The following is a 57,671-nucleotide window of genomic DNA, read 5'->3' on the forward strand; positions in this document are numbered from 1 at the left end:
GGGTAGCCCGCAGGCGCGGGCGGTGGCGGCGGCGGGAAGCCCGCGGGCGCGGGCTGTGCGGCGTGCGTCCCGGGCGCCTTGCCCGGCATGTGGTTGTCAGTCACGAGAACCTCCCTTGCGTCGAGTCCGGCGCGACCGGCTCCGGGTCTCGACCCGAGACCTCGTCGCCGCCGTCCGGTCCGTCTTCCATGTGCTGCGACCCGCATCGGTGCGGGCGTGGATCTGAGGGGCGTCGCGGCGCACATCCCGCAGGAGCGAGCGCAGCGACAACCTCATGCGGATGCGCGCTCCCCACGAACGCGCGGACAGCCAGTGGCGCCGGTCCTCGCGCACGAGCCGCCACATCGTCTCCCGCTCCTCGGCCCCGACCTCGAGGTGCGAGAAGTCGACCTTGGTCGCGAGCGCCGCGATCGCCGCGCCGTGCGGCGAGCCGTACGCCTGAGAGACCTCGCTGTACGTGCGCGGCCCCGCCGGCGGGAGCCCCGCATCGGCGGCATCGTCCAGGTACTGCTGCCAGCCCGCCCTGATCGCGTCGTCCGCGCGGCGCCCCCGCCTGCGCGCGCGGCGGGCCGCCTTCCACGCGATCAGCACCATCAGCGGCAGCACGAGCGCGAGCAGGCCGACTCCGGAGATGAGGACGATGCGCCATGCGTGCGACAGCACCGCGGCGGCCGCCTCCTCCTCGACGACGTCCTCGACCGACTCCCCGCTGCGGCTGCGCTGCGAGCTCGGCGGGTCGATCACGGCCGCCTCCTCATCGCGGAGGTCCGTGCCGAGCTCGGGCTCGCGCACGGTCGCCACCTCGGGGAGGAGCCCGAGCTCGGTCTGCGGCGACGTGTCCACCGCGACCCAGCCGGACGCGGTCGCGACCTCGATCCACGCGGACATATGCCGGCCCGCGCACTCGCCGTCATCGCAGACGGGCGGTGTCCAGCCGTGCGGGTCGGTCTCCGCGAGCCGCGCCCCCACCACCACGCGCGCGTCGAACCCCAGGTAGCGCGCGAGCAGCGCCGACGCCGCGGCGAACTGCTCGTCATCCCCGACGGCCGCGACCAGGAGATCGGCGTCCGCCTGGTCGCCTACCTCGTCGGCGCGCTCGTTGAGCTGGGAGAACAGGAGCTCCAGGCGTGCGATGGAGTGCCCGGCCTGAGAGCTTGCGAAGTCATGCCCGCCGAGCGCGGTCTGCCACGCGTACGTGCCGGACTCGGCCTCGACCACATCGTGCGACACGTAGCCGCGCGAGCGGAGACGGTCGATGAGCTCGAGCAGGCTTGCGCCATCCTGCCCCAGCCCCTGCGCCTCGACCCACGTCACGAGCGAGGCAGGGAGCTCCTCGGGGGCGGCGGTGATGCGGCCCTGCAGACCCTCGAGCCCGCCGGCCTCGTCGAGCGTCGCGGCGATCTCCACGACATCGCCCTCCTCGAGCCCCCCTGCCACGATGCCCGAGCCGCCGCCCTGGACGTAGTAGAACGAGTCGACGAGGGTGCTGGCACGGTCCCCGCCGAAGGCGACCTCGTCGAGCTCCCCGACCAGGGGTACCCACGGCTCCGCGAGGCCCTGCACGGTCACGGTCGCCTGGACCGCATCGTCCCCCGAGCCGAGGCTCGCAGGAAGCCGCCGGAAGACGGTGCCCGCAGCGCCGGACGCGTCGAGCTGCGTGAAGCGGTCGCCGTCGAAGTACGGAAGCACCGCGAGACGCACGCGCGTCACGCCCTCCGCACCCTCGACGGTGAAGAGCGGAGCGTCGAACGCGGCGTCGCGCATGAATGCTCGATAGGTCGACAGCGGGGTCTCCGCGTTCGCGATCGCCACGGTCGCCTCGACCTGGGTCCTCGCGACGGTGCGGGCGGGCGCGGGCAGCACGGATGAGGCGAGGACGGTGATGCCGAGCGCCATCGCGATCATCGCGACGGCTGAGGCGGCCGCGGTGGCCCGCAGCCGGCGAGGCGCGCGGGCCCGCGTACCCTCCGCACCGGTGAGCCGAGAGCGATCGAGGGCCGCACGCGCCACGAACCACGCGAGCAGCGTCGCGAACGCCGCGACACCCACGACCGCCTCGCGAGGCACGGTGACGCCGGCCGCGGCGATCGCCCCGGCGTGCCGGCTGGGGCCGACCACGATCGCGACGACCAGGGTGGCCGCCGACACGAGCGGGCCGATCCACCAGCGTGCGGGAGCGCGCAGCGCGAAGGACACGGCGGCCCAGGCGCCCGCGTAGAGCAGCGCGTACGCGGGCACCATGACGCCCTCGTAGGTGCCGAGCGGAGCGGGCAGCGTGACCACGCCCTTCCAGCCCACGACCGGTCCGGTCACCACGTCGACGGCCGCACGCGCGAGATCCTCGGGGGATGATGCGGCGCCAGGGGTCGCGAGCAGCAGCGCACCGACCAGGTAGCCGGCGACGGCGACGAGCACCGAGACCCCCCACCCCCAGCCGAGACGAGCGGAGAGGGCCGCGAGCAGCACCGCGGACGTGGTGGCGACGAGCGCCGGGACCGCGAGGTTGTCGGCGCCGTAGGCGCCCGCGAGCGTCACGGCGGCGAGCAGCGTGAGGATCGCGGCGCATGCCGAGGCGAGGGCGATCTCCGCGAGCGGCGCCCGCCGGCGGCTCATCGGGAGGCTCCGCGGGCCATGAGGCTGCGCAGGTCCTCGAGCAGCGCGATGGTGACCACCTGGACGCGGCCGAGCGCCGCGACCGACGGCTCGTCGACCGGATCGCACAGCACCGCCGCGACAGAGACGTCGGAGGGGAACGCGAAGGCCGCCGTCTGGACGTGCTCGAGCGCCGCGGCGGCACCCGTCACCATGAACGCGATCGACGCATCGTCCGCCTTCTCCGCAACCACGCGGGTGAGGGTGTCGAGGTCCATGACCTCGGTCGACGTCTCGACCCCGGAGAGGTCGTCGAGCAGCGCGCGCGGAGAGACCGTGCGCAGGCGCTCGAGCGAGCGCACGGTCGCACGCGCGAAGTGGGGCACCGCACCGGAGACGTAGACCTCGACGTCCCTGCCGTCACGGATCGCGCGCACGCCCAGGGAGCCGATCGCGCTCACGGCCATCTCGAACTCCGCCTCGGAGCCGTACGACCCGGCGTCGAGGTCGAGCATGAGGACCATGGTGGAGCGACGGGTCTCCTCGAACTGACGGACCATGAGGGAACCCGTCTTCGCGGTCGACTTCCAGTGCACGTGGCGACGGGCGTCGCCGGGCGTGTAGTCGCGCACGGCATGGAAGGAGATGTCCTCGCTCGACAGCACGCGAGTCGCCGCGCCCTCGAGGTCCCGGATGAACCCCTGGGCGGTGGACGGTACCGCGACGGTGCGGGGGTGGACGTACAGCGTGTGCACATCCGACCATCGGAACTCGCGGCGCACCAGGCGCAACGGGTCCTCACGCGCCGTGGTGGCGGGCCCGACGTCGATGATGCCGCGCCGATGCGTGGGAAGCGCGACCGTCGCGGTGAACGCCTGCCCGTGCCGCAGCGCCGGGACATGCACCTCGGACAGGCTCGGGCCGATGGGCAGGTCGAGCCGGCTCGCCCACGCGAGACGCGCACGCGAGTTGGAGACGGTCACGGAGCCCTCCGCGGGCTGGCCTGCCACCACGGCGTCGCGATCGACCGCGAAGGCGACATCGCGCGGCTCACGACCGATGAGGAAGAACGCGGCGATCACCACGAGCGCGAGCGCGACCACGCCGCCCACGAGCAGCTCGCTCCATCCCCACACGACTCCAGCGACCATGCCGAACGCCGCCCACGCCGCCGCGAACCAGCCTGCGGACGTCACCACCGACCCCACGGCCTCCCACGCGCGGGAGGTTCCCGTCCCCACCGCCGCAGCGGCGGCGCGCAGGACCAGCCCGGTCCGCACCGCACGGCCGCGGCGGGTGGCCGCGACCTGGGTGTGGGTGCGCGACTGCGTCTGGGTGCGCGACTGCGTCCGGGTCCCCCGAGTGCGGCTCGAGAGGCCCGTGCGCGAGCCGGTGGTGCGCTCCGTCACGCGCGCGCGTCGTGGGTGGGCGGCGGGACGTCGAGCAGGATCTGCGCGATCACCGCGGTCGCGGTGACACCGTCGAATTCGGCCTCGGGCTCGAGGATGAGCCGGTGCGCGAGCACCGGCTCCGCGAGCGCCTTGACGTCGTCAGGGGTGACATACGTGCGGCCGTGCGCGAGCGCCCACGCGCGGACCACGCGCGCGAGCGCGATCGCGCCGCGCGTCGACGACCCGAGCCGCACCTGCGTCGCGTCGCGCGTGGCCTCGACCACGCGCGCGATGTAGTCGGCGATGAGCGCATCGAGGTAGACCCCGCGGCACATCTGGGTCATGGCCACGACCGTCTCGAGCGCGACGACCGCCTCGACCGTCCGGTGAGGCTCGTGGGCGTTCTGGAGGATCTTGAGGGTGGCGCCGTGGTCCGGGTAGCCCAGCGAGGTGCGCATGAGGAAGCGGTCCAGCTGCGCCTCCGGCAGCCCGTACGTGCCCGCCTGCTCGACAGGGTTCTGCGTCGCGATCACCATGAAGGGCGCCCCGACGGCATGCGTGGTGCCGTCGACCGTGACGTTGCCCTCCTCCATCACCTCGAGAAGCGCCGACTGCGTCTTGGGCGACGCACGGTTGATCTCGTCCGCGAGCACGACGTTCGCGAAGATGGGTCCGCGGTGGAAGTCGAACTGGCCGTTGCGCTGGTCGTAGACCGAGATGCCCGTGACGTCGCCGGGAAGCAGGTCCGGGGTGAACTGGATGCGCGATGCCGAGCCGTGGACGGACTGCGACATGGCCCGTGCGAGCGAGGTCTTGCCCGTTCCCGGCACATCCTCGAGCAGCAGGTGGCCGCCGCTGATCATGGTGGTGAAGGCGAGCTCGACCACGTGGTGCTTGCCGAGCACCGCGGTCTCGACATTGCCCACGAGCAGCGCGAACTGCTGCGCGAACCAGGACGCCTGGTCCGGCGTGACGCCCTGCTGGGCGGTGGTGTCAGCGGTCATGTCAGGGCCTTCCTCACGGTGGTGCAGATGTTCACGGGTAGCAGATGGTGGAGAGCGTCGCCGTCCGGCCTCCGGCGAACGCGACGTCGATCGTGACGGTGACGTCACCCTCCGGAAGGGCGAAGGCCTCCGTGGTCGGGTCGCCGGGCAGCCCGTCCGAGTAGCGCGGCACGCTCACGGTCGCGCTCGCGGGCACCGTGCCCTCGGTCGCCCAGCGGAGCAGGTAGGTCGCCGGCGACGCGACGGACTCGGGGTCCTCCGGATCGGCCGGCACGGCCTCGCTCTGCTGGACCAGCGAGCCGGCGAGCGAGAACGAGAAGCGGGTCTCCGAGCCGCCGTTGAGCACCGCGGCGGTGGTGGCGTTCGACTGACCCGAGCAGAAGAGCTGGCCCCACTGGCGCTTGCAGTACGCCGCCGTGACCGACCTGCCCTCGTCCACCGCGTACCACGGGAACGACTTCTCACCCGTGTTCACGCCGCCCACGAACCAGTAGAGCGAGAACCCGCCCGGCGCGCTTCCGGAGTCCACGGGGCTCTGGCCGCCGCTACCGGTCCCGCCATCGACGGTGGTGCACGAGCCGGTGGTGCACGAGACCCCCCAGCTGAAGGAGCCGAGCGCCGGCTTGCCCGAGCTCACGGGGAGCCACTCGTCGGACGTCCACGTCGCCTCCCCGTACGTCCGGGTGCCCCATCGGGACAGCGCGCAGAAGATGACCTGGTTGACCTCGTTGCGCTCGATGTCGACCGGGACGGTGACCGTGCCGCTCCCTGCCGTCTCGGCGACGCACTTCTTGCCGTCCGCGGTGTACCCGTAGAGCAAGGTCGCGTCGTCGCCGCCGCCGGTGAGCGTCACGGTGAACTCCGCGCTGCCGTCGTCCGCCCCGTCGCTGTCGCGCTTGACCGCGAGCACGGGAGCCCCGACGCCGTTCATCTGGACCGTGGTGGTGTCGACATCGGTCGGGCCTGCACCTGCGGGGACAGGGAAGCGGCTCGCGGGCGTGATCTCGACCGCGGTCGAGGTGTTCGATCCGATCGACAGGTCCGTGAACCGTGCCGTGGTCCCCGTGACGCCGATAACCTTCTCGCCCCAGGACCCGCGCAGCGTGAGCTGCGCCGTCGACGGGTCGATGCCACCGACCGTGCCGGACACGGTGCCGTCGCCGCTCGGCTCCCACGTCACGGTCCCGACGGCCGCGGGTGGCAGGTACGCCCACGCGACGATCCCGGCGGTCGAGCTCCGCGACGTCCCGATCGCGTTGACCGCGACCGCGGTGTACGTCGCCTCCGCACCGTTGGTGAGCCCGTCGACCTCCGTGCACGCACCGCTCGTGTCGCACGTCGCGACGGTCCGCCCGTCGCGCTGCACCTCGAAGCCGGTGACGGGCGGGTACGCCTTCTTCCCGGGCTTGACCGCGAAGACGATGGTGCCGTCGCCGTACCCCACCTGGCTGAGCGAGGCGGGCGCCGCGGGGTAGCCGCTGAAGTCCACGATCACGGTCCCGTTGCGTGCGCCGGAGCTCGCCCGCCCCTGCGCATCCTGGACCGTGAAGCTCGCGGTGCACGTGCCGCCCGGCATGTCCTCGGCCCAGGACATCCGCACGCGATCGCCGTCCTGCGTGAAGGAGGCGGCCGCGCAGTCCCCGGTCGACACGACGTCGACGAGCGTGAGCGCTGTCGTGGGAAGCGGGTTGACCTCGCCAGGACCGTCGATCACGGAGGCCGCGCAGGACTGCGGGTCGTCGGCTCGGCAGTCGATCTTCACGGTGGCGCCCTTGGGCAGCTCGGTCGGGGCGGGGCCCACGGTGAGATGGATGCCGCCCGGCTGCACGCCGTCGTGCGATGTCGCCGTCAGGGCGACATCCGATTCCTGACCCGGTCGAGCGTCGTCATGCGTCGTGATGGTGAGCTGCATCCCGTTCTGGACCACATCGAAGCTCTCGCCGCCGCGCGTCGACGCCCTGAGCGTCACATCGCGGCCCACGACGTTGTCCCACGCCACCATCTCGCCCAGGTCCACGGTCTGCGTGTCACCGGGCGAGATCTCGAGCGCGGTGCTCGTGAGGCTCGGGAGCGGATCCACGGGCTCGACCACGATCGGCACCGTGAGCAGCGTGTACTCGTCCTGGCCCACCAGGCGCGCCCCGACCACGCAGCCGTCGCTGTACGGCGCACCCCAGCCCGCGTCGTAGGTGAGGCCCAGGCCCTGCCGGGCCTCGCATCGTGCCTCCGAGCGTGCCGCCGTGGTCCTCACCGACGTGGGGAGGATCTCGAGGACCTCGCCGTCGGGGACCGCCACCATGGTCCCGAGGTCGAAGGCGACCTTCTCGCCCTCCTTGACCTGGACGGGCTCGAGCGTGGCGTTGAGGCGCGGGACGAAGTCGTCGATGCCGGGCACCGTGAGGAAGCCGTACGTGAACGACTCCTCGCCCTCGAAGTCCGCGCCGGAGACCTTGAAGACCACCGTGCGCGTGTCCTGCGGGAGGGGTCCCTGCAGCGACCGGCCCGTGGCCTGGACGTCCTCCTCGCGCTCGTACGGCGTGACGGTCAGGGCCGCGACGTCCCCCGACGCCCACGCGGCCCGGCCGGTCACGACGTCGACGCCGGTCTCGAACGTCTCGCGGTCCTCGAACGCGAGCACGGTGTCCTCGAGCACCGGCACGTCAGGGATCGCGTCGCGCACCACCTTGACCACCACACGGCCGTACGACTCGGAACCGCTCGCGCTGCGGACCTTGTAGAGGTACGAGTACGTGGTCGGCTCGTCCCCCGCGCTGATGGTGATGAGATCGCTGTCCTCCGCGCGGCTGATGCGCGCGGCAAGCGCCTCGTAGGCGTCCGACTCCGCGACCTCGTCCGGCGTGATCTCGACCAGCGCGAGCTCCTCGCCGAGCGGATCGGTGTCGTTCGCCACGGGATCGAGGACCACCTGATGGCCCTCACCCACCTGGACCTGGACATAGTCCGTGAACGTGATGGGGGCCGGCGCGACCTGGCCCTCCGCGACGCCGATGTGCGCCGTGGCGACGGCCTGCGCGCGGGCCGCGTCCTCGACGATGAACGTGAACTCGAACTGCCCCGACGCGTCGGTCGCGGCCGTGTAGACGAGCGACCTGCCGTCGGCGGAGACCTCGGCGGCGCCCTTCGCAGGGGCCTCCTTGATGCCCACGATGCGGATGGGGTCGCCATCGGGGTCCTGACCGCCCGCGGCGATCGGGATGGTGACGCTGAGGCCGAGGTTCGCGCGCGCGGTCACGTCCGCGGGGGTCGGAGCCGTGTTGATCTCCGTGCCCTTCACCTCGACCACCACCGTGGCCGTGCTGACCTGCTCGGGATACCCGATCGGATAGGCGTCATACGTGAAGGAGTAGGTGCCGGGCGTCTCGGGGGCGAGGTAGCGCACCACGCGGCCGGAGGTGAAGGCGAGGCCTGAATCGTCCCCCGCCGAGACCGAGCCCGCCGCGAGCGTGACCACGGTGCCCGGCGCGCCGGCATCGTTCTTCAGCACGGAGAAGTCGACCTGCGTGCCGGCACGCACGGTGTACGCGTCGTCGACCACCGCGGGCGCGGGCGCGCCGCTCGAGTCGACCATCACCACGGCGACCTCTCCGGTCACCGCGGTGCCGGCACCGTCGGAGAGCGTGTAGCGCACCGTGCCGATGAGCCCGGGCTCCCCATCACCCGTCGACCCGGACAGCCGCAGCGAGCTGAGACCGACCGCGGAGGCTCGCAGATCGGAGGCGCGCCCCGACTGGGCGGACACGGCCTCGTCGGCGACGTCCGGCTGCGGATCCTCGACGACGAGCACCAGCCCGGCCGGGTTGGTCGCGGAGCCGACCACGTCGACGGTGACGTCCTCGCCGTCGCGCACGAACGCGGTGAGGGGCACGGTCGAGAACTCCGCCTCGTCGCGCGGGACCACGTCCACGCGCACGTATCCGGTCACCTCCGCGCTGCCGTCGCCCACGACGTACGTGACGGTGTAGCTGCCCTCCTCCTCGGCTGAGAAGGTGAAACCGACCACGTCGGTCGCGATCGCGACGTTCGCGTCGTCCGCCTCGACCTCGGTCATCGTCAGGGGACCCTGCGCCCCCGACACCGCCTCGGAGATGTCGATCGACTGGCGCGGGCCCGTGGCGCGCTGCACCGTGAGCGTCTCCGCGGTCAGTCGTGGCGAACCCTCGACCGACACCGTGATCGTCATGGGGGTCGATGCGCCGTGGACATCCGCGACCTGCAGGTCAACGGTCGCGGGAGCGGCCTCCGCCTGAGGGTCCTGGTGCGTGAACACCACGGTGCCGTCGGACGCGGCGACGGCGTTCGCGGACGGGGAGTCCGTCGCCGCATCCGACAGGTAGATCGGGTCGCCGTCCGGGTCCACCCAGCCGGTGAGGGCGTCGATGCGGGTCGAGCCGCCGACGGCGACGGAGCCGCCGGGCTCCTCCGCGAGGCAGCCCGGGTCGTCGCCGCACCACTGAGGGGCACCGTTCTGATCCTCGTCATGGACGGTGAGCGTCACCGTCGCGACCGCACCGGCGCCCGACCCTGCCGCGGTGCCGTCGGAGATGCCGTACGTGAACGTCGCGCTCCCCGTCGCGTCGGCCGCGATGGTCGCGACGATCGCCTGACCGTCGTCCGCGATGGCCACGGTGCCGAAGTCCTGCTGCAGACCTTCGAGCGTGCCCGGCACGATCGCGAGCGGGTCCCCGTTGGGATCGTGATCGTTGAGGAGCACGGGAAGCCGCACCTGGCGTCCTGCGCGCACCCCGAAGTCGTCGTCCTCGGCGGTGGGCGGCCGCTGCTCCTGAACCTCCGGGGTCGCCTCGGCCGTGCTCGTGTCGTCCTGCTGCAGGGAGTCCTGCGCCCATTGCTGGCTCGACGCGACCGGGGTGCCGTCGACGGCGTCCCAGGCCCACCCGCTCACCGTGTCGTTGACCACCGCGCGCGTGCCGTTGCTCTGGATCGCGGTGCGCGGCGTATCCGTGAGCGTCCCGCCCGCGTAGTCGAGCGGGATACGGCCCTCGCCGTCGCGCCACAGGAGGCCACCCGCGCCGCCCTTGGCGAGCCACGCCACCGTGAGCTCGCCGTCCACCTCGAGGGGCGCGCTCACGATGCCGAGCTCCGTGCTCTCCGGCCCGAACGCGTGCTCGGCGGACATGGTCTCGAGGTCGACCCTGATGACGCCGAAGCTGTCCGCGATCGCCACCGTCCCGTCGTCGGTCGGCGCGGCCTGCAGGAGCGCGTCGTCGTCCTCGACAGGGATGCTCACCGGACGGGGCTGGTCCTCGACCCAGAGCTGCGCGGCAGCCGGGTCCCAGACCACGTAGCGGTCACCCGCGAAGGACATCGCGAGGTCCTCGCCCGTGGGCTCGATCTCGGTCCGCGTGAGGGTCGCGCCGCCGTCGGCGTCGCCCGTGGCGAGCGAGCCCTCGACCACGTCGCCGCTGCGCGACAGGGCCGCGAGAGAGCCGTCCGACCGGAGCGCGACCGCATCGGCGGAGAAGGTCGCCGTCGCCTCGCCGTCGGCGGTGTCGACGGCGGAGTACGGATCGAGCACGATCGAGGCGATCCCGGTGCCGTCGGAGACACGGCCGCCGCGGACCGACCCGTCCGAGCCGATGTACGCGAAGTAGTCGCCCGCGTGCACCACCTCCCCGGTACCCGCGGACGTGGCGGCGCCCTCGCCCGCGACGATGTCCACGGCGCGCCCCGGCGCCAGGACCGTCACCAGCGAGTTGTGCTCGGCGAACATCAGCACCTGCGAGCCGGACTGCACCAGGCCCGAGGGGTTCGCGACCGCCCGGTAGGTGTCGAGCTCGCCCAGGGTCGTGTTCACCCGGCCGTACTGCGCGTGCTCGCCATCGCCCTTGAGGATCCACACGCCCGGCTCCTCGGACTCGACCTCCCGCTGGTCGAAGTCGGGGCCGAGCACCACACCGGCAGCCAGGGCGAGGCATGCCGCGCCGCCGCCGATGCGCCACGCGCGGGCGCGTCGCGCCGCGGAGTAGCGACCGACGGCGGGCTCGGTCACAGCAGGACCCACCAGGCTGCGGCCGCGAGGCCCGCGAGGGCGATCCCGATGCCCGTCGCGATGCCGACGACGGTGCCGCGCCGGTTCGATGCTGCCGGCGGCTTCGCGGTCGCGCTCGCGGAGGCCGCGGTCGCGACCCTGGCGCGCTTCGACTCGACCTGCACGGTGGACCTCACGGGGCCGCGCGGGGGCTCGCCCGCGGACGGAGCCGCGATGGGCGCCCATCCGCTCGAGGGGATGTCGAGCGACGTCCCGGGCAGGCCCAGCTCGCGCTCGACGTGCTGAAGCGCCTCCGCGAAGGCGCCCGCGCTCTGGTAGCGGTCGCCCGGGAGTCGGCGCATGCCGCCGGCGAGCACCGCGTCGAGCGCCGCGGGGGCGTCGGGTCGGCCGAGCGGCGTGTACCGAGCCTTGGAGATCCGGTCACGATGCGAGGCCTCGTCGCGCCTGCCGTCGAGGGACTGGAACGGCGTGCGTCCGGCGGCGAGCGTGTAGACCGTCGCGGCGAGGGCCCACACCTCGGTGGCGATCGAGCCGGAACTGGTGCGCGCGACCAGCTCGGGCGCGGACCACGGCACCGACATCGCGACATCCTCGGACTCGACCGTCGCGATCATCGCCGCGACGCCGAAGTCCGCGAGCACGGGATGCCCGAACTGGGTCGTCAGGATGTTCGACGGCTTGATGTCGCGGTGCAGGACGCCCACGCGATGCGCGGCCTCGACCGCGGACGCCACGCGGATGCCGATCGACAGCACCTCCGCGATCGGGATCTGCTCCACGCGGTAGCGCGAGCTGAGCGAGCCCGGGCAGAACTCCATGACCATGTACGGCCGCCCGTCCGCGGAGATGGACGCCTCGTAGACGGTGAGGATCGACGGGTGCGCGCTGAGGCTCGCCATCACGTCGACCTCGTTGTCGAGCAGCTCGGCGCTCACGGCGGAGCTCTCGAGCACCTTGACCGCGACCTCGCGGCGCGGCATGTCCTGGCGGTACAGGAACACGTCGGCGAAGCCGCCGGACCCCAGCGCGCGCACGTAGGAGTATCCAGGCAGCACCGGAGGCGCGAGCGGGCTTCGCTTCGCCATTCCTTCCCCCCTCAGCAGGAACGGTCACCAAGACTCGACCGCATGCCGCGCGCGAGGCGCGGGCGTGCGATGCTTCGTACCCTAATCGAGGCGAGGCCCTGCATCCGCCGTTGTGGCGCATGTCACGCCTGGTAACGTCCGTTATGTCGGAGTTGCGGCATCGCGGCGCGGAAGACGTGGCCCGCGCCGCGCCCGGGTCAGCGCGCCCTGCCGGTCCACTCGGTGCCGGCGGGCGAGGGCGCGACCGGCGACGCGGTCGCAGGGGACGATGCCCGCGAGGCGAGCGTGGCGATCTCCGCACGCGTCGCGCTCGAGGCGGCGATCGCGGCGGCGGCGCGAAGCGGCACGGCCACAGCGAGCGGCGGCGCACCCTGCGCGATGCGCTGGGCAGCGGTGTGCTCCCGCAGGCGCACGATCGCTCGCCCCATCGCCTCCGCATGCGCTCGACGCCTGAACATCTCGGACCCCCTCAGCCACGCGACCCTCACCGCGTGTGATGCAGCTCACACTAGCGGCCACCCGGGACCTCCGTCACGCGCCGCGCGCGGCTGCGCGCGCGCCGACGGGAGGACATGCCGGAGGACACGACGCTCCACGTCGGCCGGTGCGTGCTCGACCCCGTCGCGCGCGAGCTCACGTGCGACGGGGAGCCCGTTCAGCTGAGCCCGCGCGAGCTCCAGCTCGCGCACCTGCTGATGTCGCATGCGGACCGGGTCGTCACGCGCCGCGAGGCCCTTGAGGCGGTGTGGGGCTCAGCGGCCCGCGAGAACGTGCTCGACGTGTACATCCGCTATCTGCGCGCCCGCCTCGGCGCGGACGCCATCGCGACGGCCCGAGGCATCGGCTACCGCTTCCTCGGCTGAGCGGGTCGTCCGTACGGACGATTCCCCTGCCGCCGCCCTCGCCCTACGCTGGCCGGATGGATGTGAGGGCGCCTCGCTGGGGGGACATCGCGATCGCGGCAGCGCTGCTGATCCTCGCCCTCATCGGGGTCCACGCCGCCCCGGCCACCGCGCACGACTACGACGCCTGGGGCCTCCTGCTCATCCTCGCGCAGGTCGCTCCCGTCGCCTGGCGTCAGCAGTACCCGCGCATCGTGCTCTGGGCCATCCTGCTGCCGTGGGCCGCGACCGTGGGCATCGGCTACGCCGATACGCCCGCGATGTTCGCGCTCTACCTCGCGCTGTACGGCATCGCCGCGTACACCCCGCGACGGACGGCGCTCATCCATGGCGGCGCGGTGCTGGCCATCGCCCTCGCCTGGACCGTGGTGGGCCTGCTCTACACGGACCACGTGCCGTGGACGTCGCTGGTGGCCGTCGCGCTCGCCGTGATCGTGCCGATGATGCTCGGCTTCGTCGACTTCCGCAGGCGGGAACGGCTCACGGTGCTCGAGCTCGAGCATGAGCGGCGCGAGCAGGCGCAGCGCGTGGTCGCCCAGGACGCCGTGCGCGCCGAGCGGGCCCGCATCGCGCGCGAGCTGCACGATGTGGTGGCCCACGAGATCACCGTGATGACGCTCCAGGCCGAGGGCGCACGCAGGCTCGCGAAGGACTCCGACGCGCGGGTGCTCGAGGCCCTCGCGACCATCGCGGCATCGGGACGCACCGGGCTCGCGGAGATGCAGCGGATGATCGGCGTGCTGCGCGCGACCGAGCAGGAGGCCGTCGACACCGCCGAGCGCGACCTCGCGGTCGCGGAGATGCAGCCGATGCCCGCGCTGGCCGCGATCCCCGCCCTGGCGCAGCATGTCGAGGACGCGGGCCTGCCGGTCGAGCTCAGCATCGTGGGCACGTCGCATGTGCCCGCCGGTGTGGAGCTCAACGCGTACCGCGTGGTGCAGGAGGCGCTCACCAACGCGATGAAGCACGCCGGCCCGGGAGCCCGCGCGACGGTCCGCGTCGAGCGAGAGCCCCACCGGGTGCTGGTGGTGGTCGAGGACGACGGCCGCGGCGTGATCTCCGAGGCCGCGCACCACAGCGGCGGCCACGGCCTGCGCGGCATGGCCGAGCGCGTCCACGCGCTCGGCGGCACGCTCGAGTACGGTCCACGGACCGGCGGAGGGTTCCGCGTGCGAGCGACGCTGCCCTCGACGGACGACCAGGTGGGCCACCGGCCCACCACCACGACGAAGGGCGGACGATGATCCGGGTGGCGCTGGTGGACGACCAGGCGATGGTGCGGGTGGGCCTGAGGATGATCCTCGAGTCGGAGGGCGACATCGAGGTGGTCGCGGAGGCGACGTCGGGCGCCGATGCCGCGCGCATCGTCGCCGAGCACGCGCCGGACGTGGTCCTCATGGACGTGCGCATGCCCGGCATGGACGGCCTCACCGCGACGCGCGAGGTGCTGGCCGCGCACCCCGGCGCGCGCATCGTCATCCTCACCACGTTCGACGACGACGAGTACGTCTACGAGGCGCTTCGCGCGGGCGCGTCCGGCTTCCTCCTCAAGAGCGTCGACGGCGATGCGCTCGTGTCGGCAGTGCGCGTGGTCGCCGCCGGGGACGCGCTCCTGGCGCCCGAGGTCACGCGCCGCGTCATCGAGCAGTTCGCGCGCACGGCCCCCGTCGAGGAGCCCGATCCGTCGCCCGAGGCGGTCGGGGACCTGTCCGAGCGCGAGGTCGAGGTGCTGCGCCTCATGGCGCGCGGGCTGTCCAACCAGGAGATCGCCGCGGAGCTGTACGTGTCCTCGACCACGGTTAAGACGCACGTCAGCCATATCCTCACCAAGCTGGGGGTGCGCGACCGCGTGCAGGCGGTGGTCGAGGCCTACGACTCCGGGATCGTCGCGCCTCGCCCCTAGAGGGTCATCCCCGAGAGGGAGGGTCGAGAACCGTCCTTGCGGACGATGCCTGGCGCCGGCGCGCTCCGCCAGACTGGCGCGGTCACGTACTGAGATACGAGGAGAACCCGTCATGACCACCACCGTCACGCTCGCCGCGTCCATGCGCGGCGGCACCAAGGACTACGGCACCGGCGACGCGGCGGTCCGCGCCCTCGACGGCATCGACGTCGACATCGCCGCGGCCGAGTTCACCGCGATCATGGGACCGTCCGGATCGGGCAAGTCGACGCTGCTGCACACGCTCGCGGGACTGGACTGTCTCACCGCCGGCGACTCGTGGATCGGGGAGCAGCAGATCTCGAGCCTGTCCGAGGACAAGATCACGCAGGTGCGCCGCGACAAGATCGGCTTCGTCTTCCAGGCCTTCAACCTCATCCCCTCGCTCAGCGCGAAGGAGAACATCACGCTGCCGCTCGACATCTCGGGCCGCGACGTGGACCCGGCCTGGTTCGACGAGATCATCGGCATCCTCGGCCTCGCCGACCGCCTCACCCACCTGCCCGCCGAGCTCTCCGGAGGCCAGCAGCAGCGCGTCGCCGTCGCGCGTGCGCTCGTCGCGCGCCCCGAGCTGATCTTCGCCGACGAGCCCTCGGGCAACCTCGACTCCCGCTCGGGCGCAGAGCTGCTCGGGTTCATGCGCCGCGCCGTGAAGGAGTTCGGCCAGACCATCGCGATGGTGACCCACGACCCGTCGGCGGCGTCCTACTCGGACCGCGTCCTGTTCCTCGCCGACGGTCGCATCGTCGACGAGATGCGCGAGCCCACCGCCGACCGCGTGCTCGACCGCATGAAGCAGATGGGGCACTGATGTTCCGCCTCGCAGTCAAGTCCGTCAAGCACAACCCGAAGCGGCTGGTCCTGACCGCCGTGGCGGTCGCGCTCGGTGTCGCGCTCGCCTCGGCGACGTTCACGCTCACCAACGCCCTCTCGGGCGGCTTCCACCAGCTGTTCGACGAGATCTACGCCGGGACCGACGTCATCGTCGAGCCCGCCCCGACCGAGACCGAGGACGACGGCGACCAGTTCGCCGCTCCGGACGCGGTCTTCACCCACGCCGACCTCGCCGCGGTCCAGGCCGTCGACGGCGTCGAGAACGCGGTGGGCACCATCCAGGTGATGGGCTCGGTGCTCCCCAAGGACTTCGAGCCCACCGGCGACCTCATGGCCGCCGGCGGCGCCCCGAGCCAGCTCTTCAACTGGGCCGGCGACCCGAAGCTCGACCAGGCGACCCTGGTCGAGGGCAGCGGGCCCGAGGCCGACGGCCAGATCGTGCTCGACCTCGACGGTGCCCCGCGGCTCGGCTACGAGATCGGAGACATGGTCTCCATCGCGACCGACACGGGCGTCACCGAGCTCGAGCTCGTGGGCCTGGTCCGCTTCGGCGAGACCAACTCCCTCCAGGGCGCGACGCTCGGCTACATGACCGAGGCCGACGCGGCGACGCTCGCCGGCTCCGAGGACTACCAGACCATCAGCGTCGTCACCGCGGACGGGGTCGACAAGGACCAGGTCGCGTCGGCGATCTCCGAGGTCATCCCTGAGGGGACGCGGGCCATCACGGGCGAGGCGAAGGCCGCGGAGCAGGCCGAGCAGCTCGACGACATCCTCCAGTACGTCGACATCTTCGCGATCGCCTTCGCGCTCATCGCGCTGTTCGTCGGCTCGTACATCATCGTCAACACGTTCCGCATCATCGTGACGCAGCGCACCCGCGAGTTCGGGCTGCTCCGCGCGATCGGCGTGAGCGGACGCCAGCTTCGCACGATGATCCTGCTCGAGGCGCTCGTCATCGCGGTGGTCGCCTCGACCGTGGGCATCCTGCTGGGCTACCTCGGCGCGCTGGGCCTGTCCGCGCTCGTCGAGGCCCTGTCCGGCAACATCTTCGGCACCGTCACGCTGCCGTGGGACGCCCTGCTCTGGGGCTACAGCCTGGGTGCGCTCGTCACGCTCGTCGCGGCCCTCATGCCGGCGATCCACGCCTCGACCATCTCCCCCATGGAGGCGCTGCGCGAGTCCGCGACCGAGTCCAAGAAGCCGCTGCGGATGCGCAACATCGTCGGCGGCGCGCTCACGCTGCTCGGCGTGCTCGCGATCGTCGTCGGGCTCTACATGGACGTGGCCAAGCCCTACGTCTTCGTCGGCGCGGGCGCGATGGTCCTGGTCATCGGCGTCACGCTGCTCGCGGCCCAGGTGCTCGTGCCGCTCGCGTACGGGCTCAAGGCGTTCCTCACGCGCGTGTTCCGCGTGGACGGCAAGCTCGCGGCCAACAACATCCGCCGCGAGCCCCGTCGGAGCGCGAACACGGCCGCTGCGCTGATGATCGGCGTCATGCTGCTCGCCCTGGTGTCGACCTTCACCGAGTCGCTCAAGAGCGTGGTGACGGACCAGTTCGCGACCTCCGAGGCCGACTTCTTCGTGCTGTCGACGCAGGGCGCCATCCCGCCCGGCGCGATCGACCTGCTCGGCTCGGAGGACGGCGTCGACTTCGTCACCTCGACGGGCGTGGACCAGGCCACGTACGACGGGCTCGGCTACTCCGTCGCTAGCATCGACCCCGCGACCGCGGACCTCGCGTACGACTACCCGAACGACCCCGACTTCGACGGGATGGACGGCGGGGTCTTCATCGACCCCGTGATCCAGGAGCTGGGCGTCGAGGTCGGCGACCAGGTGGCGCTCGAGGGCGCCGAGGGCAGCGCCACGCTCACGGTCACCGGGCTCTACGAGCGCGAGGGCGACGCCAACTTCTGGGTCGACGAGGCCACCGGCGCCGAGCTGTTCGGCGACTACGACATCCTGCAGGCGATGGTGGTCCTCGACGACGGCGTGGACCCCGCGGCCGCCGAGGAGCAGCTGACCTCGGCGCTCGCGGAGGACTTCCCGCTGGTGGTCCTCTCGAGCCCGGACCAGCTCGCGCAGTTCGCCAACCAGTTCATCGACCTGCTGCTCGGCGTGATCTCGGCGATGCTCGGCGCGGCCCTGATCATCGCGGTCCTGGGTGTGGCGAACACGCTCCTGCTGTCCGTGACCGAGCGCACGCGGGAGATCGGCCTGCTGCGCGCCGTGGGCGTGAGGCGCCGGTCGGTGCGCCGCATGATCCGCATCGAGTCGCTCGTCATGGCGATCTTCGGCACCATCCTCGGCATGATCCTGGGCGTCGGCCTGGGCGTCGCGCTGGTGAAGGCGCTCGCGGAGTTCGGCTTCACGTCCGTGGCGATCCCTTGGGCGTGGCTGGGCATCTACATGGTCCTCGCGATCATCGCGGGCGTGGTGGCGGCGATGTCGCCCGCGCGCCGCGCGGCGAAGCTCGACATCCTGCAGGCCATCGCCTTCGACGGCTGACGGACGCACGGACGATGCGCGGCGCTCGGGGGTCCCGCCCTCCGGGCGCCGCGTCGTTCCCGCCACGGAGGGGGCTGACGGTCGGGATCGGGAGGTCACGACGACGCAGCGGCGCACCATCGCCTCCCGACGAACGGGTACCACCTTCGAGAGGGGTCGGGCCGTTCCGGCTAGATCTCGAGGCCGACGGTCACCGGCTCCGGGACCAAGGCGATCCCGAAGGTCTCGCGCACGCCGTCGCGGACGGCGCGCGCGAGCTCGACCACGTCCGCCGCCGTCGCATCGCCGCGGTTGGTGAGCGCGAGCGTGTGCTTGGTCGAGAGCGTGGCCCGCGCATCGTCGCCCACGCCGAAGCCCTTCGCGAAGCCGGCATGCTCGATGAGCCATGCCGCCGAGGTCTTGACCATGCCATCGCCGGCGGCCGGATAGCGCGGGGCGTCGACCGGCACCGCGGCCTCGGGGACGATGGGGTTGGTGAAGAAGGACCCCGCGCTCCACGTGTCGTGGTCGGCCGGGTCGAGCACCATGCCCTTGGAGGCGCGCAGCCCGAGGACGGCCGTGCGGACGTCCGTGATGGGGACCCGCGCTCCGAGATCGACGCCGAGCGCCGTCGCGAGCTGCTGGTAGCGCACGGGCGCGGACAGGCTCGCCATCCGCGTGTGGAACGTCACCGCCATGACCACGTAGCGCGGCGTGGGACCCCAGGGGCCGTGCGTCATGGTGCGCTTGAGCATCGAGTCGCGGTAGCCGAACTCGGCCTTCACCAGCGGCAGCGTCCTCACCGCGCCGGCCTCGCGATCCCACGTGCGCACCGAGGCCACGATGTCCTTGACCTCCGCGCCGTACGCGCCGACGTTCTGCACCGGGGTCGCGCCGGCGGAGCCGGGGATGCCGGACAGCGCCTCGAAGCCGCTCCACTGGGATTCCACCGCCTGCGCCACCAGCGCGTCCCATGGCGTGCCCGCGGTCGCGGTGATGGACAGCCCGCCGCAGGCTCCGTCGTTGACCAGGCCGACGTCCGTGCGGACGTCGCGCACCACCACGCCGTCGAAGCCCTCATCGGCGACGAGCAGGTTCGAGCCCCCGCCGACCACGAGCAACGGCGTTCCTGCAGCATCCGCGGACCGCACCGCCTCGATGAACGCGGCCTCGCTGTCCACCTCCCGCAGCTCGTGCGCCGGGCCGCCGACACGGAGGGTGGTCAGCGAGGCGAGGTTCATGGACCCAGGGTATCCGCGTCGCGCACCTCCTCCCGGTCGCGGTCGGCCGCCCCTTGCCCCAGGCTCCCGGGCGCGCCCTCGAGCGGACGCGCGGCGGGCGCGAGCGCGTACATGGCCGCCGCCGCGACGACGGTGACCAGGAGCGCCTTGCGCAGCTCGACGTGCTCCGCGATGAGCCCGATGACCTGCGGCATCGTGAGCCCCGCGATGGTGCCGAAGGCCGCGACGGCCGCCACGCGCGCCGTCGCGTGCGTGCGGTCGTCTCCGGCAGCCGAGATCGCGAGCGGGTATCCGAAGGAGACTCCGCAGCCCCAGACCAGCAGCGCGAGCGGCACGCCCCAGAAGGCGGGAGTGAACGCGAAGATCACGGCGCCGACCGCGACCAGCACGGCGCACGTGCGCAGCACGGTCACGCGGCCGAGGCGGTCGATCAGCGGCGCCCCCATCATCCGGATCACGCTCTGCGCGACCACCAGCACGGCGTAGAGAGCGGCCGCGAGCGCCTCGGTGCGGGCGAAGTCGTCGACGATCGCGAGCGGCACCCAGTCGGCGGCTCCCATCTCCACCGTGAAGGCGCAGAACAGGATGAAGCCGAGCGCGAGCGTCCGCGGCTCCCGCCCCGCGACCTTGAGCGTGACGAACAGCCCGTCCTTGCTCTCGACGCTGTCCGCGGGCGGCGGGCGTCCATCGACGATCGCGACGGCCGCGACCGCGAGGAACGCCGCCCCGATCACCGTGACGTTGACCGCGAAGTGCACGCCGACGGCGACGCCCGCATGCGAGTAGAGCGCGCCCATCCCGACCCCCGCCAGCAGCGCGAGCGAGAACGCCGCGTGGAACTGCGACATGATCGAGCGCCCGACAAGGCGTTCGACGGTCGCGGCCTCCGCGTTCGCGAGAGCGTTGACGGTCTCGAACGCCCCGAGCGTCACGAACAGCGCCAGCGCGAAGCCGAGCGACGTACCCAGATGCGCGGCGTACCCCATCGACCAGAACCCCACGATGGTCGCCCCCGAGGCCAGGCGCACGAGAGCCAGCGAGCCCACGCGCGCCACCAGCCCGCCGAGCAGGGCGAAGGCCACGAGCCCGCCGACCGAGCCGATGATGAAGAGCGCGGCGAGCCCCGCGGGCGTGAGGCCCAGCGCGTCACGGATGCTGGGCACGCGCGACACGTGGGTGCCCAGCATGATCCCCATGCCGATGAACAGCACGAGCACCCCCGCTCGCGCGGCACGCACGCGGCGCGCATCGACCGACGATGCCTCCATGCGGCTCCCCCTCCGCATCGTCCCTCAGCGCCAGGACCCTCCTGACGCTAGCACCGGGGACCGACGCGGCGGCAGGGAGGCGTCACCGCCCGACCGGGGCATCCTCCTCCGGGAGCGCCTGGACGGGCTCGAGCCCGTCGGCGACCACCGCCGCGGCCTCGTCACGCGCCGCCTCGTCCTCGACGCGACGGGCGAGGGCACGATGCGAACGGAACAGCGGGCCCTCGCGGCGCACCGCGCGCGCGATGAGGAACGACAGCACCGCCGCCGGCACCGCGACGAGGAGCGCCTTGCGCAGCTCGACCAGGTCGCCCAGGTGCCCGATCACCTGCGGCATCACCAGGCCCGCGATGGTGGAGAACGAGGACACGGCCGCCACGCGTGCCGCGGCCTTGTCCGGCTCGTCCGACGCCGCGGAGAAGCCGATCGGCACGCCGAGCGCGGCGCCGAGCCCCCACAGCACCATGCCCACGGGGACCAGCGCGAGCGTGGGCGCGAACGCGAACGTCGCGACACCGGCGATCACGAGCACGGCCGAGGCCCGCAGCGCGACCACGCGGCCCAGACGACCGATGACCGCCGCTCCGCTCCATCGCAGCGTCACCATCGCGACCACGAACACCCAGTAGAGGAGGTCTCCCACCGCCTCGGGCTGGTCGAAGGCCTCGACCACGGCGAGCGACGCCCACTGCGCAGCCGCGCCCTCGATGGTCGACGCGGAGAAGACGATGAGTCCGATGAGCACCACGCGGCGGTCGCGGTACTCGTCCCTCGCGGCGGCAAACGGGCCGCCGAGCCCGGGGCGCGCATCGTCCGGGCGCGGGCGCCCGTCCATGACGGCGGCCGGGAGGACCGCGAGGCGCAGCGCGGTGAGCACCACGCCCACCCCGATGAAGTGCCACACGGGCGCGACGCCCAGGTGCGAGACCGCGGCGCCGAGCGCCAACCCCATCGCCATGCCGACGGAGAACGCGGCGTGGAACTGCGGGAGCACGGCCCGCTCCATCGCGCGCTCGACCGCGGCCGCCTCGGCGTTCATGCTGACGTTGGTGACCGCGAAGCCGACCGAGACCAGGAACGATCCGGCCGCGAAGAGCGGCTGCGAGCCCCACGCGGTCGCCGCCCCCAGGAGCGCGATCGCCGCGAGGAAGCCGAAGGACGACCACCACAGCAGCGCGCGCGTGCCGAAGCGCGCCACGGACCAGCCCGTCACCAGCAGCGCGCACAGGGCACCGAGAGCGCCGAACAGCAGCAGCCGCGCCAGCTCGCCGGTGGAGACGCCGAGCAGCTCGGTGATGGTCGGGTATCGCGAGACCTGCGTCGCCATGAAGACGCCCATGATCCAGAAGATCGCGAGGACGCCGCGGCGTGCCGCGGCGATACGGGCGGGGCTGGACGCGACGGGCGCGTGTGACACTTCTTCTCCTGACGGCTTGCGAGCGGGCGGCATCCCAGGCTATGCCCTGCGACCGCACGGTCCGGCGCTACGCTGACGTCCAACCGAGCCGAGGGAGAGCAAGTGTCGCGCACACGTCGACCGACCATGGCCGATGTGGCCGCGCACGCCGGGGTCTCCGTATCGACGGTGTCGCTCGCCTACTCCGGCGCCGGCCCGCTGTCCCCCGAGACCCGCGCCAAGGTCGAGCGCGCCGCCGAGCAGCTCGGCTACGCCGGGCCCGCGCCGCATGCGCGCGCGCTGCGCTCGGGCCGCACGGGCGTGGTCGGCGTGGTCATCCACGAGCGCCTGCAGCTGTCCTTCCGCGATCCGCTCATGCTCCGCATCATGGACGGGCTGGTGGGGGACCTCGGGCAGATGGGGCTCGGCGTCCTGCTGATCCCGACGCCCACCGGCGAGCCCGGGGAGCGCAGCCTGCTCGAGACCGCCGCGATGGACGCCGCGGTGCTGCTGCGCGTCCGCGACCACGACGACGAGCCCGCGATCGAGATCGCCCGGCGCCGCGGGCTGCCGGTGGTGGTGATGGAGGGCGAGGCGCCCGCGGGAGCGGGCCGGCTCGAGATCGGCGACCGCGCCGCCACCGCGGAGCTCGTCCGCCACCTCAGGGACCTGGGCCACGAGCGCATCGGCACCATCACCCTGCCGTCGGGGCTGGACGGCGAGACGCGCGTGCTCACGCTCGAGGAGGCGCTCACGCAGACCGCGTGGACTCCCGTGCATCGGCGCCTCGAGGCGTTCGCCGATGCGGGGATCGAGCCGTGCGTGGTGGTCGAGGCGCGGGCGTCGATCGTCGCGGAGGGCATCGCGGCCGCGCATCTCGCGCTCGCCACCGAGCCCCGCCCGACCGCGCTGGTGTGCCAGTCGGACCTCCTCGCCGGGGGCGCGATCCTCGCCGCGCGCGAGCTCGACATCCCCGTTCCTCAGCAGCTGTCGGTGACCGGCTTCGACGGGATCGACATCCCGTGGATCGCGCCGCACGAGCTCACCACCCAGGTGCAGGACGCCGAGGCCAAGGGCCACGCGCTGGCCGCCGAGGTGAAGGCGCTGCTCGCGGGCGAGTCCCCCGAGCCCGTGGTGATGCCGCTCGAGCTGCGGCTGGGTTCGACGACGGCCCGCGCGCCGCGCGCGTAGGACCCCGGACGCGGCTCGGCCCCCCGATCCCGAGGGATCGAGGGGCCGAGCGGTCACGCGGGAGGGGTCAGCCGAGCACGTTGATGATCGGGCCCATCGCGAAGTACAGGACGAAGGCCGCCGCGGTGCCCCACATGAGCGGGTGGATCCTCTTCGCGCCGCCGGTGACCACCTGCAGCACGACGTACGAGATGAAGCCCACGCCGATGCCGGCGGAGATCGAGTAGCCGAACGGCATGATGATGAACGTGAGGAAGGCCGGGATCGCGATCCGGTAGTCCTTCCAGTCGATCCCCGCGACCTGCGACACCATGAGGAAGCCGACCACCACGAGGACGGGCGTAGCGGCCTCGAAGGGCACCAGCGCGTACAGCGGGGTGAGGAACGTCGACAGCAGGAACGCGATGCCGGTCACCACGGAGGCGAGACCGGTGCGCGCACCGTCGCCCACGCCCGCGGCGGACTCGATGTACGAGGTGTTCGAAGACACCGAGCCCAGGCCACCGGCCACGGCGCCCACCGAGTCCACCAGCAGCACCTCCTGGGCGCGCGGCGGGTTGCCGTCCTCATCGTTGAGCTCCGCCTCGGCGCCCACGGCCGTCATGGTGCCCATGGTGTCGAAGAAGTCGGTGATGAGCAGCGAGAACACCAGCAGCAGGGCGGTGAGCACGGGCAGCGTGGTGAAGCCGCCGAAGAGGTCGACCTGGCCGATGAGCGAGAAGTCCGGGGCGGAGACCAGCGTGTCGGGGATCGCGGGCACCACGAGCGCCCAGCCCGACGGGTTGTCGACGGAGGAGCCGAGCGACAGCGCCGACTCGAGGACCACCGCGAGCACGGTGGCGACGACGATCGAGATGAGGAGCGCGCCGCGCACCTTCTTGACCATGAGGACGATCGCGGTGAGGAGGCCCACCACGAACACGACCATCGGCCACGTCGAGATGTAGCCGCCGTCGCCGAACTGCGTGGGGGTGCCTGCGCCGGAGCGGACGATGCCCGCGTCGTACAGGCCGATGAACGCGAGGAACAGGCCGATGCCGACCGCGATGGCCTGCTTGAGGAACGCGGGGACCGCGGCGAAGACCGCCTTGCGGAAGCCCGACAGCACCAGGACCGTGATGACCACGCCCTCCAGGACCACGAAGCCCATCGCCTCGGGCCAGGTCATGCCCTCGCGCGACGCGATGCCGTACGCGAGGAAGGCGTTGATGCCCAGACCCGCGGCCATGGCGAGCGGGAAGCGCGCCCACACGCCCATGAGGATCGACAGGAGGCCCGCGACCAGCGCGGTCGCGGCCGCGACCAGCGCGGTGTCGGGCGCGTCGCCGCCGCCCAGGTACTTGCCCGTGCCGTCGGCGACCGTGCCGATGATCAGCGGGTTCAGCACGACGATGTACGCCATGGTGAAGAAGGTGGTGAGACCACCACGGATCTCGCGGCCGAAGGTCGAGCCGCGCTTGGTGATCTCGAAGTAGGAGTCGATCTTGCCGGCGAAACCGGTCCGCTCCTCGGTGCTGACGCTCATACGTCCTCTCTCGGATGGCGGGAGGACGCGCGCAGCGTCAAGCTCTCCCGGGGGGTGTGGGTGCGAACCCCTCGGGCTAGCGACGCTAACGCCTTACGCTCGGGGCGCACGACGGGATCTCGCGAGCGTCACCCTATAGGCACGCAGGAGCGTTTCATGACCACCGGACGCCGCGCACCGGGCGCCGCGGCTGCCCGCGACTAGGCGCAGGCGACGACTGCCTGGGCCTTCGCCAGGATCTTCTGGCCCTCGAACTCCACGAGGATGTCGATGCGCGCGAACCTCGCCTCGGTGTCCAGGACGCCGACCTTCGCGGTGAACGCGACGGTGGCCTCGCCCATCGCGGGGACCGGGATGGGCCGCGCGAACCGCGTCTGCAGATCGACGACGTTGCCGGGTCCGGCCCACTCCTCGACCACCGAGGCGGCGGTGCCCATCGTCAGCATGCCGTGCGCGATCACGCCGGGAAGCCCGACGGACTCGGCGAAGGCGTCGTTGTAGTGGATGGGGTTGAAGTCGCCCGAGGCGCCCGCGTAGCGCACCAGGGTGTCCCGGGTGAAGGTGACCTCGCGCGCGGCGACCACCTGGCCCACCTCGAGGCCCTCGAAGGTGGGGCCGTTCTCGGCGCTCATCAGGCCTCCTCGCGCACCGCGAGGGTGCTGATCACGGTCGACACGGGTGCGCCGTCCTCGTCGGTGAGCTCGGTGCGGGTGGTCACGGTGGAGATGCCGCCGCGCTGCTTGATGTCGTCGATGTGGACGGTCGCGGAGATCAGGTCGCCCGCGATGATGGGCCGGTGGTGCGTGAAGCGCTCGTCGGCGTGGACCACGCGCGAGAAGTCCACCCCGACCTCGGGATCGACCACCACGTGGAACTCGGCCTGCTGCGCGATGACCACCGCGAAGGTGGTGGGCGCGACGGCATCGGAGAAGCCCTCCGCCCGTGCGGCCTCCTCGCTGCGATGCGCGAACGAGTACGCGTCGACGGCGTCGGCGAACTCGCGGATCTTGACGCGGGTGACCTCGTAGGGCTCATGGGGGCCGTACGCGCGGCCCACGGCTTCGGTGTTCACTGGCACATCGCCACCCTATCCAGGATGCCCGCGGCAGGCGCGCGTCACCCGCGCGAGTACTCGACCACCAGCCCGCGATGGTCGGTCCAGGGGACCTCGACCCCGTCGACGTGCGTCGCGACCAGCCCCGCGTCCCGCACCAGCACGTGATCGATCGCGACGAGCGGCGAGTCGATCACGCTGCGCACGAGCCGCAGCCGCCACGAGAACATCCCGCGGGGGAAGGTCGGGATGAAGCCGGCACCCGCCTGCTCCACCGCATCCGCGTAGCCCAGCTCCTCGATCGCGCGGAACGCTCGATGGTCCCGTGTGGCGTTGAGGTCGCCCGCGACGACGACGGGCCCGTCCTGCGTCTCGAGCACCGTGTGGAGCACCTCGAGGTCGGACTCCCATTGGCCATGCTCGAGCGGGTTGGGAGACTCGGGGTGCGCCACGATCACCGTGAGCGGACCCTCGGCGGTCTCGACCTGCGCGCGGACCAGGTGCGCGGCCATGCCGTCCAGGCTGGTGCCGTCGGACAGCGGCAGCCGGGACCACAGCCCGGTGCCGTGCTTCTCGTACTCGGGGAACGCGACGTGGTGCGGCAGCAGCAGGTCGAGCCCGGCATCGGCGAGGCGCTGCTCGGTCTCGGGCACCACTTCCGTGAGCGCGAGGACATCGAGGTCCTGCTCGCGCACCATCGCCACGATCGCGTCCGAGCTCGCCGCGCCGCTGCCGAGGCTCAGCGTCCCGATGCGCAGCACCGGCTCGCCCGTCGCGGTCTCGGCGACGTAGAGGGGGGCGATCCAGACGATCCCCAGCACCAGCACTGCGGCGGCGGCCGCCAGGAGGTTCCACGCGCGTGCGGCGGCCGCGAGCGCCACGGGGATCACCGCCGCGAGCGTGGCCCACGGGACCATCGACACGGCTACGGCGAGCGGCCCCGCCTCGAAACCCGTGAGCCGGGCGAGCACCGGGACGAGCACCACCACGAGCACCGTCCACGCGACGGCACGCGCCGCGAAGGCGAGCACCCGCACGGCGGCCTCACGGGGCGACGATGCGCCCTCGGCCCGCGTGCCCTCCCCCGGCTCCCCCATCGCGCCAGTCTCGCACGGGACCACCCCGCATCGTCCAGGGACGATCCTCCCTGGGAACGCCGCAGGCCCGCCGCCCCTGAGGGGCGACGGGCCTGCGGTCGAAGCTGCTGCTTAGCGCGTCTCGCGGTGCGCGGTGTGCTTGCCGCACTTCCGGCAGAACTTGGAGAGCTCCACACGGTCAGGGTTGTTGCGGCGGTTCTTGCGCGTGATGTAGTTGCGGTCCTTGCACTCGGTGCACGCGAGCGTGATCTTCGGACGAACGTCGTTCTTGGCCATGGTTCTCTCCCAGCCTTGTAGGGACGCGCCTTGCGAAGGCGCATGATCAGGCTGCTGCCTGAATCCGTAGCGAGGGCGGGGCTCGAACCCGCGACCTCACGATTATGAGTCGTGCGCTCTAACCAGCTGAGCTACCCCGCCGCGAGCCGCCAGATGGCGGCGATCCACCGTACATGACGATGGACTTGGAGCCCCGACAGGGAATCGAACCCTGGACCTTTTCCTTACCATGGAAACGCTCTGCCGACTGAGCTATCGGGGCCAGCCGGAATAGGTTACACGCCATCGGCCCCAAAACAAAAATCGGCGCCGAGACCCCCGGATCGGTGTCGGTGGGCGGCCCTAGAGTGAGCCGCGTGACGGACTCCTTGAGCGCCGCGGAGGCGCGCCGCATCCACCTCGCGGCGCAGTCGCTCGCGCGGCGGCGGCCCGCAGGCAGGCCGGGCCCCGCTCGTTTCCGCGAGTACCTGGAGCGACAGGGCGTGCTGCAGCTCGACTCGGTCAACGTCCTCGCACGGGCGCATCACCTCCCGGTCTACTCCCGCTACGGCCCCTACGACCGTGACCGGCTGGACCGCTGGCTGTGGTCCGGCGAGCATGCGTTCGAGCACTGGGGCCACGAGGCCTCGGTGATGCCGCACGCCCTCCTGCCCGCGATGCACCACCGCATGACCGAGTACGCGTCGTGGCAGGGCCGGCACCGCGCGCGCCTCGAGAGCGAGCGCCCGGGCCTCATCGCGCAGGTGCGCGACGCCGTGGAGCGGAACGGCCCGCTCACCGCGTCGGCGCTCGAGCACCTCGCACCCCGGGAGGGGACCCGCGGCACGTGGTGGGACACGTCGCACGTCAAGGACGCTCTCGAGTACCTGTTCATCACGGGCGAGGTCGCCGCCTCGCGCGGCCCGCACTTCCGGCGGACCTACGACTCCCCGATGCGCGAGTGGGGGCTGCCGCGCGCCTCGGAAGGCGCGTGGGGTCTGACCGCCGCGGAGGCGCAGCAGGCGCTGTTCGACCACGGGCTCGCCGCGACGGGCATCGGCACGCCCGCCGACATCGCCGACCACTTCCGCCTCCCCCGCTCCGCGCGGGACGATGCCCACCGCAAGGGCGCCGCGGCCGGCGCCGCCGCGTGGGCAGGGTCCGCGGTCGAGCGCGGTCTCGCCACCTGGACCACCGTCGAGGGCTGGAAGGAGCCTGCGCTGCTCGCGACGGGCGCCGTGGACCCCGGCCGGGCCACCGCATCGGCCCTCCTGAGCCCGTTCGACCCGGTGTGCTGGTACCGGCCGCGCCTGCTGCGGATGTTCGGCGTCGACTACCGGATCGAGATCTACACCCCTGCCCCCAAGCGGGTGTTCGGCTACTACTGCCTGCTGTTCCTCCTCGGGGACCGCTTCGAGGCGCGCGTCGACCTCAAGGCGCTGCGGCGCGACGGCGTGCTGTCTGTCGAGGCGGCATGGCGGGAGCCTGGTCGCGCCCCCGGTTCGCGACGCCGCCCCGACGCCGAGGTGACCGCGGCCCTGGCATCCGAGCTGCGGACCCTGGCGGGATGGCTCGGCCTGGACCGCATCGTGGTCGGGCCGCGGGGCGACCTCGCCGCAGCGCTCGCCCCGGCGCTCGCCGCTGCCTGAACCTTCCGGACGATCCGTGCGGAACCCCGCGGATCCCCTCCGGAAGCGAGTTGCCGCGCGCATCGTCGGCACGGAACCATGTCCGGATGGACCCGGAACAGATGCAGCGCGCCGCCAAGGACCACCTGTGGATGCACTTCACCCAGCACTCCCGCTACGACACGGAGGACGTGCCGATCATCGTCCGCGGTGAGGGCGCGTACATCTTCGATGCCGAGGGACGGCGGTACCTGGACGGCCTGGGCGGGCTGTTCGTCAACCAGCTGGGCCACGGCCGGGCCGACCTGGCGCAGGCGGCGGCGGACCAGGCGAAGGAGCTCGCCTTCCACCCCCTGTGGTCGTATGCGACGCCGCCCGCGATCGAGCTGGCCGCCAAGCTCGCGGCCCTCGCCCCGGGCGACCTCAACCGCGTGTTCTTCACCAGCGGCGGCGGCGACTCCGTCGAGTCCGCCTGGAAGCTCGCGAAGAACTACTTCAAGCTCGTGGGCAAGCCCCTCAAGCACAAGGTCATCAGCCGCAACGTCGCGTACCACGGCACCCCTCACGGCGCGCTGTCCATCACCGGGCTGCCGGGCCTCAAGCAGCAGTTCGAGCCGCTTGTGCCGTCGACCTTCCGCGTGCCCAACACCAACGTCTACCGCGCCGCGGAGATCACCCACGGCCTGCACGACAGCTCCGACCCGGAGGCCTTCGGCCGGTGGGCGGCGGACCAGATCGAGGTCGCCATCCTCAACGAGGGCGCGGACACGGTCGCCGCGGTGTTCCTCGAGCCCGTGCAGAACGCCGGCGGCTGCTTCCCGCCGCCGACCGGCTACTGGCAGCGCGTGCGCGAGATCTGCGACCGCTACGACGTGCTGCTCGTGTCCGACGAGACCATCTGCGCGTACGGACGCCTGGGCGAGATGTTCGGCGCCACGCGCTACGGCTACGTCCCCGACATCATCACGTCCGCGAAGGGCCTGACCTCGGGGTACGCCCCGATGGGCGCGATGATCGCCTCGGACCGGCTCATGGAGCCGTTCCTCGAGCAGGGCGAGATGTTCGCGCACGGCTACACGTTCGGAGGCCATCCCGTCGCCGCCGCGGTGGCGCTGAGGAACCTGGAGATCTTCGAGACCGAGGGCGTGCTCAAGCACGTCCGCGAGAACGCACCGGCCTTCCGCGCGACGCTCGAGCGGCTGCTCGACCTGCCCATGGTGGGGGACGTCCGCGGCGACGGCTACTTCTACGGCATCGAGCTGGTCAAGGACCGCGCGACCAAGGAGAGCCTCACGGCGGACGAGTGCGAGCGCGTGCTGCATGGCTTCCTGTCCAAGGAGCTCTACGCGGCGGGCCTGTACTGCCGCGCGGACGACCGCGGCGACCCGGTCATCCAGCTCTCGCCGCCGCTGACCATCGGCCAGGCGGAGTTCGACGAGATGGAGCGGATCCTGCGCGACGTGATCTCGCGGGCGTACGCGCTGCTGTAGTCGCGGCGCGCGCCCGGACCGCACCCCTGGCGGAAATGGTAGCCCTTGGTCGGTTCCGGGAGGTCGCGGCCGCGCAGTGGTAGGTGGTTGTCGGCGGTCCCGCCGCAGCGACAACCAGCGACCACTGCGCGGCGGGGATTCCCGAATCGCGACAGTGAGGCACCACTTCCGGGCCGGGCGGGTCCGGGTCGCCGGGCGGGTCGGGGTCGCCGGGCGGGTCGGGGTCGCCGGGCGGGTCCGGGCTGGTGGGCGGCGACGCGAGAAGGGGCCCCGATCCGGCGGATCGGGGCCCCTTCTGCGTGTCCGTGTCAGAAGGCCGAGGCCTTGCCCTTCGCGCGGCGACGGTTGAGGACCTCGCCGCCGATCACGATGCCGAGCGCGAGCAGGAACATCAGCGTGCCGATGACGTTGACCTGCATCGGGACACCGCGCTGCGCGGCACCCCACACGAACATCGGGAACGTCACCGTGGTGCCCGAGTTGAGGTTCGTGATGATGAAGTCGTCGAAGGACAGCGAGAACGCCAGCAGCGCCGCCGAGAGGATTCCCGGGAAGACCAGCGGGAAGGTGATCCGCCAGAACGTCTGCCACTCGTTCGCGTAGAGGTCGGAGGCCGCCTTCTCGAGGTTCGAGTCGAGGCCCGCGAGGCGCGACCTGACCGTCACCACGACGAACGAGATGCAGAACATGATGTGCGCGATCAGCACGGTCCAGAAGCCGAGCTGCCCGCCGAAGCCCGCCGCGACGAACAGCGCGAGGAGCGACGATCCCATGACGATCTCCGGGGTCGCCATCGGCAGGAACAGCACCAGGTTCATGGTGGAGCGGCCCTCGAAGCGGTGACGCACGAGCGCGAACGCGGCGAGCGTCCCGATGATCGTGGCGGCGAGCGTCGCCAACAGGCCGATGCTGATGCTCACGCGGAGCGACTCGCACATGCCCTGCGGGTCGCAGGGGTTCAGCCAGTTGTCCCACGTGAAGGACTGGAACTGGTAGAGGTTGCGCGACTCCGACGAGTCGTTGAACGACATCAGGGCGACGATGAAGTTCGGGATGTACATGTACAGCAGCACCAGGATGCCCAGCGTGAGCATGAGGTGCTTGCCGATCCAGTTGCCGACGCGGGTGATCACAGCAGCTCCTCCGTTCCTGCGCGGCGCACATAGAAGAGCACCATGCCGACGATGAGCACCATGAGGATCACCGACAGCGCCGAGGCGTGCGGGTAGTCGCCCGCGGTGGTGAACAGCTGCTGGATCTTGTTGCCGACCATCTGCGTGTTGGGGCTGCCCAGCAGCGAGGCGTTGATGTAGTCGCCCGTCGCGGGGATGAACGTCAGCAGCGTGCCGCCCACCACGCCCGGCAGCGACAGGGGCCACACGACCTTGGTGAAGCGCTGGAAGGGGCTTGCATACAGGTCCGCCGCGGCCTCGTTGAGCTTCGGATCGATCTTCTCGAGGCTGGTGTACAGCGGCAGGATGGTGAAGGGCAGGAAGTTGTACGTGAGCCCCATGATCACCGCGAACGGCGTCGCCAGGAGCCTCCCGTCCTCGCCCAGGATGTGAAGCGTCTGGAGCGTGTTCACGATGAAACCGTTGTCCGCGAGGATGAGCTTCCAGGACAGCGTGCGCACCAGGAACGACGTGAAGAACGGTGCGATGACCAGCACCAGCATCACGGTCTTCCAGCGACCCGCCTTGAAGGCGATGGCGTACGCCAGGACGTAGCCGAGGACCAGGCACATGAGCGTCGCGATGCCCGCGTACAGCAGCGAGCGCATCATGTACGGCCAGTAGTCTCCGAGCGCCTCGATGTAGTTCTGGACGCGCCACGTGAGCGTGTACCCCGTGATCGGCGTGCCCGACGGGTCGGACAGCGACGTGGTGAGCAGCGACAGCATCGGGAACAGGAAGAAGACCGCGAGCCAGATCGCGGCCGGCCCGATGAGGAGATAGGCGGTGTTCCTGCCGAACACCCGCTGAAGGGCCTCCACGTCAGTCCTCCTCGAGCCCCGCCTCGGCGTCCTGGGAGGAGTCGAGGAGGAACGCGAACTCGGGACGCCAGGAGACGTCGACCTTGGTGCCCACGGGGATCAGCCCGCCGCGACGCCCGGTGTTCTGCTCGAAGCAGGTGATCTCCTGGCCCCACGGCATCCGCAGCGTGTAGTCGGTCGAGACGCCGATGTAGCTGGCGTCCACCACAACCGCCCCGGAGAGCGCGGCGCCAGGCGCGTCGATCGTCTGACCCTCGGGCTGGATGAGCACCTTCTCGGGTCGGATGCCGACCCAGCCGTGATCGGAGTCGGTGTGGACCTTGCTCGCCTTGATCGTCGCGATGGTGCCGTGCATGTCGACCTTCACCACGGCGTCGGCGCCCGTGCCCTCGCGACCCACGACCGTCCCCTTGATGAGGTTGGAACGGCCCAGGAAGTTGGCCACGAACGTGGTCTGCGGGTTGGTGTAGAGGTCGTACGGCGCACCCATCTGCTCGATGCGGCCCTTGTTCATGACGGCGACCGTGTCGGCCATCGTCATGGCCTCCTCCTGGTCGTGCGTGACGTGCACGAAGGTGAGGCCCACCTCCTCCTGGATGCGCTTGAGCTCGACCTGCATCGCGCGACGCAGCTTGAGGTCGAGCGCACCGAGCGGCTCGTCGAGCAGCAGCACGTCCGGTCGGTTGATGATCGCGCGAGCGAGCGCGACGCGCTGCTGCTGACCACCCGACAGCTGGGCGGGCTTCTTGTTCGCCTGCTCCGTGAGCTCCGTCAGGGCAAGGATCTCCTTGACCTCCTGCGCCGGGTCCTTCGAGCCCCGACGCTTGGGGCCGAACGCGACGTTCTCCGCGATGGTGAGATGCGGGAACAGCGCGTAGTTCTGGAACACCGTGTTGACAGGGCGCTTGTACGGCTTCGCGTGCGTGATGTCCTGCTCGCCGATGTGGATGGTGCCCTGCGTGGCCTCCTCCAGACCGGCGACCATGCGCAGCGTGGTCGTCTTCCCGCAACCCGACGGGCCGAGCAGGGCGAAGAACGAGCCCTGCGGGATCACCAGGTCGAGCGACTCGACCGCGACGAAGCCGTTGGGGTAGCGCTTGTGCAGACCGGCGAGCTTGAGGTCGCCCCGGGCCTGGTCAGCCAGTGACATCGGCGTAGTCCTTCTCGTACTGCGACGCCTTCGCCTCGTCGAGCGCCATGAAGGAGTGGGTCTGGGCGAGGTACTCGGCGGTCGGGAAGATCAGCGGGTTGTCGACGAGCGACGGGTCGATCTTCTCCATCTCGGCCTGCGCGCCCTCGACGGGGCACACGTACCAGACGTAGGCGGCGAGCTTCGCTGCCACGGCCGGGTCGTAGTAGTAGTCGATGAGCTTCTCGGCGTTGGCCTTGTGCTGCCCCTGGACCGGCACGATCATGTTGTCGGACCAGATCATCATGCCCTCCTGCGGAGGCAGGAAGACCAGGTTCTCGTCCTCGGCCGCGGCGACGTCGCCGGACCAGGCGACGCAGGCCGCGATGTTGCCGTTGGCGAGGTCGTTGATGTACTCGTTCCCGGTGAACGCACGGATCTGGCCGTCGGCGCGCGCCTTCGAGATCTTCTCGAGCGCGTTGCCCCACTCGTCGTCGCTGAAGTTCGACGGATCGGCGCCGTCGGCCAGCAGCAGCAGGCCCATGGTGTCGCGCATCTCGGTGAGCAGGGTGACCTTGCCCTTGAGGTCGGAGCGCGTGAGCAGCTCGTCGATGGTCGACACCTCGCCCACGAGCGACTTGTTGTACGCGATGCCCGAGAAGCCCGACTGCCACGGAGCCGAGTAGTCGCGGTTCGGGTCCCAGCCCACGCCCTGGAGCGAGGAGATGAGGTTCTTGTCGAGGTTGGGGACGTTCGCCTTGTCGAGCTTCTGGATCCAGCTGGCGTCGATCATGCGCGCCGCCATCCAGTCCGTGAGCACGAACATGTCGCGGCCGGTCGGCTGGCACGCGCCGAGCTGGTTGCGGACCTTCGCGAAGAACTCGACGTTGTCGTTGACGTCGGGCGTGTAGGTGACCGAGATGCCGGACTCCTGCTGGAACGCGGTGAGCGTCGAGACGTAGTCGCCGTCGTCCTCGTCGATGTACTCGGGCCAGTTCGACATGTTGAGGACCGACTCGGTGTCCGAGAGGTCGGTGGTGACGCACCCCTCGGCGGAGCCGCCGCCCCCGTTCCCGCGACCCATGAGGTAGACCGCGCCGAGGCCCGCGACACCCGCCGCGCCCCCGATCATCAGCCCGCGGCGCGAGACGCCCTTCTTCTTCACTTCCTCCGGCGGCGTGACCTCGGACACGTCGACCTCCTTGACTCCGGGCGGACCCGGTCAGCTGACAGCGAGTGACCAGATAGTGGCATGCCCCTCCCCGGATATTGAGCGCCTTGATCAAATTGGGATGCGCAATCAGGCGTTTTGGCCTGAGAATTTACGCGCACGAAACGAGTTGTCCGGACGGGCATATTGCAACGATGTTTCGCAGGTGCCGCGCACCACACTTGATCCATGAATCGACGAGGTGGCGCGCGGGTCCCAGCCCCAGCCGATCCGGCAGGCCGCGCCCGCGCCTACGCGGGCATCTCCCTCTGGCTCGACACCGCCGACGACTCCCTGGTCGCGCAGGACCCGCTCGCCGGTGACCGCGACGTGGACGTCGCCATCGTGGGAGCCGGCTTCACGGGCCTCTGGACCGCGTACTACCTCGCGGAGGCGCGCCCCGACCTTCGCATCGCGATCGTCGAGCAGGAGATCGCCGGCTTCGGCGCGTCCGGTCGCAACGGCGGCTGGGCCTCCGCGCTGTTCCCCAGCTCGCTCGCGACGCTGGCCCGCGACGCCGGTCGCGACGCCGCGCTGCGCCAGCACGCCGCGATGCGGGCCTCGGTCGACGAGGTGATCCGCGCGTCGTCCGCCGCGGGCATCGACGCGCGCCTCGCCAAGGGCGGCACGGTGGTGCTCGCGCGGACCGGGACCCAGCTCGAACGTGCCCGCGCCGAGGTGGACGATGCCCGCGGCTGGGGCCGCGACGAGCACGAGCTGACGCTGCTCGACGCCGAGGGTGCCCGCGCTCATCTCGATGCGACGCGCGTGCTCGGCGGCACCTACACCCCCGACTGCGCGGCGATCCATCCCGGGCGGCTCGCACGTGGGCTGGTCCGTGCGGTCCGCGACCAGGGGGTGCGGGTGCACGAACGCACCGCGGCCACGCGCATCGCCGCCCACCGCGTCGAGACGGACCGCGGGACCCTGACCGCCGCGCATGTGATCCGCGCGACCGAGGGGTACACGCCGGCGCTGCCCGGCCACGGCCGCGATGTGGTGCCCGTGCACTCCCTCATCATCGCGACCGCACCGCTGCCGGCAGCGATGTGGGAGCAGATCGGCCTGCGGCGGCGCGAGACCTTCTCCGACGGCCGGCACCTGGTGATCTACGGACAGCGCACCGCCGACGACCGCATCGTCTTCGGCGGTCGCGGCGCGCCGTACCGCCTCGGCTCGTCGGTCGCGCTCCACCGGGGACGCGCGCGCGACGTGCACCGCAAGCTCCACGCGACGCTCGTCGACCTGCTGCCTGTGCTGCGCGACGTCGAGATCACGCACGCGTGGGGCGGAGCGCTCGGGATCGCGCGCGACTGGCACGCCTCCGTGGGGCTCGACCGTGAGACCGGGCTGGGCTGGGCCGGCGGCTACGTGGGGGACGGCGTCACCACCACCAACCTCGCGGGGCGAACGCTGCGCGACCTGGTGCTCGGGATCGACAGCGACCTCACGCGGCTCCCCTGGGTGGGGCATCGGTCGCCTCGATGGGAGCCCGAGCCGCTCCGGTGGATGGGCGTCAACGCGGGCCTGCGGGCCATGACCGCGGCCGACGCGGAGGAGCGCGTGACGCGCCGCGAGAGCCTCGCGGCGCGCGTGATGGCGCCCTTCATGGGCGGGCACTGAGGACGGCGGAGCCCCTGGCACCGTCATCATCGGCGTTTCGCGCCGTTGGGAAGGCGACCGCCCCCCATTCGCGTTAGCGTCACCTGTAGAAGGCGCGTCCGCCATGGACGGACGCCCACGACCAGGGACGCAGCGGCGCGACCCGCGACAAGGAGCCGACCGTGACACAGCAGACCCCTTCGGCGGCGGGCCTCCACAGGCGCGTCGTCGCGATCAGCATCGGCGCAGCGCTCGGTGGCTTCCTCTTCGGCTTCGACTCCTCCGTCATCAACGGCGCGGTCGACTCGATCCAGGGCAAGTTCGAGCTGTCGGACGGCTTCACGGGCTTCGCGGTCGCGGCCGCCCTGCTGGGATGCGCCGTCGGCGCGTGGTTCGCGGGTTCCATCGCGAACCGCTACGGGCGTATCCGCGTGATGGTGCTGTCCGCGATCCTCTTCCTCATCTCGGCGTTCGGCTCAGGTCTCGCCTTCGGCGTGTGGGATCTCATCGCCTGGCGCGTCATCGGCGGCCTCGCGATCGGCGCCGCCTCGGTGATCGCGCCCGCGTACATCGCCGAGGTGTCGCCCTCGGAGTTCCGCGGACGGCTCGGCTCGCTGCAGCAGATGGCGATCGTCCTCGGTATCTTCGCGGCGCTCCTCAGCGACCAGCTGCTCGCGGGATGGGCCGACGGCGCCGACCAGGAGCTGTGGCTGGGCCTCGCGGCGTGGCGCTGGATGTTCCTGGCCGCCGCGATCCCGGCGGTGGTCTACGGCGTCGCGGCGCTGCGGCTGCCCGAGTCGCCCAGGTACCTGGTGAGCAAGCATCACGACGACGAGGCCGCCGAGGTGCTGCGGGAGTACACGGGGATGGAGGACCCCCACTCCAAGATCGCGGAGATCCGTGCCTCGCTCGGAACCCAGGACAAGTTCTCGATGGCCGACCTCAAGGGTCACGCCCTGGGTCTCCATCCGATCGTCTGGACGGGCATCCTGCTGTCGGTGTTCCAGCAGTTCGTGGGGATCAACGTGATCTTCTACTACTCGACCACGCTGTGGAAGTCCGTGGGCTTCGACGAGGACCAGGCGTTCCTCACGTCCACCATCACCTCGGTGACCAACATCGTCGTGACCATCGTCGCGATCATGCTGGTCGACCGCATCGGACGCCGCCTGCTGCTGCTCATCGGATCCACGGGCATGACGATCGCGCTGGGCATGATGGCCCTCGCGTTCGCCAACGCCACCGTCGACTCCGCGGGCGACGCGCAGCTCGACGGCGCGTGGGGCACCGTCGCGCTCGTGTGCGCGAACCTCTTCGTGGTGTTCTTCGGAGCGACCTGGGGCCCGGTGGTGTGGGTGCTGCTGGGCGAGATGTTCCCCAACAAGATCCGCGCCTCCGCGCTCGCGGTGGCGGCTGCGGCGCAGTGGGTGGCGAACTGGGCGATCACCGTGAGCTTCCCCGGCTTCGCGTCGATCGGGCTCACCTTCGCCTACGGCTTCTACGCGTCGATGGCGCTGCTGTCGCTGCTGTTCGTGTACTTCCGCGTGCCGGAGACCAAGGGCATGGAGCTCGAGGCGATGGATGCGGACGTCAAGGTGCACCGTGGCAGGTTCGTGCGCGAGACGCTCGGTCCGAACGCGACCGTCTGAACCCCTGCGGCTCCCCCGCACGCGGACCCGCGTGTCCTCACCGCGTGGCGGAGCCGCCGGGCGGACGGGCCTGTGAAGGCCCAGGAACCAGGAACGCCCCTCCCGAAGGAGGGGCGTCGCGGTGGCGGGTGAGGGATTCGAACCCCCGAAGTCAGTGACGGCTGATTTACAGTCAGCTCCCTTTGGCCGCTCGGGCAACCCGCCAGTGCGCCGGAACCGGCGCGCATGGAAGGATAGCAAGGATCGAGGGCCCGACGCGAATCGCGTCCCGGTGCCCTCAACCGCAAGCGACCAAGGCGCCTCGCGCGCGCCGGGATGGAGGATGAGATGGCAGGCGACAGCAGCTTCGACGTGGTGTCCAAGGTGGACCGCCAGGAGGTCGACAACGCCCTCAACCAGGCGGCGAAGGAGATCAACCAGCGCTACGACTTCAAGGGCGTGGGCGCGTCGATCGAGTTCTCGGGCGAGGACGTCCTCATGAAGGCCAACAGCCCCGAGCGCGTCAAGGCCGTGCTCGATGTGTTCATCGCGAAGCTCGCGAAGCGCCAGATCGAGATGAAGGCCCTCGAGTGGGGCGAGCCGCAGCCGTCGGGCAAGGAGTTCCGCCTGGTCGCGAAGGTCAAGGAGGGCATCGCGCAGGACGTCGCGAAGAAGCTCACCAAGCTGGTGCGCGACGAGGGCCCCAAGTCCGTCAAGGCGCTCATCCAGGGCGACGAGCTGAGGGTCACCTCCAAGTCTCGCGACGACCTCCAGGCGACCATCGCGCTGCTCAAGGGCGCGGATGTGGACGCCGCGCTGCAGTTCGTCAACTTCCGCTGACGGGCGACGGACGATGCGGTTCACAGCGCTGGTCGAGCCGCTCGAGCCCATGAAGGGCCTGGAGGTGCCCGCCGCCGTGGTCGACGACCTCGGCGGCGGCGCCCGTCCGCGGGTGGTGGTCACCGTCAACGGCCACACCTGGCGCACCGCGATCGCGAAGTTGCGCGGGCGCCACCTCATCGGCGTGAGCACCGCTCACCGCGCCGCCGCGGGCGTGCGCACGGGCGACGAGGTCGAGGTGGACGTGACGCTCGATCTCGAGCCGCTCACCGCGGACGAGCCCGAGGACCTCGCGGCCGCCCTCGACGCGGAGGGCTCCGTGCGCGCGGCTTTCGACGCGCTCACCGTCAGCCAGCGCCGTCAGCACATCCGCGTGATCGACCAGGCCAAGGGCGCGGAGACGCGCGCGAGGCGCATCGGCAAGGTGGTCGAGGAGATGCGGGCGCGCGGGTCACGCTGACGGGCGCTCGGCCTGGTCGTGGCGGACCGGGCAGCCGCTCGGGAACGTCCCCAGGTCCTCGACGCGGAAGCCGTCTGGGTAGCTGCGGATCCACGGCAGGTCCGCCACCTGCGTGGCCTTCGCCCGCGCCGGCATGAGCCCCGCGAGGCGGCCGCGCAGCCGCACCCCGCCGCGCGCCGCGGCGACGACGATGCGCGACGGCTTCGGGTACCGGAAGGCCTCGAGCAGCGCATCGTCCATGAGCGCACGGCTGAACGGCTCCATCACCCGGGCCGGCACGCGCGGACGGAACGTCAGCATGAGCGCGAGCGTCGCGTCGGCCACGCGACGACCGCCCTCGTCGTAGGCCAGGTGATCGGCCTCGTAGCCGTCCATCAGCGCGGCGAAGCCCGCGTACGTGTCGGGGATGTCGGAGATCCCCATGTGCCGCCCGAGCTCTCCGTAGTAGCGGACCGACGCGGTCAGCTCGCCCGCGGCGAGGGGCCGCTTCCCGTACGAGTCGAGCCACCGCTTGGGCACCACCACGAAGGTGGAGAGCACGTAGCGGAGCTCGTGGTCGGGGATGTCGTACGCACGATGCATCTGGTTGACCCGGCGGATCGCGGCACGCGCCTCGGGGTGGGCGAAGCCCAGCCTGGTGGGCGTCTCGAGCAGCAGCGCCGTGTCGTCGTAGCGCTTCTGGGTCCTCGACACGAACTCGCCGGTCTGGTCGAGCAGCCGCCCGATGCCCGGCACGGCGTACGTCCGGAACAGCGCGAAGCTGAGCGACTGGTTCATGTCCCACGGGAACTCGTGCATCACCAGGTTGCGGTAGATCTCGACGAAGTCGCGCTCGGGGTCGAGCGCCGCGTTGACACGCCTCCAGTGGTCCCGCCTCACCCGTCGCAAACTACGCGAACCGGATGCCCCTGTGAAGAGCGCACCCTCGCATCGGGCCCCGCGCGATGCGAGACTGCACGCATGCCTCTGGTGCGTGTGCACAACCTTGCGGTCTCCCTCGACGGCTTCGCCACGGGCGTCGATCAGAGCCTCGACGCGCCCTTCGGGCACGCCGGGATGCGGCTCATGGAGTGGTTCAAGGGCACCGCCACCTGGGCGTCCCTCCAAGGCGAGGATGCGCCCGAGACGCCCGACGATGCGTTCGCGCGGCGATCCTTCGAAGGCATCGGGGCCGAGATCATGGGTGCGGGGAAGTTCGGGCCGCCGGGCTGGCAGGACGATCCCGGATGGCAGGGATGGTGGGGCGAGGAGCCTCCGTTCCGCACCCCGGTGATCGTGCTCACGCACCGCCCCCGCGACTCCCTGGTGCTCGGGGAGACCACGTTCCTCTTCCGCGACGCCGCTCCTGCCGAGGCGCTTGCCGAGGCGCATGGCCTCGCGGGCGACCTGGACGTGCGCCTGGGCGGCGGTCCGACCTCGGTACGGGGGTTCCTCGCGGAGGACCTGGTGGACCACCTTCACATGGTCGTGGTGCCGATCGTCCTCGGCCGCGGCACGAGCCTGTGGCAAGGCCTCGAAGGGCTCGAGGCGCGCTTCGAGACGAGCGCGACCAGCACGCCGAGCGGGGTCACGCACGTGACGTTCACGCGCTGCGGGTAGCCCCCGCTAGCCGAACACGACCTCCGCGGCATCCGTCACGCTCGCCTCCTTGCCCGGTCCGCTCTGGTAGCGCCAGTACAGGTTGGTGTGCGCGATGACCTGCGCGGGCGGCGGGGCGCCGTACGCGGTGAGGTCCTCGGTGGTGTGCGCGTCGGCCACGAGCGTGACGTCGTAGCCGCGCGTGAAGGCGCCATGGATGGTCGAGCGCACGCACGCATCGGTCTGCGCCCCGCAGACCACGAGCGAGCCCGCCTCCACATCGGCGAGGACGTCCTCGAGCACCGTCCCCTCGAACGCGTCGCCGTGGTCCTTCGCGACCACCGCCTCACCCGGGCGTGGCGCGAGCTCCGGCACCAGCTGCCAGCCGTCCTCGCCCACGCGTCCGTCGAGCGTGTCCTGGATCCACACGACGGGGACCGCCGCTGCGCGCGCCCGCGCGACCAGGGCCGCGATCCGAGCGATCACCCCGTCACGGTCGACGGCCTGCGCGACCACGTCGACCTGCATGTCGATGACCAGGAGCGCGGAGCCGCCGCGACCGTCGAAGATGCCCATGCGGTCACGGTACGACGAGACTCCGACACCGCCCCCTGCACGACCTCACCGCCGTCGGTCGAGCGCCTCACCCACCTTCGCGACCGCGTAGCCCCACGCCTGCGACGCCTTGGGGTTCGGGGGCACGGCGACCTCGTCGGGGTTGGTGACCACGTCCACGAGCACGGGGCCGTCCTGCGCGAAGGCCCATGCGAGCGCATCGTCCAGCTGCTCCGCCTGCTCGACGCGCCTCGAGGCGAGGCCCAGGCACCTCGCCACCCCGGCGAGGTCCGGGTTGTCCAGCCCCGTGCCTGCCGCCGGCAGCCCACCCTCCTCCTGCTCGAGCTGGACCATCCCCAGCGACCCGTTGTCGAACACCACCACCACGATCGGCAGGCGGTAGGTCACCGCGGTGCGCAGGTCGCCCAGCAGCATCATGAGCCCGCCGTCACCGCTCATCGACACCACGGTCCGCGCACGGTCCAGCGCCTGAGCACCCAACGCCTGCGGCACCGCGTTCGCCATCGAGCCGAGGTTGAAGGACCCGAGCAGGTCGCGTGCGCCACGCATCTCGACCAGGCGCGCGAGCCAGGTGGTCGACATCCCGGTGTCGACGGTGAAGATCGCGTCGTCCGGCGCGTGCCTGTCGACGGCGGCAGCGACCGCCTCGGGCCGGATCCTGTCGTCGGGGTTCTCGAGCGCGGAGCGGACCCGTGCGAGCAGACCCGAGTCCTCGTAGCCGGGGTCCGCGAGCGCACGCTGGCGCTGCCTCCACGAGGAGTACCGCTCGCGGGCGGACTCGAGATGGGACGCGTCCTCACGCACCGCGAGCCTGGGCAGCAGCGCCGCGAGCGCGGTCCCGCTGTCCGCGGCCACGGCGATGTCGACCGGCACGCGGCGCCCGATATGCGCGGGATCGCGGTCGATCTGGACCACGGTCGCGCCCTCGGGGTAGAACTCGCGGTACGGGAAGTCCGTGCCCACCATGAGGAGGACGTCGCAGGACTCCAGCGCCTCGATCGCACCGGGGTTGCCCAGCAGCCCCGCCTGGCCGACCTCGAACGGGTTGTCGCCGTCGAAGCCCGGCTTGCCCTTGAGCGTCACCACCATGGGCGCCTGCAGCCTCTCCGCCACGGCGAGCGCCTCGCCGCGCGCGTGCGCCGCACCCTGGCCGACGAGCATCGTCACGTGCTCGGCGGACGCGAGCGCCGCCGCGGCGGCGGCGAGCTGCTCCTCCTGAGGCTCGGGCGGCGCGGGGGCGGGCGCGAACCGCGGGGCGGGCGCATCGGCCGGCACGTCGAGGCTGCCGACGTCCGCCGGCACCGTGAGCACGGCGACCCCGCGCTCGGCGTACGCAGCGTTGACCGCCTGCTCGAGCATGCGCGGCAGCTGCGCCGGGTCCGTGAGCGTATGGCACCACACGGCGACGTCGTCGAAGACGCGGTCGTTCGCGACCTCCTGGAAGTAGTCGGTGCCGATCTCGGGCGTGGGCACCTGGCCCATGACCGCGAGCACGGGCGCGTGCGACTTGCGCGCGTCGTACAGGCCGTTGATGAGGTGGAGCGATCCAGGTCCGACGGTGCCCATGCACACCGCGAGGCGGCCGGTCAGCTGGGCCTGCGCGGAGGCGGCGAAGGCCCCCGTCTCCTCGTGATGCACCCCCACCCACTCGACGCGCTCCTCCGTCCGGATCGCCTCGGTGAACGGGTTGAGCGCATCGCCGACGATGCCCCACACCTGCGAGACGCCGTGGTCGGCGAGCGCATCGACGATGGTCGCGGCGACGTTCCTGGTCATCGTGTGTCTCCTCTCGTGGTGGTGCGCGCCGCCGCGAACGTGGCCGTGGAGGCCCGCTCCCAGTCGTCGCGCCAGTTCTCGGGCGGGTCCTCGAGCAGCTCGCCGGGGGCCAGCCAGGTGTAGCGGTCCGCGTAGGACACGGTCTCGCCGGGGCCGACGACCAGCCGCAGCTGGTCCGGCGTGAGGTCCTCCGGGCGCCGCGCACCCATGGACGCCATGATCCGCACGGCCTCCGCCACAGTGGCCTCCTGGTAGCGCCGCACACGCTCGGACTTGTCGCCCACGTCGAGCGCACGGGCCCGCCACGGGTCCTGCGTCGCGACGCCGGACGGGCACGTGTCGGTGTGGCATCGCTGGGCCTGGATGCAGCCCGCGGCCATCATCATCGCGCGCGCCGAGTTCGTGTAGTCCGCGCCCTGGATGAGGCGCTTGACGATGTCGTTGCCCGCCGCGACCTTCCCGCTCGCCCCCACGCGGACCTTGTCGCGCAGGCCGGCGCCCACGAGCGCGTTGTGCACCACCATGAGGCCCTCCGTGAGCGGCATGCCCACGTGGTCCTCGAACTCGAGCGGCGCAGCCCCGGTGCCGCCCTCCGAGCCGTCGACGATGATGAAGTCGGGCGCGGTGCCGACCTCGAGCATGGCCTTGACCATCGCGAGCACCTCGGCCCGCGAGCTCACGCACAGCTTGATCCCCGCCGGCTTGCCGCCCGCGAGGTCGCGCATGCGCGCGACGAACCCGATGAGCTCGAGCGGGGTGTCGAAGACCCGGTGCCCGGCCGGGGACACGCACGTCTCGCCTGCGGCGACCTCGCGCGTGCGGGCGATCTCCTCCGTCACCTTCGCGCCCGGGAGCACGCCGCCGATGCCGGGCTTGGCGCCCTGGCTCAGCTTGAGCGACACGGCCTTGACCTGGTCCATGCCTGCCTTGTCCCGGAACTCCGCCGCGTCGAAGCCGCCGTCCTCGGTGCGCGCCCCGAAGTACCCGGTGCCGAGCTCCCACACCAGGTCCCCGCCGTGCTCGCGGTGGTACGGCGAGATGCCTCCCTCGCCCGTGTCGTGCGCGAAGCCGCCCATCGCGGCGCCCTTGTTGAGCGCGCGGATCGCGTTGGCCGACAGCGCGCCGAAGCTCATCGCGGAGACGTTCATGAGCGCCATCGAGTACGGCCGCGAGCAGTCCGGGCCGCCGATGCGCACGCGCGGCGGATCGTCGGGGACATCCAGCGGCGCGGTCGAGTGGACCAGGAACTCGTGGCCCACGCGGTACACATCCAGCTCCGTGCCGTAGGCCTTCTCCCCTGCGACGCCCTTGGCGCGCTCGTAGATGAGGCTGCGGGTGTCGCGATCGAACGGGCGCCCGTCCCAGTCGCGTTCGATGAAGTACTGCTGGACCTCCGGACGGAGGCGCTCGAGCGCGTAGCGCAGGTGCCCGACCACCGGGTAGCGACGCAGCACCGCATGCCGTCGCTGGATGAGGTCGTAGGCGGCCACGGCGCCGGTCGCGGCGAGCGCGCTCAGCGTGGTGGTGACGGCGGCGCTCGGTCGCTTGGGCATCGTCCCTCCGGTCCCTGACGGGCGCCGCGGGCACGGCGCCCTCCCTCAAGGGCCAACCGAGGGCGGTGGACGCGCATTCCATGCGCGCCTCGAAGGACGCGGGGGCCCGCCCCCGCGGGACGATGCGTCAGCGCAGGTAGCCGCGCGAGCGGGCCATCTCCTCGAGGCGGGCGATGCGCTGGTCCATGGGCGGGTGGGTCGCGAAGAGGTTCGCGACCCCCTCGCCGCGGAACGGGTTCGCGATCATCATGTGCGAGACGTTCTCGAGCTGCGGGGTGTCCTTGAGCGGACGCGCCTTGGTGCCCTGCTCGAGCTTGCGCAGCGCGGAGGCGAGCGCGAGGGGGTCCCCGGTGAGCGTCGAGCCGTCCTCGTCCGCGTCGTACTCGCGCGTGCGGGAGATCGCCATGCGGATGAGGCTCGCGGCGATAGGCGCGAGGATGAGCATCGCGAGAAGGCCGAAGATGCCCAGCGGGTTGTCACGGGAGTCGCGGCCGCCGCCGAAGAAGAACAGCATCTGCGCGACCGCGGTGATCATGCCGGCGAAGGCCGCCGCGACCGAGCCGATGAGGATGTCGCGGTTGTACACGTGCATGAGCTCGTGGCCCAGGACGCCGCGCAGCTCGCGCTCGTCGAGGAGGTCGAGGATGCCCTCGGTGCAGCACACGGCGGAGTTCTGCGGGTTGCGGCCGGTCGCGAACGCGTTCGGGGCCGCGGTGGGCGAGACGTACAGCTGCGGCATCGGCTGGTTGGCCTGCTGGCTGAGTTCGCGGACGATGCGGTACATGGCGGGCTGCTCGACCTCGGTGACCGGGCGCGCATGCATCGCACGGATCGCGAGCGTCGCGGAGTTCCAGTAGCCGAAGGCCGTGCCGAAGACGGAGAACAGCGCGAAGGCCCACAGGTACTGACCGTCGCCGATGAACGAGCCGAGCGTGAGCATCACCGCCCACAGCGCCACGAACAGACCGGTGGTCTTCAGCCCGTTGAAGTACTTCCTGCCCACGTGTCCTCCGTTTCCCTCGGACGGAGAACGGACGCAGGCGCGCCCCGGTTCCCCCCTGCGGGGAATCCTGCCATGCGCAAGCGGCACTCGGTGCCATCACAGGCCGGAAGACGCGTGAGGCCGGCGGGACGGTCCGCCCGTCGCACCGGCCTCACGGTGCACGCCTTCCGGCGTGGATCAGGTTCAGGGGGAGACGTTGTGGACCGCGCGGCTGAGCGCGATCTGGGTCATCTCCTCGCGCGGGACCACCTTGATGCGCTCGCGACCGTGCGGCTCGCCGATGGAGCGCTCGTGGGCGTCGAGGATCTCCCAGTCCTCCCACTGCACCACCGGCACGCCACGGGACTTGAGCAGGCGCAGCACGTTGTCGGGGCTGAGCCCGGCCGGCGTCGCCTTGGACTCCGCGTACAGGCCCGGCGCGTCCTCGACCAGGTTCGCGATGGTCTCCGAGGCGTCGGACTTGGTGTGGCCGATGAGGCCCACGGGACCACGCTTGATCCAGCCCGTCGCGTAGTAGCCCTGCAGGGGCGTGCCCGACTCGTCGACCACGCGGCCGCCCTCGTTGCGGATGGTGCCCTTGGCGCCGTTGAAGGGGATGCCCTCGATCTCGGTGCCCCAGTACCCCACCGCACGGTAGACGGCCTGCACCGGGTAGTCGATGAACTCGCCCGTGCCCTTGACGTTGCCGTCGCCCTGCAGCGCGGTGCGCTCCATGCGGATGCCCACCACCTTGCCGTCCTCGCCCAGCACCTCGGTCGGGCTCTGGAGGAAGTGCAGGTGGATGCGGCGCGACGCGGTGCCGGGCTCCTTGAGCGCGTAGTCCGTGAGGGTCTTGACCACCTGCTTCTGCTGCTTGTTGTTCTCCGCCACCTCCATCGAGGCCTCGTCGAACTCGTAGTCGGTCTCCGGGTACACGACGATGTCGACATCGGGCACGTGGCCCAGCTCGCGCAGCTCGAGCGGCGAGAACTTCACCTGCGCCGGGCCTCGGCGACCGAAGACGTGGACGTCGGTCACGGGCGAGGCCTCGAGCCCCTTGACCACGTTCGCCGGGATCTCGGTGGGCATGAGGTCCTTGACGTGCTTGGCGAGGATGCGGGCGACGTCGAGCGCGACGTTGCCGACGCCCACCACGGCGACCTCCTTGGCGTCGAGCGGCCACGTGCGGGCCACGTCCGGGTGGCCGTCGTACCAGGACACGAAGTCGGCGGCGCCGTACGAGCCGTCCAGGTCGATACCAGGGATGTCGAGGTCGGCGTCCTTGAAGGAGCCGGTCGCGAAGATCACCGCGTCGTAGTGCTCGCGGAGCTCGTCGAGGGTGATGTCCTCACCCACGTTCACATTGGCGAGCAGGCGGATGTCGCCGCGGCCGATGACGTTCGCGAGCGCGACGATGATCTGCTTGATGCGCGGGTGGTCGGGGGCCACGCCGTAACGGACCAGCCCGAAGGGCGCGGGCAGGCGCTCGATGATGTCGATCGACACGTTGAGGTCGGTCTTGGACAGGATGTCGGCGGCATAGGTGCCGGCCGGTCCGGCGCCGATGATGGCGATCCGGAGCGGGCGTTCGGTCGTCACAGCGATCTCCTCAGGTGCTTGCGTGCAGGTGCATCCGGGGAGGGGGACAAGGTCCGCCACTCCCGGGCCCGGCGAACGGCACCAGAGTATAGACACGTCATGCGAGCGTCCCACCAGCGCCTTCTTGCGGGTACCCCCCGGGGCATCGTGCCTGGTAGATGCCCTCCGGGGTATGCGCTCGCGGGGTGGGGACGGACGCCCGGCTAGATCCGGTGCGCCTGCTCCGCGGCGTCGAGATCCTGATAACCGGCGAGGATCACCGTGTACGCGACCGTGCGCCACGTGAGGTTCTGGCCGGTGGCCGCGAGGTGGTCGACCAGCGCGGCGTAGAGCGCGAGGGTCGCCTCCGAGTAGGTGCCCAGCTCGCCCCGCAGGTACGTCTCGAACGAGGTCGCCTCGCGCGTGTCCCCCTCCGTCGCGATCACCCGCATCCCCGCGCCGAGCGCCGGGTAGAGAGCGTGGAAGTCGCGCGCCCACGCGACCTGGCGCTCGATGATCCGCTCCTGCGCCGCGATGCGTTCCCCGCCGAGCGCGGGCAGGTGGGGCGCGAGCTCGCGCTCGTAGCGCTCGGGCTCGACCGGCGCCATCATCCGCGCGTACTTCTCGGTGAGCAGGTTGCGCCCCCGGGCCTCCGCCTCGACCAGGTCCGCCAGGTACGAGTCCAGCAGCGGCATCGGCCAGGTCATGAACTGCCCCAGCCGCTGCACCTCGAACTCCGCCGGGTTGTCCTGGCACTGCGCCCGACCGTCCTCGCCACGCACCCGCTGGAACTGCTCCCACTCGCGGGCCACCACCTCGCGCGCCCGCTCGAGCCGCGCCGCGCGCTCCTCGTAGGTCTCGGTCATGGCGCCCTCCTCACAGGTCCCGCAGCCACGGATCGCTGATGCGGGCACGCAGCTCCGCACGGTGGTCCTCGAGGAACTCCGCCCCCGAGCGCGACAGACCCTGCACGCGCAGTTCGGCCGCCACCTGCGCGCACGCCTCGGCGATCGCCGACTCGAGCCGTTCGCGTGCAGGCCCGGCCCCGGCCCCTCCCTCGCCGAAGCCCGCTCCGCCCAGGCATGCCGCGGAGGCGAGCCTCACGGCGTCGGACAGCCGCTCATGCACGTGCGGCAGGCGCGAGGCGGGCCTTGCCGCGAGCGCGCGCAGGGTCGCGAAGCGCCACTTGTAGTACGGCAGGTAGCCGGCCGCCGAGGGCCGGTTGAGCAGCAGGACGGCGGACGACGCTGCCGCCACGAACTCGCCCACGGAGAGCCACGCCGCCTCCCCGTCGCCGCGGGCGAGCATGCGCGGCAGGTTGTACTGCCCCGCCTGCGCCATCATCCCGAGACGCCGCGAGATCAGCGCGACCCGCACATCGTCGGGCATGCGGCGGAAGCCGTCCCGCACGCGTGAGAACGCGCCCAGCGGGTCGCGGAAGACTGCGCCGTTGGTCGCGGCGGCCAGCGTCGCCTCGTCGAGCAGCAGCCACGCGTGCACCTGGTCGGGCGCGGGCGCCTCGCGATGCCCCGTGAGCCCCTCGAAGAAGTCCCCGATCGAGAACACCCCGACGCGTCGACCCGCGGCGCGGGGCGTCTCGGCCGCCCACGCGTGGCCGCGGTGCTCGCGCGGCAGCGCGTCGTAGTCGGCCTGGAGCGCCTCGCCATGGAGCGCCAGGTCCTCATCGGTGAGCCACACGCAGAAGCCCGGGCCCCAGTCGTGATCGCGCGACAGCGCATCGTCGAAGCCGTAGCGGTCCGAGCCGTGCCCGACCAGGCCCACCGCCGCGCGCGCCAGCAGCGCGGGATGGCGCTCCTCGAGCATCGGGAGGCCCACCTGCTCCCAGTACGAGCGCGAGAGCTGCAGCCCCGTCAGCGGCTCGGGGACCTCGGCGGGAGCCGCCGGCGTGGGCGCGGAAGGCGGCTCCGCGGTGGACGATGCGGGGCTCGCCGCGAGCGCGGCGCGCGCCTCGGCGAGGTTGTCCGCGGTCACGGCGTACGCGTCCGAACCGCGCCCGTAGCACTCCTCGATGACGTCGAGCGCACGGGCGTAGGCGTCGACCGCGTCGGCCGAGCGGCCCAGGCGGAGGCTCGCCTCGGCGTGCCCGGCGAGCGCCGCGGCGTAGTGCGGGTCGCGCTCATGCGCCCCCCGGCGGTAGATCTCCATCGCCGCCTCCGCCTGGGCCGCGGCCTCCGCGGCCTCCGCGGCGCGATCGAGCCGGAAGAGCTCGAGCGCGAGGTTGGTCCGGCTCGACGCGAGGTCGAGATCGGCGCCCGGATCGACGGAGGACGCCTCGAGGATCGCGATCGCCTGCTCGAGCTCGCGCGCGGCCTCCGCGTGGTCGCCGAGGTCCGAGTGCAGCAGCGCGAGGTTGTTGCGCAGCGCAGCGATCCGCCGGTCGCGCGGACCCATGACGGCCGTCGCCTCGGTCAGCGCACGTGCGTAGGTGCCGCGCGCCTCGTCCGACCGTCCCGCCGCACGCTGCGCAGTCGCGACGTTGATGAGCGTGATCGCGCCCGCCTCGGTGCCGCTGAGCCCGAGCTCCCCGAGCAGGACCGTGGCCCGGGCGGCCATCGCGAGCGCCTCGTCATGCCCGCTCACCGAGCGGTAGAAGCCCATGGCCTCGTTCACCACGGTGAGCTCGCCGGCCGGGTCGCCGACGGCGCGGGCGGACTCGAGGGCCTCCCGGATATGCGGCGCGGCGTCCGTCGCGCCCCGATGCTCGGCGAAGATCCGGTCGAGGTCCCGCAGGAACCCGGCGACGTCGAAGCGAGCCTGCCCGGACATGCGCCCTCCCGATGGCGGCTCGTGCGGCCGTCCTCGCGCCAGCGTAGGCACCGCATCGTCCTCGCGGCCGGGTCGAAGGACCCCGTCGCCCGACACCCCCGGGGGCATATGCGCTGGTAACCAGGACCCTGGTCCCTGGCCGAATCGCCCAGAAGGGGTTCACAACCATGCTGATGATGTGTCATCATCGCCGCCATGGCTACCTCGGCGAACGTCCCGGCACTCCGGTGCCGCGTTTGCTGTGCCATGTGTCTGTCGGCCTGAGTCGCCCACGGATCGTTCCCAACCATCCCCAGGGCGCTCGGCCTGACGAGCGCAACCTCGCCACGCCGTAGCTCCCCCTCCTGAACACTCCTGGAGCCGCTGTGAGCACCACCACCGAGCAGACCGGGGCCACCACCCCTGCCCCTCAGGCGCTGAGCGACGCCGAGGAGCGCCGCCGCCACCGCGAGGAGGCGCGCCTGATCCGCACCCGCGAGGCCGCGGCACGCAAGAACACCGCGTCGAAGGACGGCCAGTGGGCCGCGGGCGACCGCACGCCGCTCAACCCGAACGAGGAGTTCAAGTCGACCGGCGACCCCCTCGAGGTCCGGGGGCGCATCGAGAACCTCTACTCCAAGTGGGGCTTCTGGTCGATCCCTCCCACGGACCTGCGTGGCCGCTTCCGCTGGTGGGGCCTGTACACGCAGCGCCGGCCCGGGATCGACGGCGGCAAGACCGCGATCCTCGAGCCGCACCAGCTGGACGACGAGTACTTCATGCTCCGCGTCCGATCCGACGGCGGACAGCTCTCCGTCGCCCAGGCCCGCGAGATCGGTCAGATCTCGAGCGAGTTCGGCCGCGAGACCGCGGACGTGTCCGACCGCCAGAACATCCAGCTCCACTGGATCCGCATCGAGGACGTGCCGGAGATCTTCCGCCGTACGGAGGCCGTGGGGCTCGGCTCCGAGGAGGCGTGCGGCGACGTCCCGCGCGTGATCCTCGCCTCCCCCGTCGCCGGGGTCTCGAAGGACGAGCTGATCGACCCCACGCCGCAGATCGAGCAGATCAAGGAGCTGTACATCGGCTCCCCCGAGTTCTCGAACCTGCCGCGCAAGTTCAAGACCGCGTTCACCGGCCAGCCGGTCCCCGACATCCTGCACGAGGTCCAGGACATCGCGTTCTGCGCGGTGGAGCACCCCGAGCTGGGCGTCGGCTACGACCTGTGGGTCGGCGGCGGGCTGTCGGTGAACCCGATGCTCGGCGCGCGCCTGGGCGTGTTCGTGAAGCCCGAGATCGCGCACGAGGTGTGGAAGGGCGTGGTCAGCATCTTCCGTGACCACGGCTACCGCCGCCTGCGGACGCGCGCCCGCCTCAAGTTCGTGCTCAAGGCGTGGGGCCCGGAGAAGTTCCTCCAGGTGCTGCAGGACGACTACCTGGGCTACGAGCTCCCCGAGGGCCCCGCGCCCAAGACGGCGACGCCGGGCGATCGCGGCGACCACGTGGGCATCCACCAGCAGAAGGACGGCAACTGGTACGTGGGCGTCGCCCCCGTCGCCGGCCGCATCTCCGGCACCAAGCTCCAGCGCATCGCGGAGATCGCGGAGTCCGTGGGCTCGGACCGCATCCGCCTGACGCCGCTGCAGAAGATCCTGATCCTCGACATCCCGGAGGACCGGGTCTCGGACGTGGTCAACGGCCTGCGCGCGCTCGAGCTCGAGTCCGAGCCCGGCGAGTTCCACCGCAACGTCATCGCGTGCACCGGTATCGAGTACTGCAAGCTCGCGATCGTCGAGACCAAGGCGACCGCGCGCGAGGTGGTGAAGGTGCTCGACCAGAAGTTCCCCACGCTCGACAACCCCATCACGGTGCACGTCAACGGCTGCCCGAACTCGTGCGCGCGCGTGCAGATCGCGGACATCGGCTTCAAGGGCCAGCTGGTGCTGGACGAGGAGTCGGGCGAGCAGGTCCCCGGCTTCCAGGTCCACCTGGGCGGGCGCCTGGGCCGCGGCGAGGACAACGACTTCGGCCGCAAGATCCGCGCTCACAAGGTCACCGAGAAGGGCATGCCCGAGTACGTCGAGCGCGTCACCCAGAACTACCTGGACACGCGCGAGGACGGCGAGCCGTTCGCGGACTGGGCCTTCCGGGTGGACGAGGAGCTGATCCGATGACGCTGCCAGGGTTGGGCGCGGCGTCGCTCACCCTTCTCAACCCCTCCGAGTGGACGCCCGAGACGTGCGCCGAGGTCAACGAGCGCCTGCTCACCGCGAGCGCCGCGCACATCGCCGACTGGGCGGTCGCGACGTTCGGCCACGGCCTCGCGATCGCGGCGTCGATGCAGGACACGATCCTCCCGCACATGTTCGGGACGCGGCTGTCAGGCGTGGACGTGCTCTTCCTCGAGACCGGGTACCACTTCGCGGAGACGGTCGCGACGCGCGACGCCGCAGCCGAGGCGTTCCCCGTGACCATCGTCGACGTGCTGCCCGAGCTCACGGTCGCCGAGCAGGACGAGCGCTACGGCAAGGACCTGTTCGCGCGCGACCCGGGCCTGTGCTGCCAGATGCGCAAGGTCGACCCGCTGAAGAAGGCGCTGGGCGGGTACGCCGCGTGGGTGACCGGCGCGCGTCGGGTGGATGCGCTCACCCGGTCGGAGATGCCGGTGGTGTCCTGGGACGCCAAGCACGGGCTGGTCAAGATCAACCCGCTCGCGCTCTGGGACGATGCCGCCGTCGAGGCGTACCAGGAGGCCCACGCGCTCCCGCGGAACCCCTTGGTCGCCCAGGGCTACCCGAGCATCGGCTGCCTTCCCTGCACCAAGCCGGTCGCGCCGGGCGCGGACCCGCGCTCGGGCCGCTGGGCAGGCCAGGGCAAGACGGAGTGCGGCATCCACGTCGGCTGAGGCGCCCGGATCGCCACCTGCTCGCGCCCTGCCCTGCCCACGCGACCCCGACCACGCCCTGTGAGGTTCGCAGTGCGCAGAATCGCGTCGATCGGGCACTGAGGACCTCCGACGGCGCTCGGCCGGGGCGGCGGTCGAATCCGCATCTACGAGCCATCTTGCCGCCGACCAGGGCTTGCGATCCCATGAACACCGCAGCTACGTTGAGTGCGGACGTGGCCCCTCCTGACGATGGCGGAGATGGCCGATGTTGTCGGCGTCCTGATCCCGATCAACGAAGACCGAGGCGCGCTCAGCACGAGCGAATGTGAGGCAACCGCTCATGACCAACTGGATGCGAGCACACCCGACGGCGTTCGCGCTCTTGTTTGCGGCATCCTTGGCTGCCATCGCGAATGCGGTCGTGTGGGTGACCGAGTGGTCCCTGCTCTACACGCTGGTCGGGACGCAGGTGGCTGGCTGCTCGATCCTGTTCGTCGGGCTCGCCTGGCGCCTGCGGATCCGTCGACGTGCCGCCGCAGATCGGCAGCCGGCCGCGCACAGCGCAGGGCCTGGCTGAACCCGCGTCACCGGGTCCACCAGGGCAACACGGAGTGCGGCATCCACGTCGGCTGATCGCCGCTGGACGCTGCGCATGGCGCCCCGGGAGCGGACACTCCCCCGGGGCGCCGCGTACGTCCTAGAGGAGCCCCGGCTTCCCCGCGCCGTGCTCGTCGCCGCGGCCGCCCTTGCCGTGGCCCTTCCCGTGGCCCGAGCCGTTGCCCTTGCCGCCACCCTTCGACTGGCCCTCGACCAGCACCGCGACGGTGCGCGCAGGGATGGTCACGGTGCCCGTCTTGAACGCGAAGCCGGTGGTCTTCACCACCGGGTCCGAGCCCTTCGCGAGCGCGCGCGTGAGAGCGAACTTGCGACCCTGGAGCTCGGGGAGCGTCTCCGTGATCGCGTCGGGCGACGCGTTGAACACCACGAGCGCACCGGCCAGCTCCGGATCCACGTCCTCGCCGACCAGATCGTCGATGAGCATGACGATCAGCCCCGGCGTCGCCTCCGTGCCCGAGCCCGGGAACGTCACCTTCTGCTGGATCAGCTCGGCAGACCCCAGGCGCAGCAGCGGCACCTCGGTGCGGACCTCGAGAAGGTCGAGCGCGGACGCCTCCGCGGACGCGATGTCCTCCGCGCCGGGCTTGAGCGACGCATCGGCGAGCAGCGGCGCCATGATCTCCCACTTCCCCGAGTTGTCCGCGGCCGGCGGCAGGCCCGAGCCGAAGGTCGACTCCCGACCCGTCCAGTCGACGCGGTTGAACCAGTCGCCCGAGTTGTAGCTGTTCCGGTCGAGCGACTTGGAGCGCAGCAGCTCGGTGCCGGCGTGCCAGAAGGACGGCGTCTGCGCGTACGCGGTCGTCGCGAGCGACAGCGTGTTCATGCGGATGCGGTCCGCCATCGAGGTGTCGGTCGGGAGCTTGAAGACCCCGAGATCGAACAGCGTCTCGTTGTCATGCGCGTCGACGTAGGTGATCACCTCGTCAGGCTCGTCGGCATAGCCGGCGGGCGAGCCGCGATAGTCGAGCTCGTCGCCGCGCAGCACCTCGCCCGTCGACGCCGTCAGCTCGTAGGCGCGGAGGTTGCCCGCGAGGCCGAGCTTCACCAGGTCGGTCTGATGCGCGAGATCGGCCAGGGCCTCCTCCTCCGTGCCGTTGATGGGATCGCCGTTCGGGTCCGTGCCGAGCCCTGTGCCGAAGCCCTGCTGGAACGTCGACGAGCCGTCGACCGGGCTGCCGCCGTGGACGGCGTCGCGCAGACGGTCGGAGAAGGTGCCGATGCCCGTCCCGCCCAAGGCGCCCTGGCGCGCCTGGTCGAACAGCGCATCGTCCGCGACCTCGCCGAAGTTCCAGCCCTCGCCGTAGAGGTAGATCGCGGACCCGTCGACGCCGTCGTCCTCGAGCGTGAGCGCATCGAGCGCCGCGCGGATGTCCAGCATGTTCTCGCGCGAGTGGTGGCCCATGAGGTCGAAGCGGAAGCCGTCGACCTTGTAGTCCCTGGCCCAGGTCACCACGGAGTCGACCATGAGCCTGCCGGCCATCGCGTTCTCGGTCGCGACGTTCTGGCAGCAGGTCGAGGTCTCGATCGCTCCCGTCGCACTGAGCCGCTGGTAGTAGCCGGGCACCACCTGGTCGAGCACGGACCGCTCCGCCTGCCCCGAGGCCGCCGTGTGGTTGAACACCTGGTCGAGCACCACCTGGAGGCCGTCCTCGTGGAGCGCACCGACCATCGCGCGGAACTCGCTCACGCGGGCGCCGCCGTCCGCGTCCACCGCGTAGGAGCCCTCGGGCACCGTGTAGTGGAACGGGTCGTAGCCCCAGTTGAAGCCGTCCTGATCGGCCACGGCCATCACGCACGCCTGCTGCTCGTCGGAGTCGGGCGCGAAGGACGCGAGGTCGCATGCGGGCTCGAGCTGCGCCGAGCGGTCCTCCTCGATGGTCGCGAGGTCGAAGGACGGCAGCAGGTGCACCGTGGTGATGCCCGCCTTCGCGAGCTGGCGCAGCTGCGCTCGACCCGCGCCGTCCTCCGTGAAGGCGAGGTAGGTGCCGCGCTCGACCTCGGGCACGGACTCGTCGCCGATCGAGAAGTCGCGGATGTGGAGCTCGTAGATGGTCTGGTCCACCGCGCGCTCGACGATGGGCGACGGGGTGTCCTCCCATGCCTCCGGCCGCCACTCGGGGTCGGAGAGGTCGATCGCGACCGAACGCTCCGAGTTGAGCGTGAGCGCGACCGAGTAGGGGTCGGTCACCCGGTTGGTCTCGATCGCGCCCGTGCTCGGCGCGTAGACCACCAGCTCCCACAGGTACTCGGCGCCGTCGAGCGCCTGGTCCTCGACGGACCAGATGCCGGTCGCGGCGTCATAGGTGGCCGCGTGACGCGCGGGGTCGCCCGTCGCGCCAGGCTCCCACGTGAGGAGCGTCGCCTGCTGCGCGGTGGGAGCCCATACGGTGAGCGCGAGCCCGCCGTCCCCGTAGACGGCGCCGAGCCCGGTGCCGGCCGCCGCCTCCGCGTAGAGGTCGTCGAGCACGCCCGCGATCTGCACGCCGGTCATCGCGGTGAGCTCGCCGCCGGACGTCTGCGCGACCGCGAGCTGGCCGCGCAGGATCTCCTGGATGGCCGCCCGGTCCGCGTCGAGGTGCAGCGCCACGTAGCCGTCGAGGGCGCGGAAGCGCTCGAGCTGCTCCTCCGTCAGCCCCTCGGGGATCACGGTGAGGTCGACCCCGTCGCCGCCGGTCACCGCGCCGTCCGCGACCGCGAGCGCCGCGTCGGACGAGGCATAGAGCCGGAACGTGTCCCCATCGCCCAGGTCGGCGGGCCACGCGAGCGTCTCCGCGTCGATCCAGTACGCGCGCGACTCGCCCGTGCCGGGCAGCGGCGGGTTCGCGACCTCGATCTCGAGGAGGTGCGTCGCGAGGGCGTAGTGGAACGTCACCATCTCGCCATCGTCGGTGGAGAAGGACATGTTCGCTCCGCCGGGCACGCCGTCCTGGCCGTAGTTCTCGTCCCAGCTCAGGCCGTGCGCGACCTTGAGCTCGTACGCCCCGGCCGGGATGTCCGTCGTGGAGAAGGTGTAGACGCCGTCCTTGTCGCCGTCCGCCATGAGGCTGAGCAGGCAGTCGGGCTGCCAGTCGCCGGGGCAGCCGATCGCGGCCTGGTAGCTGCCGGGCAGGGTCACGATGGGCCCCTCCGCGGTCGACTGCACGATGCTGCTGCGCGCGTCGAAGTAGAACGTGATCTCACCACCGCCGTGGGTGATGGCGATGTTCGGGCCGTCCTTGACGCCGTTCGCGCCGAAGTTGAGGGTCCACGAGCCGTCGATCGCGACCTTGTACTGCCAGTCGCCCGCGGGGACGTCGAACGTGCCCGTCCAGATGCCGGCGGGGCCCTCGGTGAGCATCGCGGCCTCGCACGCCGCGTCCCAGTCGCCCGCACAGCCGATCTCCGAGTCGAGGTCACCCGCGATGGTGACCGAGTCGTACGTGACCTCCGGCTCCTCCTCCACGGTCAGCGACACCGCGTGGCCGACTGAGGCGTAGGTCGAGGCCGCCGAGACCTGGCCTGCAGCGTCGACGGACACCGCTCGGTACTCGAGCAGCGTGCCGTCCGGAAGGTCGGGGACATCGTGGAACACGCGCGGCGTCGCGTCCTCGGAAGTGCCGAGCGCGGTCCACTCATCGGCGCCGACCACGCGCCACGCGAAGCTCGTCTCGCGCCACGAGCCGTCAGCCTCGGCGCTGACCGCCATCTGCCCGGCGGCCTCCGCGCCGGGGCTCGGCGCCGTCACGGTGAGCTCGGCCGCCGCGGCGGGTGCGCTCACCTCCCCGTCCGCGCGCAGGACCACCGCCCCCAGGGCGGGCACGGTCACCGTGGCGACCCCCGCATCGTCCGCCGCGACCGTGGCCCCCGCTCCCGAGGACCCCGTGCCGTAGACGCCGTCGAAGGTGGCGCCCGAGGTCAGCGTCGGGATGTCGACCGTGAGGTCCGCGCCCGTGTTGTTGAGCGCGACCAGGTGCTCGACGCGCTCGTCAGGGTCGACGCGTGAGAAGGCGTACACGCCCGCGCCGTCGGAGACGTAGCGCTCGATCTGCGCGCCGGTGCCGAGCGCGGGGTAGGCCTCGCGCAGCGCCGAGAGCTCGGCGATC

Annotated in this window: 43 protein-coding genes and 3 tRNA genes (1 of these 46 running past the window's edge); 16 read left to right on the top strand and 30 right to left on the bottom strand. The window is 71.6% G+C overall.

Features of this window, described 5'->3' with window-relative positions:
- Positions 1 to 96: 96 nt before the first annotated feature.
- The 6 genes from AOM00_RS06070 to AOM00_RS06095 form a co-directional block, all read right to left on the bottom strand.
- On the bottom strand, positions 97 to 2,613 hold the full coding sequence (locus AOM00_RS06070; protein ID WP_062516946.1) for a transglutaminase TgpA family protein: 2,517 nt from the start codon (positions 2,611 to 2,613) through the stop codon (positions 97 to 99).
- On the bottom strand, positions 2,610 to 4,001 hold the full coding sequence (locus AOM00_RS06075) for a DUF58 domain-containing protein (RefSeq protein ID WP_062516947.1): 1,392 nt from the start codon (positions 3,999 to 4,001) through the stop codon (positions 2,610 to 2,612). The genes AOM00_RS06070 and AOM00_RS06075 overlap by 4 nt, the downstream gene beginning before the upstream one ends.
- Positions 3,998 to 4,987, bottom strand: coding sequence for an AAA family ATPase (locus AOM00_RS06080; protein WP_062516948.1), 990 nt, complete (start codon positions 4,985 to 4,987; stop codon positions 3,998 to 4,000). Before AOM00_RS06080 ends, AOM00_RS06075 begins: the two co-directional genes overlap by 4 nt.
- A gap of 31 nt (positions 4,988 to 5,018) precedes the next feature.
- Positions 5,019 to 11,015, bottom strand: coding sequence for an Ig-like domain-containing protein (locus AOM00_RS06085; RefSeq protein WP_062516949.1), 5,997 nt, complete (start codon positions 11,013 to 11,015; stop codon positions 5,019 to 5,021).
- Positions 11,012 to 12,100 carry a serine/threonine-protein kinase gene (locus tag AOM00_RS06090; protein ID WP_062516950.1) on the bottom strand — a complete coding sequence of 363 codons (1,089 nt, stop codon included), beginning with the start codon at positions 12,098 to 12,100 and terminating at the stop codon, positions 11,012 to 11,014. Before AOM00_RS06090 ends, AOM00_RS06085 begins: the two co-directional genes overlap by 4 nt.
- A gap of 197 nt (positions 12,101 to 12,297) precedes the next feature.
- Positions 12,298 to 12,558 (bottom strand): hypothetical protein, encoded by a 261-nt coding sequence (locus AOM00_RS06095; RefSeq protein ID WP_156159063.1) that lies wholly within the window; start codon positions 12,556 to 12,558, stop codon positions 12,298 to 12,300.
- Positions 12,559 to 12,672: 114 nt separating this feature from the next.
- On the opposite strand from AOM00_RS06095, the gene AOM00_RS06100 reads away from it, so the two are divergent.
- From AOM00_RS06100 to AOM00_RS06120, 5 genes are all read left to right on the top strand, one after another.
- The gene (locus AOM00_RS06100; protein WP_062516952.1) at positions 12,673 to 12,963 is read left to right on the top strand and encodes a winged helix-turn-helix domain-containing protein; all 291 of its coding nucleotides are present in this window, start codon (positions 12,673 to 12,675) and stop codon (positions 12,961 to 12,963) included.
- A 56-nt stretch (positions 12,964 to 13,019) separates the two neighbouring features.
- Entirely contained in the window at positions 13,020 to 14,246 is a 1,227-nt protein-coding gene (locus tag AOM00_RS06105) for a sensor histidine kinase (protein WP_062516953.1), read from the top strand.
- The gene (locus AOM00_RS06110) at positions 14,243 to 14,905 is read left to right on the top strand and encodes a response regulator (protein WP_062516954.1); all 663 of its coding nucleotides are present in this window, start codon (positions 14,243 to 14,245) and stop codon (positions 14,903 to 14,905) included. Before AOM00_RS06105 ends, AOM00_RS06110 begins: the two co-directional genes overlap by 4 nt.
- Before the next feature lie 112 nt (positions 14,906 to 15,017).
- Positions 15,018 to 15,755 (top strand): ABC transporter ATP-binding protein, encoded by a 738-nt coding sequence (locus tag AOM00_RS06115; RefSeq protein ID WP_062516955.1) that lies wholly within the window; start codon positions 15,018 to 15,020, stop codon positions 15,753 to 15,755.
- A complete protein-coding gene (locus tag AOM00_RS06120; RefSeq protein ID WP_062516956.1) occupies positions 15,755 to 18,289 on the top strand; it encodes an ABC transporter permease in 2,535 nt (844 codons plus the stop codon). Before AOM00_RS06115 ends, AOM00_RS06120 begins: the two co-directional genes overlap by 1 nt.
- A gap of 170 nt (positions 18,290 to 18,459) precedes the next feature.
- On the opposite strand, the gene AOM00_RS06125 is transcribed toward AOM00_RS06120, so the two are convergent.
- The 3 genes from AOM00_RS06125 to AOM00_RS06135 form a co-directional block, all read right to left on the bottom strand.
- Positions 18,460 to 19,509 (bottom strand): UDP-N-acetylmuramate dehydrogenase, encoded by a 1,050-nt coding sequence (locus AOM00_RS06125; protein ID WP_062516957.1) that lies wholly within the window; start codon positions 19,507 to 19,509, stop codon positions 18,460 to 18,462.
- Positions 19,506 to 20,777, bottom strand: coding sequence for an MFS transporter (locus AOM00_RS06130; RefSeq protein WP_062516958.1), 1,272 nt, complete (start codon positions 20,775 to 20,777; stop codon positions 19,506 to 19,508). Before AOM00_RS06130 ends, AOM00_RS06125 begins: the two co-directional genes overlap by 4 nt.
- A gap of 82 nt (positions 20,778 to 20,859) precedes the next feature.
- Entirely contained in the window at positions 20,860 to 22,194 is a 1,335-nt protein-coding gene (locus tag AOM00_RS06135) for an MFS transporter (protein WP_062516959.1), read from the bottom strand.
- A gap of 102 nt (positions 22,195 to 22,296) precedes the next feature.
- On the opposite strand from AOM00_RS06135, the gene AOM00_RS06140 reads away from it, so the two are divergent.
- Positions 22,297 to 23,364, top strand: a complete 1,068-nt coding sequence (locus tag AOM00_RS06140) for a LacI family DNA-binding transcriptional regulator (protein ID WP_228373425.1) — start codon at positions 22,297 to 22,299, stop codon at positions 23,362 to 23,364.
- A gap of 67 nt (positions 23,365 to 23,431) precedes the next feature.
- Here the strand turns inward: AOM00_RS06140 and AOM00_RS06145 are convergent, their stop codons facing one another.
- The 7 genes from AOM00_RS06145 to AOM00_RS06175 all read right to left on the bottom strand — a co-directional run bounded on the left by AOM00_RS06145 (position 23,432) and on the right by AOM00_RS06175 (position 27,578).
- Entirely contained in the window at positions 23,432 to 24,889 is a 1,458-nt protein-coding gene (locus tag AOM00_RS06145; RefSeq protein WP_062516961.1) for an NCS2 family permease, read from the bottom strand.
- 200 nt (positions 24,890 to 25,089) lie between these two features.
- A complete protein-coding gene (locus AOM00_RS06150) occupies positions 25,090 to 25,521 on the bottom strand; it encodes a MaoC/PaaZ C-terminal domain-containing protein (RefSeq protein WP_062516962.1) in 432 nt (143 codons plus the stop codon).
- The gene (locus AOM00_RS06155) at positions 25,521 to 25,967 is read right to left on the bottom strand and encodes an FAS1-like dehydratase domain-containing protein (protein WP_062516963.1); all 447 of its coding nucleotides are present in this window, start codon (positions 25,965 to 25,967) and stop codon (positions 25,521 to 25,523) included. Before AOM00_RS06155 ends, AOM00_RS06150 begins: the two co-directional genes overlap by 1 nt.
- Before the next feature lie 38 nt (positions 25,968 to 26,005).
- A complete protein-coding gene (locus AOM00_RS06160; protein ID WP_062516964.1) occupies positions 26,006 to 27,040 on the bottom strand; it encodes an endonuclease/exonuclease/phosphatase family protein in 1,035 nt (344 codons plus the stop codon).
- 111 nt (positions 27,041 to 27,151) lie between these two features.
- Positions 27,152 to 27,316, bottom strand: coding sequence for a 50S ribosomal protein L33 (rpmG, locus tag AOM00_RS06165; RefSeq protein ID WP_042213233.1), 165 nt, complete (start codon positions 27,314 to 27,316; stop codon positions 27,152 to 27,154).
- Between the two features lie 67 nt (positions 27,317 to 27,383).
- Positions 27,384 to 27,457 (bottom strand) — tRNA-Met (locus AOM00_RS06170).
- 45 nt (positions 27,458 to 27,502) lie between these two features.
- Positions 27,503 to 27,578: transfer RNA gene (locus AOM00_RS06175), tRNA-Thr, on the bottom strand.
- Positions 27,579 to 27,672: 94 nt separating this feature from the next.
- Between AOM00_RS06175 and AOM00_RS06180 the strand changes: the two genes are divergently transcribed.
- Positions 27,673 to 28,944 (top strand): winged helix-turn-helix domain-containing protein, encoded by a 1,272-nt coding sequence (locus AOM00_RS06180; protein WP_062516965.1) that lies wholly within the window; start codon positions 27,673 to 27,675, stop codon positions 28,942 to 28,944.
- Between the two features lie 86 nt (positions 28,945 to 29,030).
- The gene (locus AOM00_RS06185) at positions 29,031 to 30,413 is read left to right on the top strand and encodes an aspartate aminotransferase family protein (RefSeq protein WP_062516966.1); all 1,383 of its coding nucleotides are present in this window, start codon (positions 29,031 to 29,033) and stop codon (positions 30,411 to 30,413) included.
- A 308-nt stretch (positions 30,414 to 30,721) separates the two neighbouring features.
- Here AOM00_RS06185 and AOM00_RS06190 read toward each other — a convergent pair whose 3' ends face one another.
- Genes AOM00_RS06190 through AOM00_RS06205 form a run of 4 tightly spaced genes read right to left on the bottom strand, consistent with a single transcriptional unit; the run spans position 30,722 to position 34,727 of the window.
- A complete protein-coding gene (locus AOM00_RS06190; RefSeq protein WP_228373426.1) occupies positions 30,722 to 31,546 on the bottom strand; it encodes an ABC transporter permease in 825 nt (274 codons plus the stop codon).
- Positions 31,543 to 32,406 carry an ABC transporter permease gene (locus tag AOM00_RS06195; RefSeq protein ID WP_228373427.1) on the bottom strand — a complete coding sequence of 288 codons (864 nt, stop codon included), beginning with the start codon at positions 32,404 to 32,406 and terminating at the stop codon, positions 31,543 to 31,545. Before AOM00_RS06195 ends, AOM00_RS06190 begins: the two co-directional genes overlap by 4 nt.
- Position 32,407: 1 nt before the next feature.
- The gene (locus tag AOM00_RS06200) at positions 32,408 to 33,556 is read right to left on the bottom strand and encodes an ABC transporter ATP-binding protein (RefSeq protein WP_062516967.1); all 1,149 of its coding nucleotides are present in this window, start codon (positions 33,554 to 33,556) and stop codon (positions 32,408 to 32,410) included.
- Positions 33,543 to 34,727, bottom strand: a complete 1,185-nt coding sequence (locus AOM00_RS06205; RefSeq protein ID WP_228373428.1) for a polyamine ABC transporter substrate-binding protein — start codon at positions 34,725 to 34,727, stop codon at positions 33,543 to 33,545. The genes AOM00_RS06200 and AOM00_RS06205 overlap by 14 nt, the downstream gene beginning before the upstream one ends.
- A 207-nt stretch (positions 34,728 to 34,934) precedes the next feature.
- Between AOM00_RS06205 and AOM00_RS06210 the strand changes: the two genes are divergently transcribed.
- Both AOM00_RS06210 and AOM00_RS06215 read left to right on the top strand, forming a co-directional pair.
- Entirely contained in the window at positions 34,935 to 36,368 is a 1,434-nt protein-coding gene (locus AOM00_RS06210) for an NAD(P)/FAD-dependent oxidoreductase (RefSeq protein ID WP_082096699.1), read from the top strand.
- Between the two features lie 161 nt (positions 36,369 to 36,529).
- Positions 36,530 to 37,996 carry a sugar porter family MFS transporter gene (locus AOM00_RS06215; protein ID WP_062516968.1) on the top strand — a complete coding sequence of 489 codons (1,467 nt, stop codon included), beginning with the start codon at positions 36,530 to 36,532 and terminating at the stop codon, positions 37,994 to 37,996.
- A gap of 122 nt (positions 37,997 to 38,118) precedes the next feature.
- Here the strand turns inward: AOM00_RS06215 and AOM00_RS06220 are convergent.
- Positions 38,119 to 38,200 (bottom strand) — tRNA-Tyr (locus AOM00_RS06220).
- 123 nt (positions 38,201 to 38,323) lie between these two features.
- On the opposite strand from AOM00_RS06220, the gene AOM00_RS06225 reads away from it, so the two are divergent.
- Positions 38,324 to 38,815, top strand: coding sequence for a YajQ family cyclic di-GMP-binding protein (locus AOM00_RS06225; protein WP_062303182.1), 492 nt, complete (start codon positions 38,324 to 38,326; stop codon positions 38,813 to 38,815).
- A gap of 13 nt (positions 38,816 to 38,828) precedes the next feature.
- The gene (locus AOM00_RS06230; protein WP_062516969.1) at positions 38,829 to 39,275 is read left to right on the top strand and encodes a YdeI/OmpD-associated family protein; all 447 of its coding nucleotides are present in this window, start codon (positions 38,829 to 38,831) and stop codon (positions 39,273 to 39,275) included.
- Here AOM00_RS06230 and AOM00_RS06235 read toward each other — a convergent pair.
- Positions 39,267 to 40,154 (bottom strand): oxygenase MpaB family protein, encoded by an 888-nt coding sequence (locus AOM00_RS06235; protein WP_169746818.1) that lies wholly within the window; start codon positions 40,152 to 40,154, stop codon positions 39,267 to 39,269. The genes AOM00_RS06230 and AOM00_RS06235 overlap by 9 nt on opposite strands.
- Before the next feature lie 81 nt (positions 40,155 to 40,235).
- Between AOM00_RS06235 and AOM00_RS06240 the strand changes: the two genes are divergently transcribed.
- Positions 40,236 to 40,874 (top strand): dihydrofolate reductase family protein, encoded by a 639-nt coding sequence (locus AOM00_RS06240; RefSeq protein ID WP_062516971.1) that lies wholly within the window; start codon positions 40,236 to 40,238, stop codon positions 40,872 to 40,874.
- A 6-nt stretch (positions 40,875 to 40,880) separates the two neighbouring features.
- Here AOM00_RS06240 and AOM00_RS06245 read toward each other — a convergent pair whose 3' ends face one another.
- The 7 genes from AOM00_RS06245 to AOM00_RS06275 all read right to left on the bottom strand — a co-directional run bounded on the left by AOM00_RS06245 (position 40,881) and on the right by AOM00_RS06275 (position 50,105).
- On the bottom strand, positions 40,881 to 41,429 hold the full coding sequence (locus AOM00_RS06245; protein ID WP_062516972.1) for an isochorismatase family protein: 549 nt from the start codon (positions 41,427 to 41,429) through the stop codon (positions 40,881 to 40,883).
- Between the two features lie 45 nt (positions 41,430 to 41,474).
- Positions 41,475 to 43,205 carry a thiamine pyrophosphate-dependent enzyme gene (locus tag AOM00_RS06250; protein ID WP_062516973.1) on the bottom strand — a complete coding sequence of 577 codons (1,731 nt, stop codon included), beginning with the start codon at positions 43,203 to 43,205 and terminating at the stop codon, positions 41,475 to 41,477.
- Complete coding sequence (locus AOM00_RS06255) at positions 43,202 to 44,758, bottom strand: FMN-binding glutamate synthase family protein (protein WP_062516974.1); 1,557 nt, start codon at positions 44,756 to 44,758, stop codon at positions 43,202 to 43,204. The genes AOM00_RS06250 and AOM00_RS06255 overlap by 4 nt, the downstream gene beginning before the upstream one ends.
- Positions 44,759 to 44,885: 127 nt before the next feature.
- On the bottom strand, positions 44,886 to 45,761 hold the full coding sequence (gene htpX / locus AOM00_RS06260) for a zinc metalloprotease HtpX (RefSeq protein WP_062516975.1): 876 nt from the start codon (positions 45,759 to 45,761) through the stop codon (positions 44,886 to 44,888).
- 183 nt (positions 45,762 to 45,944) lie between these two features.
- On the bottom strand, positions 45,945 to 47,339 hold the full coding sequence (locus AOM00_RS06265; RefSeq protein WP_062516976.1) for an FAD-dependent oxidoreductase: 1,395 nt from the start codon (positions 47,337 to 47,339) through the stop codon (positions 45,945 to 45,947).
- 203 nt (positions 47,340 to 47,542) lie between these two features.
- Complete coding sequence (locus tag AOM00_RS06270; RefSeq protein WP_062516977.1) at positions 47,543 to 48,184, bottom strand: DUF4125 family protein; 642 nt, start codon at positions 48,182 to 48,184, stop codon at positions 47,543 to 47,545.
- Between the two features lie 10 nt (positions 48,185 to 48,194).
- On the bottom strand, positions 48,195 to 50,105 hold the full coding sequence (locus AOM00_RS06275; protein ID WP_062516978.1) for a DUF4037 domain-containing protein: 1,911 nt from the start codon (positions 50,103 to 50,105) through the stop codon (positions 48,195 to 48,197).
- Positions 50,106 to 50,470: 365 nt separating this feature from the next.
- Here AOM00_RS06275 and AOM00_RS06280 point away from each other — a divergent pair, with 365 nt between their 5' ends.
- The 3 genes from AOM00_RS06280 to AOM00_RS06290 all read left to right on the top strand — a co-directional run bounded on the left by AOM00_RS06280 (position 50,471) and on the right by AOM00_RS06290 (position 53,548).
- The gene (locus tag AOM00_RS06280; RefSeq protein WP_304524074.1) at positions 50,471 to 52,258 is read left to right on the top strand and encodes a nitrite/sulfite reductase; all 1,788 of its coding nucleotides are present in this window, start codon (positions 50,471 to 50,473) and stop codon (positions 52,256 to 52,258) included.
- Complete coding sequence (locus AOM00_RS06285) at positions 52,255 to 52,989, top strand: phosphoadenylyl-sulfate reductase (protein ID WP_062516979.1); 735 nt, start codon at positions 52,255 to 52,257, stop codon at positions 52,987 to 52,989. The genes AOM00_RS06280 and AOM00_RS06285 overlap by 4 nt, the downstream gene beginning before the upstream one ends.
- A gap of 322 nt (positions 52,990 to 53,311) precedes the next feature.
- A complete protein-coding gene (locus tag AOM00_RS06290) occupies positions 53,312 to 53,548 on the top strand; it encodes a hypothetical protein (protein WP_062516980.1) in 237 nt (78 codons plus the stop codon).
- 120 nt (positions 53,549 to 53,668) lie between these two features.
- On the opposite strand, the gene pulA is transcribed toward AOM00_RS06290, so the two are convergent.
- Positions 53,669 to 57,671, bottom strand: partial view of a pullulanase-type alpha-1,6-glucosidase gene (gene pulA, locus AOM00_RS06295; RefSeq protein WP_082096726.1) — the 3' portion only. Its footprint extends 1,805 nt past the window's final position; the window shows 4,003 of its 5,808 coding nt (coding positions 1,806–5,808); its start codon lies off the right edge, out of view; its stop codon occupies positions 53,669 to 53,671.

The sequence above is a fragment of the Demequina gelatinilytica genome (genome assembly GCF_000971115.1).
Classification (GTDB): Bacteria; Actinomycetota; Actinomycetes; order Actinomycetales; family Demequinaceae; genus Demequina; species Demequina gelatinilytica.

What these genes read in the sequence shown, in the direction of transcription:
- AOM00_RS06070 (WP_062516946.1), bottom strand. Translation starts at nt 2,613, where the DNA reads ATGAGCCGCCGGCGGGCGCCGCTCGCGGAGATCGCCCTCGCCTCGGCA.
- AOM00_RS06080 (WP_062516948.1), bottom strand. Translation starts at nt 4,987, where the DNA reads ATGACCGCTGACACCACCGCCCAGCAGGGCGTCACGCCGGACCAGGCG.
- AOM00_RS06090 (WP_062516950.1), bottom strand. Translation starts at nt 12,100, where the DNA reads ATGGCGAAGCGAAGCCCGCTCGCGCCTCCGGTGCTGCCTGGATACTCC.
- AOM00_RS06095 (WP_156159063.1), bottom strand. Translation starts at nt 12,558, where the DNA reads ATGTTCAGGCGTCGAGCGCATGCGGAGGCGATGGGGCGAGCGATCGTG.
- AOM00_RS06100 (WP_062516952.1), top strand. Translation starts at nt 12,673, where the DNA reads ATGCCGGAGGACACGACGCTCCACGTCGGCCGGTGCGTGCTCGACCCC.
- AOM00_RS06105 (WP_062516953.1), top strand. Translation starts at nt 13,020, where the DNA reads ATGGATGTGAGGGCGCCTCGCTGGGGGGACATCGCGATCGCGGCAGCG.
- AOM00_RS06110 (WP_062516954.1), top strand. Translation starts at nt 14,243, where the DNA reads ATGATCCGGGTGGCGCTGGTGGACGACCAGGCGATGGTGCGGGTGGGC.
- AOM00_RS06115 (WP_062516955.1), top strand. Translation starts at nt 15,018, where the DNA reads ATGACCACCACCGTCACGCTCGCCGCGTCCATGCGCGGCGGCACCAAG.
- AOM00_RS06120 (WP_062516956.1), top strand. Translation starts at nt 15,755, where the DNA reads ATGTTCCGCCTCGCAGTCAAGTCCGTCAAGCACAACCCGAAGCGGCTG.
- AOM00_RS06125 (WP_062516957.1), bottom strand. Translation starts at nt 19,509, where the DNA reads ATGAACCTCGCCTCGCTGACCACCCTCCGTGTCGGCGGCCCGGCGCAC.
- AOM00_RS06130 (WP_062516958.1), bottom strand. Translation starts at nt 20,777, where the DNA reads ATGGAGGCATCGTCGGTCGATGCGCGCCGCGTGCGTGCCGCGCGAGCG.
- AOM00_RS06145 (WP_062516961.1), bottom strand. Translation starts at nt 24,889, where the DNA reads ATGAGCGTCAGCACCGAGGAGCGGACCGGTTTCGCCGGCAAGATCGAC.
- AOM00_RS06150 (WP_062516962.1), bottom strand. Translation starts at nt 25,521, where the DNA reads ATGAGCGCCGAGAACGGCCCCACCTTCGAGGGCCTCGAGGTGGGCCAG.
- AOM00_RS06160 (WP_062516964.1), bottom strand. Translation starts at nt 27,040, where the DNA reads ATGGGGGAGCCGGGGGAGGGCACGCGGGCCGAGGGCGCATCGTCGCCC.
- rpmG (WP_042213233.1), bottom strand. Translation starts at nt 27,316, where the DNA reads ATGGCCAAGAACGACGTTCGTCCGAAGATCACGCTCGCGTGCACCGAG.
- AOM00_RS06185 (WP_062516966.1), top strand. Translation starts at nt 29,031, where the DNA reads ATGGACCCGGAACAGATGCAGCGCGCCGCCAAGGACCACCTGTGGATG.
- AOM00_RS06200 (WP_062516967.1), bottom strand. Translation starts at nt 33,556, where the DNA reads ATGTCACTGGCTGACCAGGCCCGGGGCGACCTCAAGCTCGCCGGTCTG.
- AOM00_RS06210 (WP_082096699.1), top strand. Translation starts at nt 34,935, where the DNA reads ATGAATCGACGAGGTGGCGCGCGGGTCCCAGCCCCAGCCGATCCGGCA.
- AOM00_RS06225 (WP_062303182.1), top strand. Translation starts at nt 38,324, where the DNA reads ATGGCAGGCGACAGCAGCTTCGACGTGGTGTCCAAGGTGGACCGCCAG.
- AOM00_RS06230 (WP_062516969.1), top strand. Translation starts at nt 38,829, where the DNA reads ATGCGGTTCACAGCGCTGGTCGAGCCGCTCGAGCCCATGAAGGGCCTG.
- AOM00_RS06240 (WP_062516971.1), top strand. Translation starts at nt 40,236, where the DNA reads ATGCCTCTGGTGCGTGTGCACAACCTTGCGGTCTCCCTCGACGGCTTC.
- AOM00_RS06245 (WP_062516972.1), bottom strand. Translation starts at nt 41,429, where the DNA reads ATGGGCATCTTCGACGGTCGCGGCGGCTCCGCGCTCCTGGTCATCGAC.
- AOM00_RS06250 (WP_062516973.1), bottom strand. Translation starts at nt 43,205, where the DNA reads ATGACCAGGAACGTCGCCGCGACCATCGTCGATGCGCTCGCCGACCAC.
- AOM00_RS06255 (WP_062516974.1), bottom strand. Translation starts at nt 44,758, where the DNA reads ATGCCCAAGCGACCGAGCGCCGCCGTCACCACCACGCTGAGCGCGCTC.
- AOM00_RS06270 (WP_062516977.1), bottom strand. Translation starts at nt 48,184, where the DNA reads ATGACCGAGACCTACGAGGAGCGCGCGGCGCGGCTCGAGCGGGCGCGC.
- AOM00_RS06275 (WP_062516978.1), bottom strand. Translation starts at nt 50,105, where the DNA reads ATGTCCGGGCAGGCTCGCTTCGACGTCGCCGGGTTCCTGCGGGACCTC.
- AOM00_RS06285 (WP_062516979.1), top strand. Translation starts at nt 52,255, where the DNA reads ATGACGCTGCCAGGGTTGGGCGCGGCGTCGCTCACCCTTCTCAACCCC.
- AOM00_RS06290 (WP_062516980.1), top strand. Translation starts at nt 53,312, where the DNA reads ATGACCAACTGGATGCGAGCACACCCGACGGCGTTCGCGCTCTTGTTT.